Here is a 57,671-nt window from a genome sequence, read left to right on the forward strand (position 1 = left end):
AATGGAGGCGTAAAAAATTATGAAAATCATTGTTACCAGTATTTTTGTAGAAGATCAAGACAAGGCACTGGCGTTTTATTCAGAAACTCTGGGCTTTATTAAAAAGCATGACGTACCCACAGGAGAATTCAGATGGATAACACTTGTTTCTCCCGAGAATCAAGAAGGTACCCAGATTGTGCTCGAACCGAATAACCATCCGGCTGCCAAAGAGTATCAACAGAAACTATTTGAAGAAGGCATACCAGTAACAATGTTTGGTGTTGAGGATATTCACAAAGAGTACGAACGATTATTGGATCAGGGCGTGAAGTTTACCATGGAACCAACAGAAATGGGCAACGTCACAATAGCCGTCTTCGATGATACATGCGGTAACCTTATTCAAATAGCACAGCAATAACTTTATGACAAATTCACATGACAAAGAGATCCTTTAGAAATTACAAGGATCTCTTTATTTCCTCTACTTCTTCCACACTAAAATCGGTAGCTTTCGCAATCAGCTCGATTGGAGCATTCTCTTGCAATAATTTAATCGAAAGTTCTCTTGTTGCTAATTCTACTCTATTAATGCAATAAGTTATTAATAAATAATCGAACAACATCCGCTCCACCAATAAACGTTCCAAGTGAGCTACCGATATTAGCGAATACGACAACGAGTAATACACGGGTCACTTTGTTTTTCCAGAACCCTTTAAAGCTAAAGACATCCTCTGCCAGATGCTCGAAGTCCCGTACTGTTGGTTTACTGAAATAGGCTTGGACAAATCCGGCGAACCAGCCTGCTGCAGTAAGTGGATCCAGCGCCGATATCGGTGCCATTACAAAGGCCGTGATAATCGCTACTGGATGACCAAATGCTACCGCTACGCCAAGTGCGGATAAGGAGCCATGCCAGAGAATCCAGCTTGTCGCCTGCTGCATTCCTGCGACAGGGTTTGAAGCAAAGGTGTAGACAACCATCGCAATAATTAACAGTGGAATCATCCAGCCAACATATTTCGGCCACTTCGCCTTCTTTGGCCGCTTCGTCAGCTGCTTTAAATCATGCTCCTTATGTATTTCCTTTGTAATTCCAGGAACATGTGCAGCACCTAAGATGGCAACAACCTTATCGCCAGGTGCCTTCTTGATTTTCTGCGCTAAATACTGATCACGTTCATCGATTAATGGCTTTTTCAGCTTCGGGAAATAATCGGTGAACTCCTGCAGCATCGCATTAATCGTATCCTGTTTCTTCATCTTTTCCAATTCTTCTTCTGAAATGCTTTCTTTGCTAAATACGCTCCCAATGATTTGTGCAAGGAGCATCGATTTCCCTTTAAAACCGATATTTCCCCAAATTCGCGAAAAAGTAATCTGGATATTCCGATCGGCAAGTACGAGATTCGCACCTGTTTCCTTGGCAGATTCAATTCCCTGAATCATTTCTTGACCAGCATTGATGCCAAATTGACTTGCCATTCTTTTTTGAAACGAGGATATCGCCAGGTTCATTAAAAGCAGGCTCGACTTCTTATCCTTAATTATCTTAAAAATATTGGTATCGCTCCATTTATTTCCTTCTGTAATCGATTCATAACGCTGTTCATCAAGCTCAATACAGACGGAATCGGGACGCTCTAGTTCAATCACTTCTTTTACTTGCTCTGCACTATGCTTCGATACATGGGCAGTACCTATGAGAATAATCTCTTTATTGTCTATATGTAATCGGGTAATATTTTCTTCCACCATCTGTTACCATCCTTTTATTAGAAACCTTGGTTGTCACCTTTGCCAACGCAAAACACATACTATCATTCTAAACTACTATTGGATAAATTAGTATGTCATTCTTATTAATTTAGTCCCACTCTATTATCCTATTTGAACTCATGTGTGGCAAGCATAGTCGCGATGGCATCTTCAATTGATGTTACCGAGTCGCTTAAGAAGTTATTTGCCATGATCGAGAAAGTTAATTTCTCCCCGTCTAATGTGGTAACATAGCCAGATAGGGATGACACACCTGTAAGAGATCCTGTCTTGGCGATGACGTTCCCTTTCGCTGGTCCTTCTGTTAAACGATGCCGGAGTGTTCCACCGACAAGCCGCTCCTCCATTCCCGCTACAGGTAAAGATAATTCGAAATCAGCAAACCATTCCTTTTGCTGCACTTGATAAAGCAGCTTTGATAGCTCGCTTGCAGGGATTAATGTTTTATGTGACATGCCGGAGCCATCACGAAAACTTACTGTATCCGGGTTAACACCTAATGCCGCTGCTGTATCGACAATTACCTTGAGTCCCTTATCCCAGCTTCCTTCGCCATGGACAACCTTCCCCATTTCCTTTGTTAACGTTTCGCCTATTCCATTATTACTTAATTTCATAAATGGCAGTAGCAGCTCATTTAATGGGATCGATTTTACCGATGTTAATATCGTAGCATCCTTAGGGGTTACCCCTGTTTGCATTTCCCAATTGCCGGTAAACGTAATGCCCTGCTCCTCCATTGATTGTTTAAAGATATCTAGGACATATTCCGTCGGTTCCCATACTGCAATCCATTCCTTCGCACCCGTACCGTTTAATGGAATCTCTCCTTCAATAATAATATTGTTCGTACCATGCTCCCGCTCAATCGACAGATCCTTCGCTTCATCTGCTGAAACCATTTCCGTCTTGTTAATAATCGTAATGTAGTCCGTGTTTGGCGTAAGTGTCACTTGCGCCTGCACACCTAGCGTCGTTCCTGGAGTTACTTCAACGACGACAGTTCCAGCATCATAATCTGCATTCGGGGAAAGCGTCAGCGCGGAAACCTGTGCACCGGTATAGAAGGACTCATCGGACCAGTTCAAATCCTGGGATAGACGAATCGAATCATACCATTGATCATCACCGATTAAATTCCCGTTTATTCGCTCAACACCTTGCTGTTTCAATTCGCCTGCAACCTGATCCAAATCGGCTTTTAATAACGTCGGATCACCTTTACCCCGAATATACAGATTACCTTGCAAAACCTTTCCTGCTATCTTACCGTCCGTCGCAAATTCCGTTGTAAACTGATAGTCAGGACCTAGTGTCTCAAGACTTGCTGCTGCGGTTAATATTTTCATATTGGATGCCGGATGCAATCGCAGATCGCCTTGATAGGCATAGACTTCCGCGCCATTGTTAGCATTAAGAACACTTATCCCGATGCTTGCCCCATCCAGTGCTTCATCTTGTAAGATTGCTGCCATTTTCTCCGACAATGATCGGGTATCCTCGACTTCAGAAACCTCACTAGTCGCTTTAATGATTGGTGGCGCATCCTTCTGTATAAACGGAATGGCGACAATGACCAATATTAAAAGGAATAGACAGCCATATAGAATCCTGCGCTTCGAAACCATAACCGCATCACGCCCTTATTATTTGAATATTTTAATTATACATGAAAATCACCTAGATGGAAGTCATTCTTAGAAAATTCGATTGTCACAAAGCCTTTGAGTGACAGTCTTAGTTGTACTTATTAGTAAGAAAGTTTTCATGCTTACTTTACATCAAAGATAATTATTATTGCCTAGGACAACTCGGAATATGCAGTTTTTATCCTCTTCAAGTAATAAATGCAATTAAAAAACTCTTGACTTTTCCTAACAACCTTTGTAATATACTTGTAGATTACCTTTAAAACAGTCCTGTGAGGCTGGCAAGGTTTGTGCGGATTCGTTGTGCATATTGATGCACAATTGTTTAGGCAGGCTACAACTTGCTTAAATTAAAATGCACCCTGCCAGTTTATCCGGCAGGGTGCATTTTTTTATTATCATGTAGCATACTAACATACAGAATAGGGGAGAAGACAATGTCACAACGTGAAATTCAAGTTGATGAGCGTCTACCGTTTTTACAAAGTTTACCACTTAGTTTCCAGCACTTATTTGCAATGTTCGGTTCAACCGTATTAGTACCAATTCTTTTCGGAGTTGATCCTGCAACAATCCTACTCATGAATGGGGTCGGCACCATTCTTTATATCTTTATTACGAAGGGGAAAATCCCGGCATATCTCGGATCAAGCTTCGCGTTTATTTCGCCAGTTACCCTCGTCATTACTCAGGGTGGCGGTTATGGCGCTGCTTTAGGCGGATTCTTTGCTGTTGGTCTCGTTTTAGTCCTGGTTAGCTTTATCGTTAAAGTGGCGGGGACTTCGTGGATTGATGTTGTCTTTCCACCAGCCGCAATGGGCGCAATCGTTGCTGTAATCGGTTTAGAGCTTGTTCCAACTGCTGCAGGCATGGCTGGACTTGTACCTGCTCAAAATGTACCAATCGATTCAACAGCAATCACCGTTTCCTTGCTTACATTAGGCTTTACCATTGTATATTGGGTTGTGCTTCGTGGATTCTTGAAAATCATCCCAATCCTGCTTGGAATTGTAACAGGCTACTGTATAGCAACGTTTTTCGGTATCGTTGATTATACAGCAGTAAAGGAAGCGGCGTGGATTCAATTGCCTACCTTCTATCAAATCGAATTTAACTGGTCCGATATTTTAATCATCTTGCCTGCTGCAGTCGTGTTAATTCCGGAGCATATCGGACACTTAGTCGTAACAGGAAATATTGTTAAAAAGGATCTCATTAAAGATCCTGGACTTGATCGTTCTTTATTCGGTAACGGGATTTCAACGATGATTTCTAGTTTACTTGGGTCAACACCAAACACAACATACGGCGAGAATATCGGCGTACTGGCGATCACACGCGTATACTCTACATGGATTATCGGTGGAGCGGCAGTATTTGCAGTAATCCTATCCTTCTGTGGAAAACTTGCTGCACTAATCACGACAATCCCGACACCTGTGATGGGTGGAATCTCCTTACTATTATTCGGAATAATTGCGGTTAGTGGACTCCGGATTCTAGTAGAGCAAAAGGTGGATTATAATAATTCACAAAATCTAATCTTAACCTGTGTTGTACTTGCGGTGGGAATTAGTGGAGCTTCGATCTCCATCGGTCAAGTAGCACTATCAGGTATGGGGCTTGCAACGATTGTTGCGGTTATCCTGAGTCTCTTCTTTAAACTGCTAAATGTGCTTAAGCTTGCAAATGAATAGCGTCTTTAAGTTAAGGAGTGCCTTCATTGGTGCTCCTTCTTTTTTATTTGGTCTTTTACACCGGAAACAACAATATTATTATTTTTTCAGATAATAATTATGGTATGATTATTTTTACTTAGATAAAGTGAAACTTCATTAAGTGGGGGTTTTCTTCATCCCCCACTTAATGTTAGTTGAACAGAATCGGGACTTTGACTTTCTGTTGATCCCCCACTTACAATTCTTGATTTTTCTCTAATTCTTGAAGTGGAGGTCTTACAGCCAGTTAATTCGGGATAAACGGAAGGGGTTATTGACAATGTTTCGTTATGAAATTGACGAGGATATCGTATTACAGCAGCTTGAAATCCTGGACGCACAAGTGTTATTTCAGCTGATTGACAGGTCTAGAGAATATTTACGCGCTTGGCTTCCATGGGTTGATGGCAATGAGACCGTCGATGACTCTCAGGCATTCATTGAGCATACGACACAGGCATTGGAAGCAAAAAAGGGACTTACCACTGGCATCTACTTCCAGGGGAAACTGGTTGGAATGGCTGGATTTAATAGCTTGGACTCTCAAAATAAAATTGGCCATATTGGCTACTGGCTTGCTGAGGATTATCAAGGGAAGGGCATTATGAGTCGTGTTGCCCGAGCATTAACGGAATATGCATTTCATGAGTTAGACCTTAATCGTGTCGAGATCCGTGCCGCATATGAGAATGTAAAGAGCCGGGCAATTCCTAACCGCTTAGGCTTTATTGAAGAAGGAAAGATTAGACAGGCCGAATGGTTATACGATCATTATGTCGACCATGTAGTATATGGAATGCTGGCAAGTGATTGGGAAAATACTTGGTGATTTTGGAGTGAATGAAATAGATGTCGTCTTTAAAACAGATACCGGCATATTCAATTACCGAGTGGTAGGAATATGGAAACAAAATGGAAAGGTACTGATACATAAGAGTGTATTTGACACGAATTGGGCGCTGCCAGGAGGACGAGTTACACTTGGAGAGACCTCACAAGTTGCGCTTATTCGCGAATTTCAAGAAGAATTAGCGATTGATATCGGGGTTGGACAGCTATACTGGGTCGTGGAAAACTTTTTTAATTTTAAGGGCGACGCATTTCATGAGATTAGTTTCTATTATGAAGTATTGACTAGTGATACATCATTATTAGATCAAGAGGCATTCCATGGTCCAGAAGGGGAGCGATTGCTATACAAATGGGTACCAATTGAAACTTTATCCGAATATGAATTGCTCCCTAGCTTCCTTAAGACCAGCCTAAAGAAGCTGCCAAGCCATACGGTACATATTATCAATCGAGATGGGGAAGACAAATGACCAGAATTAACGGAAATTCAATCTACATTCGTACATTTAAAGCTGACGATGCGGAAGAATTACTCGACTTGCAGCTTACCAATCGTGATTTCTTTGAGAAGTTCTCAACAAATCGGGATAGTGATTTTTATACCCTTGAGGGACAAAAGAAAAGAATTCAAGAATATGCCAAAGGCTGGGAGCTTGATCAGCAATATATGTTTGGTATTTTTACAATGGACAACGATGCATTAATCGGTACCATTAATCTATTCGAGGTACTCCGCGGCTCCCTGCAAGGTGCTTTTATCGGTTATTTTCTCGACAAAGAGCAGAACGGAAAAGGGTTTATGACAGAAGCAGTAAAGCTAGTCGTAACCTATGCCTTCAATCAGCTGCAATTGCATCGAGTCGAAGCAGGCGTTATGCCACATAATATCGGCTCCATACGTGTCTTGGAAAAGGCTGGATTCCACAGAGAAGGAATTGCTGTGAAAAATGTTAAAATAAATGGCAAATGGGAAGACCACCAAGTATTAGCAATCATCAATCTGAACGATTAATATTATCGGTCTGTTTCCTTATAGGTGATCTTGATGACTTCCTCTGTTTTTGGATTATAGGAAATATCGATAAACACACCGAATTCCTTTTCTTTGCCCTTAAGCCATAGCTTGAACTTTTCGACTGTCGTGTCGCCTTTTGTTTCTTTACCAATATGGAGATAGTCAATGATTTGTGCATTCGGGTATTTTGCTTTCGTCTTTTCCATTGCTAGCCGGCCCCATTTTGCATAGGAAGGAATCACGATTTCGGCATTGGCTGAATTATCAATGGTAGCAAGATAACTTATTGGCAGGAAGAGCACAATTATCACCATTAGTTTTTTCATCATAACAAAAAACCTCCTTTTCTATAGGATGTGTCAATTGAATAAAATTATGAAGGGGCGAGAAAAATGACGACAATTTGTTTAGTAAGACACGGAGAAACAGACTGGAATCTACTTGGAAAAATTCAAGGAAAAACAGATATCCCTTTAAATGATACCGGAAGAAAACAGGCTGACGAGTGTGGTGCATACTTAAATGCAGATGATTATGATATTTTAATTTCAAGTCCAATGAAGCGAGCAAAAGAAACAGCAGAAATTATTAACAGCTATTTAAATCTGCCGGTGATCGAAATGGCTGATTTTGCAGAGCGAGCATTTGGTGATGGGGAAGGACTGACATTAGAAGAGAGAATTAAGAAATATCCAGATGGAAACTATCCAAATCAAGAAGAAAGAGAAGACTTTAATAACCGAGTCATGACTGGAATTAAAAAGGTATGTGATGCGTATCCAAATGAGCGGGTATTGCTTGTTGCCCATGGTGCAGTGATTGGCATGATTTTATCAAATTTATCAAATGGGGAAATTGGCTCTGGGAAAACGAAGCTCATGAACGCATGCATCAGCAACATCCATTTTGAAGAGGATCAGTGGGAGATAAAGGATTATAATCAGGTGAGGCATTTATCTAGTTTTGCTGAGAAGGGGTCAATATGACATTAGACAACTTTGAAGAATACGATGACCGGTCTTATTTTTATTAAGATTTGCAGGAACCACCAATAACAGCTGATTGTTATCAGATGGTTTATGTTTGTAGGGAATAATATTTAGTAAGCTGAACGAACACTTTTAGTAAATTCCCAAATTACATCAATTAATGTTCGTTCAGCAATATGGAATTATTCTAGTTTCATCTAGGATTCATAACCTTTCATGATCGACACAATATCCTCATAACATCCAGCGTTCGCTAAAATATAGTCGCCGCCAACTAAATAATCGACTGGACTGCCATCAAATTTGCTCATTTTTAGCCCTAACTCTTTTGCGAATATTAATTGTGCTGCTAAATCCCAAGGACCTGAATCAGAATTGACGAATGCTGCAAACTTGCCATGAAATACATGGATAGAATCGATGCCACCACAACCAAAATTACGAATATCGAAACATTGATTTACAAGTTTGGCAAAATTAGATTTTGTATGCCATCTGCCAATATCACAAGAAACTAATCCATCCTCTAATGAGATGGGAGCAGGTGATATTATTTTTACTCCGTTTAAAAAAGCTCCCTCATTTTCCATCGCATGATACAAATCATCATTCATCACATCGTATATGTATCCAAGCTTACCGACATTATTTTCATAATAAGAGATTAATACACAAAAATGGTCTATCTGTTTCAGAAAGTTTGTGGTGCCATCAATTGGATCAATAGTCCATACATGTTCAAGCGATTGTAGTTCCTCCGTCTGTTTGGTTTCCTCGCCAATAATTTCATGGCTCGGATAGTGCTCCTTGATTTTCGCTCGAATCATTGCTTCCACTTCTTTATCAATATTTGAAACTAAATCGCGACGATTGGACTTCGTTTCAATTGTTAGCTCCGTTGATAATGATTGATGAATAAACGAAATAATTTCTTTGAATCCTTGCTTTACTTGCATATCGATTTCCATTAAGCTACTAACCATTTTCATTCCTCCAAGCAATTAAACTTTTTCAAGTAATAACTACGTCCAAATTCATACTATTGTATTGCTTCATTTTTTACAATCATTTACACCACTCGATAAATTAAAACATTATTTGAGAATCATTTCCTGGGGAATATCGACAAATTTCGCATCTTGAGGAATAAGAAATGTCAATCCAATTTCTTAATTTCTTCTTCAATCAATACGCTTACAAAGAGTTTGTTCAAATATTTTCCTTTTGTAAATTTTCAGAACATATTAACAGGTTATCAACAAATTGTTAATAACTCAAAAGAGGATTCCCTAGTAAATAATAACTAAGAAATCCCCTAAAATTTTTAACTCATCTGCACATTATGCAAGTGTGCAAATATACCATTTTGCTCTAACAGCTCTTCATGACTGCCTTCTTCTTCAATTCCATTCTTCGTGACAACCATAATTCGGTCTGCATTTTTAATCGTTGCTAGGCGGTGGGCAATCACAAGTGTTGTCCGATCCTTCGCAAGTTCATTCAAAGCCTTTTGAATAATCATTTCCGTCTCGGTATCGAGTGCCGATGTTGCCTCATCTAGGATTAAGATTGGCGGATTCTTTAAAAACATCCGGGCGATTGCAATCCGCTGCTTTTGCCCTCCTGATAATTTCAAGCCACGCTCTCCAACCTGTGTTTCGTAGCCATCCGGTAATTCGCGAATGAATTCCTCCATATGGGCACGGCGCGCTGCAAGTTGGATTTCCTCGTCTTTCGCATCAAGATTGCCATACGCAATATTCTCGCGTAGTGTTCCCGTAAATAGGAATACATCCTGCTGCACGACGCCAATTTGCTGACGTAAGGATTCCTTCGTCATGTCGCGGATATCCATACCATCGATTGTGATACAACCGGCATTTACATCATAGAAACGTGGGATAAGCGACGATATCGTTGTTTTCCCAGCTCCTGATGGTCCAACGAATGCAATCGTTTCACCCGCACGGATTGTAAAGCTTAATGAATTTATGACTGGCGCATGTTCTTTTTCATAACCAAACGTAACATTATGGAAGGAAATATCCCCTCTTAAATTCCTTACTTGGACAGCATTCTCACGGTCCTTGACATCTGGCTCGACATCAAGTAGCTCGGTAAATCGCTTGAATCCAGCCATTCCCTTTGGATACATTTCAAGTAATGCCGTTATTTTATTGATCGGGTTGAACAATACATTTACGAACAGGATAAAACTAACAAGCTCCCCGTAGGACATTCTTCCTTGAAATGTTAGCCATGCACCTGTAACGAGAACGAGTAGAGTAATCAGGCGCATCAGTAAATAGATATTGGAATGAACGATTGCCATGACGCGATACGCGCCAATCTTGGCCTTCTTGAAACTGTTGTTATTCTTTGAGAAATTATCCATTTCAAATCCTTCATTCGTAAAGGATTGCACAACGCGTACACCCGATACTGCATCCTCAACATGCGCATTAACACCAGCAATATCCTCATACATTCTTTTCCATGATTTGTTCATCCTCACATTTCCAAAGGATATTAGGAAAATGAGAATCGGTATAGCGACCAAAATGATTAATGCAAGTTGTGGATTAATCGTAAACATGATTAGGAATGCACCAATAAAGGTCATAATGGAGATAAAGAAATCCTCTGGACCATGATGGGCTAGTTCCCCAAGATCAAATAAATCATTCGTAATCCGACTCATGATATGTCCTGTTTTCACGTTATCGAAGAAACGAAAGGATTGCTTCTGTACGTGATTAAATAACTCTTGGCGCATATCTGTTTCAATGTTTACCCCTAGTTTATGGCCAATATATGTAACGACATACTGCAAATACGTACTCAATATATAAACGAATAATAGCGACACCGCAACCGTTACAATAATATTCCAATCTCCACCAGGTAATAACTTATCAATAAACCATTGAACAGCAACTGGAAATGCGAGCTCAAGCAAGGCAACAAAAAGCGCCGCAGTGAAATCTACTATAAATAATCGCCGATGCGGTTTGTAATAGGAGAAAAAACGACGTATCACATATTCACTTCCTTTTCTTGATAGTACATAAATTATAAGGTTAATCCCTTTGTTTAGCAATAATTGGGCATCCTATCCTAAAGTGGATAACCATCTCGTTTTGACTACAAATTAACAGCATTATTAATAAAACTGTTGATAAGTCGTGGATAACGATTAAAATACTCTGAATAACCATAGTTATCCACATTTTTATCAACATATTCACAATTTCTCGTTGCTATCTTGTTACCGAACACCCTTTCCCTACTATATATGGATATTATCTACAGATTTATTAACAGCATGTGAATAACATTTGTTACTATGTAATCACTGCTTCGTATCTATACTTTATAATTGATTGTGTTACTTTTTATATAGACTGCGGACTAACTTAGAATGATGATTTGCTCACAGGCTAACCGCTCCAGAAATACACTTCGCGCACCTTAGGGGAGCTGACGAGCCAACTTGCGCTATCGCGCTTCGTTGTCTCGCCTAGGCTCTTCTTCCCGCAGGAGTCTACGTGTATTTCTTCCGCTGGGATTGTTAAAATACATCTAAAAAGAGTAACTTACCACTTACAATCGAAGTTGATTGAAAGGTTGGAATGGAACATTTTACGTGAATATCAACTACTAACAACACTCCATTCCAACAACCTATCATAAAACAGCTCAAACAAAAACAGAAGACTATCCCGTTAGAGAAAGCCTTCTGTTTTTGTTTATTGCTGTGATCCTAATGTTAATGTTGTTTCAAGTCTTTCACCATTACGATAGTACGCAACGGTTACTTCTTCACCGATCTTCTTACCCTGATATAGCACTTTACGTAAATCAATCATATCAAGCACAGGATCGCCATCAAGCTCTGTGATTACATCGAGTCGCTGTAAGCCTGCTTTATCAGCTGGGGATAATGGTTCGACACTCCAAACATAGACCCCACCTTTAACTTCTTGTGGCAGATGTAATGTATTTTTCCATTCAGCTTGTGGTACTTCATCAAGTGAGTAGATTTCAACACCGATATATGGTCGGATCACTTCGCCTGTCGCCTCTAGCTCTTCAATAATCGGCAGCGCGCTATCAATTGGGATAGAGAAGCCAATCCCTTCTACTGCCTCTTGATTAATTTTCATTGAATTAATTCCGATTAATTGACCATAAATATTGATTAATGCCCCACCACTATTCCCTGGATTAATTGCCGCATCGGTTTGAATAACCTCTGCTTGCCAATCCGCTCGGCCGTCTTGATTATAATCCTGTGGTACGGTTCGTTCGGTTCCACTTATGACACCTTGCGTGACGGAGCCTGCGAATGCTAGTCCTAGTGGATTCCCAATCGCAATGACTGGTTCACCAACCTTCACATTTGCGCTCGAGCCTATTTCAATGACCTTCTTTACCGCTGCACCGTCCATCTTTAACACTGCCAAATCAGAAAATAGATCACTGCCAACAATCTCTGCCTCTAAATGTGTGTCATCGGATAATACGACTTCGACGGAATTGGCACCTTCAATTACATGGTGATTTGTGACGACATATGCGATACCATCCGCATTTTTATAAATAATGCCAGATCCCGTTCCAGCTTCAACATCTTCCTGCTGCTCCCAAAAATCCGTTGTACTTTGGATATTCGTAACGCCAACAACAGCAGGGGATACTTCCTCGACCATTTCCGTTATTTGTGTCGACACATCAACCGTTACAGCTCGCGGTATGACGCTTGAGTCTTGATTAGTTTTCCCCGATTCAATCGTCGCCTCATTTGTTCCATTATCTATTGGAGCGTTCCCTTGCAGCCTACCAGAAGACATGACTGATGGCACAACTTCCACAACTAATAAAATCCCAATGATTATTCCTAGCAGTAATGGAATTAACCATCCACCCTTTTTCCTGCGATTACGTGATGGGTTCGGTGGGTAGTCCTGATCATAATATCCCATGAATTAACCCCTTATCCGATTTTGTTTTTAATTTCCTATTGTTATAGTATTTCCACACGATCGAAAAATATAAATTAGAAAAATAATCAAGGTAATTGGCTAGTCATTCTTGTAGTAGTTCTTCCAAACGTATTGCTAGTTACATCACTTCATACAATGCCGTAGGTTCTTTCGGATCTGTATCAAATAAATCGATTCTAATTCCTCTTTCTTGAAGCACGTCACCTACTGCCATACGTGCAAGTTCTTTCATGTTATTATCCAAACTAAGATGGGCTAAATAAATCCGCTTCGTGCGATTGCTAATGATCTCAGAAAGCGCTAATCCAGAATCTTCATTCGATACATGCCCTGAATCTCCTAGAATTCTGCGTTTGACGCTCCAAGGATAGCGGCCCATACGCAGCATTTCCACATCGTGATTTGCTTCGAAAATATACGCATCGGCATCTTCTACAGTCTTCTTTATTCGCTCCGACACATAACCGAGATCCGTAACAAGCGCAACCTTCTTCCCACTATGTCGGAACGTATAGAACATTGGCTCTGCGGCATCATGTGAGACACCAAAGGATTCGATTTCCATATCGCCAAAGGCTTTTACTTCTTCCATTCCAAACACGAATTTTTGGTCCAATGTCAGTTTGCCAATGGAATTCTCCATCGCCTTCCATGTCTTCTCATTCGCATAGATTGGCAAGTTATATTTTCTCGCAACAATCCCCAATCCTTTTATGTGATCACTATGCTCATGGGTTACGAGAATCCCAGAAAGTGTTGTTGGATCAACATGGACCTTACTGAATAAATGGTCCATCTGCTTGCCGCTTAATCCCGCATCAACCAGGAATCGCTCCTGATCTGATTCAATATAAAATGCATTCCCTGTACTTCCAGATGCTAAAACACTAAAACGTAATGTCATTCTGCCACACTCCGATTATCTATCTCTAACTTATTTATCACGTCTAAAAACGATTGTATTACTTCACTATCATTATTCAATGTTATGATTTTCTTCTCATCAGAATCAATCGTTGATATTAGAAAATCAATCTCATTGCCTGGAGAGGCTAGTCCTTCAATTGCATTCACGAAATAATTCCTTCCTCCATTGTTCTCCCCATTAACGGATACTTTCCATGTTGGTGCAAAGACCGGATTCCCTTCTGTTAGCCTTGCATAATAGCCGAGCACGACATCACCGGTTACTTTCTCATCCGCATTTAAATAGCCTCGATTATATAATGCCTCAATCGAACGTATCGGTTGGATTAATGTTTGTAATTCTCCTTGTGGCGCCACCTCACCAAGCAAGGTTTGTGTCAAATGGGTTATCTCATTTGATTCGTTTAAGAAAGCTAACACTAGCCCATTTTGATTAAAGTAAACCGGTCGATCGTTAATTTTCTGGAAAAAGATAAGCACATTTAAGTCCTTATTCCAGCCCCAGTACGTATATTGCTCAGGAAATAATAGGTAGCTCTTCACGATTTCACTGATTTTCTCCCCTGAAGTATCTTGTTCAATAGGGAGTGGATCTTCTAGTTGCGAAACAATGAAATAATTATCAATCACCTCTGTATGAAGACCCTTGTTTGCCATTAATGGTTGCAAATCTTCCTTCGTCAATATCCTTTGAGACACTGAAATATAGGGCTCCTTTTCAATTTCTCTAGTTTCTAATTTAGGAATGGTAATATTCTCTGCCTTTAACTGATCTTCAAAGCTTAGTTCCCGATTAGCTAATATGCCATTATCTGCTTCTTCCTGCTTTTGCACAAATTGAACAAGCAAATATATATCAAGTATGAGAAAACTGAGGATAAATAGCGTTTTTATATGCCCCCACTGCATCCTCAATCTCCTCCTTTTAATAGCTGATCTTCTGTTAAATTAATTTCATTCCATTCGCCATTTTCCAGCTTAAACCAGCCAGGAATTAATTCAATAACCCTATCTTTGGCATTACTTCCACTCGTTCTGCTTTCATCACTTTCATCATCATCATAATAGTAAACTAGCCTGTAACCGACGCGGATATCCTGGATATTCTCCAAATTATAGTTCCGGTTATTCGTTAAATATGCAACTAAATTCTGACCTGACATCAATTCTACTGTACTGCCGCCTAATGGGTTGTTCAACTGAAAAAGCGGACGAGAATATTCACTAAGCCGTTGATTAATCCATTTTTGATCTATATAGGATAGATTGAATGCATTATATATTGGATATTCACCGTAGTACATCTGGTACCTGACAGAATTTTCCTTTGCGTTAATATCCATTAGGTAATATTCATCTGTCCAGCCAAAATGACTATTAATATCTGCAATACTATTTGTTAATATATCTGCCGCTGTTTGGTCATCCTCGATTGAGTCCTCTGAATATGGGTTGACGAACTCCATTCTTTCACTGTTCCCATACACATGCATGCCACGTTGTGAATCGGTATAGTAGGTATCCCCAGTTTCAGATGAGTACGTCCGGCTTACAATCGATGGATCCTGGAAGAGGACCTCTATTAATTGATTCGGAACATCAATTAAACTATACGTAATGGACTGCTTTCTAATGTTTTCTGCATCCATTGGGATATAGATTGGTTTCGCCGTTTGATCCAATGAGAGATACTCTTTAAGTAGCGAATCATCCTCTAATTGGAAATAACTCCAAAGTTTGTCATAATAACTAGACTCATTAATTACTGCTGTTGCTTCGTTTCTACCATCAATCGAGAGAATTTCAATTTGAATTGACTTATTGTCCGGATGAAATGCAAAATACATCCGGTCAAATGACCAATTTGGCATGGCCACATTTACGTCCGTAATCTTCATGATACTTTTCAATATTTCCATTGGTAGTTCACTAGGGAAAATTACCTCTACTTCATTTTCATTCGGGGTTCTTCCGCTTACTAATCTTGTTTCTAGGTTGGAAATTGGCCATGTCTGCATCTGTTCATAAAGCGCCTCCCGTTTAAGTGGATCAACAAATCCATAATGATGGTCACCTATATGAAAAACAACTTCTCTTGGCTCAATCACGGTCCGCTTTTCTTCATTATCTTTTCCACCTATATCCACTGCCTCATTTACAGGCTTGTCGCTTACGGACGGTATATCTGGCTGATAGCTCCATAGACCGAATGTTAACAGTAAACTAATCCCGATTAAAACAATTAATATGAATGATTTTGCAGTTTCCATTTTCATCGATTATACCCCCGCTTCTGATTCATAAGCGGCAGGGTAAAGATTATCGTTGTTCCACGACCTTCTTTACTTCTTGCCCAAATCCTACCATGATGTGCCTCTACTAGTTCTTTTGAAATGGCTAATCCTAAGCCGGTTCCCCCTAGCTTCCTAGACCTCGCACGATCCGCACGATAAAAACGCTCAAAAATCTTCTCGAGTTTATCATATGCAATCCCTAATCCCTCATCTCGAATGCTTACTTGAAGGTAGTGACGTTTATTTTCAACCTTTAGCTGGATTTTTCCACCCTCTGGTGAATATTTAATTGCGTTAGAAATGATATTATCCAGCACTTGGGTCATCTTATCCTTATCAATCCAAACATTGAATTTTCCTTTTGGTAATTCGCGAACGAGCTCAATATGTTCTGGGATATGCATCTCAAATCGATCAATCACTTGATGGAAATACGTAATAAACTCTGTTCGTTCCTTATGCAATGGATACTCATTGGAATCCATTTTCGACAACTGTAATAAATCATTTACCATGCGGATCATTCGATCTGTCTCATCCTGTGCGACTCCAAGGAATCTAGGTGCAATTTCCTTATCCTGCCATGCCCCATCTGTTAATGCTTCGATATAGCTCTTCATTGTTGTTAAAGGTGTCCTTAATTCATGCGATACATTGGAAACAAAATCACGGCGTTCCTGCTCAATCTTCTCCTGCTCGGTTACATCACTTATAACAGAAATGAATCCGGTGATTTCATCCTCATCATCAGAAACCGTCGAGAAGTTTGCCCGAATTAAATAGATTTCATTATCCTCACTAAAATCAAGAATCATCGAACCACTATCCTGTAATTCGGATATATCGACAATTTTTTCATCTAATTGCAATACATCTAATAAAGAGTCACCAATAAGATCATCGGGGTCTTCCCCAAATAATCGTCCAGCAGGCTCATTCATTAATGTAATGATTCCCGCTGTATCTGTGGCAATCACACCATCCGACATATTGGATAAAATAGAACTGAGCTTTCGTCGTTCCTCCTCAATTGTCGAATAAGAATGCTTCAATCTGCTATTTAGATCATTAAATGCTTCGGACAATTGGCCAATTTCATCTTTTCCAAAGACATTTACCTTTTGCGTAAAGTCACCTTTTGCCATTGTCTGCGCTTGTTCACGCATTTCCATAATTGGCTTCGTAATCGTCCGGGCAACAAGGATTCCAATAAATGCGGATACACTTATTGCCAGCAATGAACCTTGTAAGAATATCTGATTAACGTCTTGAAGCTGATCATATACTTGTTGAATCGGCGCTTCTACATAAATAACTCCGGCAATTGCCTCATTCTTATATAATGGCACAGCCTCAATATATAAACGATCATTTGTTGTCTCATCCCTTAATGTCTCCTGGCTCGGACTATTAAATGTGAGCACTTGTTGAACAATGGGATAATTTACCTTCTTATCAAGATCATGAATTAATTCTTGGTCGTTCGTCCCCATCAGACGACTTTGATTATCTGTGACTTGGATATTGATTAGATCATCTGTACTTATTTCTTCGACAATTCGTTGTATATCTTCCTTTAATGTTGGCGTAGTGCCATCATCGCTGCGTTCTTCAATGAGTGCCTGTTCCAAATTATACGTAAGCAGCTTTAAACGGTCATTGACGGTCCCTTTAAAGTTATCGACAAGATTCTCTTCCAATCCCGTGATAAAAAACGAGCCAATAACCTGCACTGCAAGCAGTAACAGCAGAATATAAATGATAATAAACTTTAATTGTATCGAACGAAAAAAACCAACTTTATTCATCACAACTACTCCTGATCGGGATTACGTAAATAATAGCCTACCCCACGTCGGGTAACAATCCACATTGGGTTACTAGGATTCTCCTCAATTTTCTCACGAAGTCTTCTTACCGTTACATCAACCGTTCGAACATCTCCGAAATAATCATAGCCCCATACAGTTTCAAGTAAATGTTCTCTTGTCATTACTTGTCCAATATGACGTGCAAGGTAATGCATCAATTCAAATTCACGATGGGTTAATTCAATTTGAATCCCGTCTCGTGAAACAACATAAGCATCTGGGTGTACTGTAAGATTACCGATTTCGATATCCTTTGATTCCTTTGGCGCTTCTTCAGGTACCTGTTGTCTGCGTAAATTAGCCTTTACTCGAGCAATTAACTCCCGATTACTAAACGGCTTTGTCACATAGTCATCCGCTCCGAGCTCAAGCCCTAATACTTTATCAATTTCCGAGTCCTTTGCCGTTAACATAATAACGGGCATACTTTGCGTCTTTCTAATTTCGCGCAGTACTTCATTCCCATCTTTATTCGGTAACATAATATCTAGAAGGACCAAGTCAGGCCTCTCACTTTCCGCAATTTGGATTGCCTCATCGCCATCGTACGCGCAAATTACCTGATAGCCTTCTTTTTCTAAGTTGAATTTTAATATATCTGCAATTGGTTGTTCATCATCTACTACTAGAATTTTTTGATTCATCATTAGCACATCCTTTTCATCCCACTCTAACCTAGCTCTGGACCAACAAGATTATAGTTGATACTCTACTGCATGTTAGAGGCGATAATCGTTCTATCTTTATTATAATAATATTCATCTCAAAAACCATTACGGAGCTTAACGAGAGCTCCTATCTATTTTATCGCACTTTGAACGATATGTCTTTCATTTGGCAGATAAGAAAGCATAAAAGCTAGTTGCTATTTAGATAAACTGCTGATAACTTTAATTCAGAATTTCTTTGCCGAGGTCCGCAGCCCCCGTAGGAAGTGCTTTTCTTCCGAGGAGGCTGAGGCCGTGCCCGCGGAAAGCATCCGCCCGTAGCGAACTCGGACGGCGGATTAGCACATACTATTTGTAATTCAGTTAGTCCGCAATTTACATCAACTGCGAAATATTAGCCTTGATTTTAAAGATTAAGAAACTCCCCTACTGCAAAAGTACAATTAATGGACTAAATACAGAAGACAAAAAGGGCTAACCCCATTAAGAGTTAGCCTTCCATATATACTTCTATATTATTTAACGTAATTTAGCGGGTTTTGAAATACATCGTTTTTATGCACTTCAAAATGCAAATGGATTCCTGTTGAGTTCCCGGTAGATCCCATGACACCTATTTTACTTCCTTGTTCAATCGTCTGACCTACAGATACTTCAATGGATGAAAGGTGTGCATAGAGTGTTTTTAATCCATTGTTATGATCAATCACAATCTTGTTACCAAAGGTTCCATCAGCCCCTGCTGATATGACGACACCATTGTCCGCAGCTAGGATATTCCGGTTACTAGGCCGCGCAATGTCAATTCCCTTATGCATGCTGCCCCAACGTTCGCCAACCTGGCTGGAAATATAACCACCAACCGCTGGCCATACCATGTTACCTGTACCACGAGAAGGAACTACTTTTGTTCCTTTAATAATAACTTCCTTAACTGCCTCTTTTGTCGTCTTCTCTGCCTTTACTTCTTTTGCAGTCTGTTTTCCATTCGTTTCCTCAATGGAATAGAGGACTTCCTTCTTCCCATCTTTTCCTTCTTGCTTGATTTCTTCTTCACCCTTATACAATTCCTCAGATTCAATTATCTCTGTTTCATATGGAACCGTTTCTTCTAGCAATTCCTCTTCCGTTACAATCACATTGACAAAGGGATCCAGTGCAGTTACTTTGATTTCCTGACCGATATGCAATAAGGAATCTGCTGATAGACTTGGGTTTAATGCTAGTAAGTCTTTCGTTGCTAAGTCATAGTTACTTGCTATTTCTCCTAGAACGTCGCCTTCCTTAACTTTATGAGCCTTTTCCGAAAACGTCCCTTTCTCAAGTAAGGCAAGACCCTGTTCCATAGTCAAAACCTCTGCTGGCGCGACTTGCTTGTTAGCGACTGTTATATCATCTGATAACACAACATCGCGAATTAGCTTCTCGCCAATCACTACTTTATCTTCTACTTGTTCCCCTGGATCCTTACCAGTCTCTTCTTTCGCAGCAGCAATTTCTGTCAAAATATCCTCTGGCACATACTTTGCTTTATATGCATTTATCACCGCGTCTACTGCTTCCTCACTCTCAAAATAGCCGACAGTTCGATCCGCTATTTTGAGTTCGACAGCATTCGCTACAATCGCTGTATTTTCATCTAATAAATTCATTACTTCTTTATTGTTATAGGTTGGATTAAATACCTTCTCCGATATATAATCTACTTTCCGATCAATCATCAAATCTAAATCAGCGTATTTTGCTGCATCCGCTGCTATCTTTTCTTCCAAATGCTTCTCAACGATTTCCTGTTGATCAGCTTTTCCAATATGCTCACCATCTAAGTAAACGTGATAAACGGTCTTTAAATCATTTGTGTCCTCTGCACTCGCAGTCGTTGCCATTAATCCAAATCCAAGAAATGCTGTAATTGCTACTTTTCTCATAAAACGATAATTATTTCTATTTTTACTTTTTGCATCTATATTTCGCTTAAACATTAATATAGTTCTCCTTTAATACCTTGTAAATCGTATATAATCTATTCCTATTTATCCTCTATTAATCTACCATAGGAAATTTGGATTAGGAATAGATTGTCGATAATTGTAAAGAAACTGTATCATAACTCCCAGAAATTTGCTTTTTTTGGATGATAGGCTTGTGAGATTAACTACATGTTAATTGAGGGCAATTCAACTAGTTTGTTTACTCCAAGCGAATATAATTCCTCATTTAGGAAAACATATTCAAAAGGTTACATATTATCAATAGTCCAGGATGAGGTGAGAAGATGCCTACAAATGAACAGGGTTTATCTGTTTCCATGGTCGGTCAACTAAAAGAGAGTTTAGTACAATTATCCGGGGAAATCCACCACATGATTCATACGCTCGATACAAAAGAAACCAGTATCTTAAATGAATTTGATGAAATCCATCATTTATTTAATCGAGTTCAAGTAAGCACTGCTTCCTATTATTTAAAAACCTATTTAGCACCATTCACCGATCAATTTGAAGTTCTTTCTAAAGCAATTCAACATCTTTCTGAACGTAACCATGGTGCATTAATTGCCATTCAAAGGAATGATAATCTAGATGCTCATATTCACTCTGGCGTCCCCATCCATGCAGAATTAACTGCACCTTTGCTAGAAGCCATTTTTTATACGGGAAATCCTTTGCATGATGGTGCTGTATTAATTAGTAAAAATAAATTAACCTCCGCAGCTAATGTCCTCCCGCTATCCAGACATAAGATTGATGATAAAAAACTAGGAACAAGGCATCGTGCAGCACTTGGACTATCGGAAGAAACAGACGCATTAGTACTCGTTGTTTCCGAGGAGACTGGAAGGGCGACCTTTGCACTGAACGGGAGTTTATTACCAATAAGAACGAATGGGTTATCTTAATCACTTTTCTCTAATCTTAATTGGCTATATTGTAATAGCAGTAAAGAAAAGAATAAATGGAACAAAAAATGTTAATTGGTGTACTTTCAGCAGCTGTAATTCTAAGAGGAGCGTTGGCTGTCGGTGCAGAAGTAATAGTAACGGAGAAGCAAATTTTCAAGAAAAACTAAAGGGAAGGTTTCCCTTCCCTTTAGTTTTTCTTCGATTATTCTGATTTGTAATGTGTAGGAATTCCTATATAATTCGTTTTCCTATTCATGGAATATGCCGTTACTGCAACAATTAATCCTATCGCCATTGCAGCTATGTTCTTATACTTCACCATCTATGACCTCCATCGACACGTATGACTTCTCCATTAATAAAATTACTTAATCCAGAAGCTAGAAATAATACTGTTCCAGCTATATCACTAACTTTACCAGGTTCTCCTTTGAGGATAGATTCTAATTTGAACGAGTGATTTCCTGGTATGTCTTTTGTCATCTCAGTCGTTATTATACCAGGTGCCACAGCATTAGCCGAAATTCCTTTGCTGCTGTATTCTTGTGCAATTGTTCTTGTTAGACCAATCAATCCTGCCTTGGCGGATGCATAATTTGCTTGTCCTTTATTGCCCAAAAGTCCTGATATGGAGGATATATTAATAATTTTTCCTTTTCTATGTCTCATCATTTTTCGGATCGCAAATTTTGAACACAAGAATGGTCCTGTCAAATTCGTTTGAATAACATTATTCCAAGTATCCAATGACATATTGACTAGAAATGAATCTTGAATTATCCCAGCGTTATTCACCAAGATATCAATTTGATTATACTTATCAACCGTAAAGTCAATCATTTCTTTAGCGTTTTCTTCTTTGCTGATATCTCCTTTATATAAAGCAGCTCTTCCACCGAATGATTCAATTTCTTCAATTACTTGATTAGCTCCAATATCATTTGTTGCATAGTTTGCTACCACCTTAGCACCTTCTTTTGCGAAAGTTAAGGCAATTTCTTTTCCTATTCCACTTGAAGCTCCCGTTACAATGGCTACTTTATCTTGAAGCAACATACTCTTTGCTCTCCCTCTTGAATTTATCAACTAATATCTGAAAATTTTTTAAGCAAGTGAAGGAGGTAGCATTGTTTAATAGTGTTGTAAAAATGATTACCCCTTGATTGCCTATCTGGAAGGATATAGACTCTGGTTTTGCTTCTATCATGGCATCACCTTGCTCATAACACCTATTTGGAAAACTACTGGCCAATTTAGGTAAATCCTTTAAATCGTGAATTAGCCAATTATAAGGAGAATACTCTATATCAATAATAGATTCATCTGTTACTATGTTGAGATCATTTAGGGACTGTCTAGTAATTTCTTCCTTACAAATAGTTGTTGAAATGATTTTCTCAGGGTCTACCAAAGAAGTGATGACCGTTCCACCATCTTTTAGATAGTGATAAATTTGCTCTTTTTGATAATTGGTTGGAAGGATTCCTTTGAATTCAAAAGTAGGGGAGAAATAGGAATTTCTTTCCCACTTCTCCCTTTCTGACCCCTCCGCCAGAACAAATATCGTATCATTGCTGGAAAGAGTTGAAAAATCAAATTTTGGATTTGCATCAAAAACACTCTTAATTTTATTAAATCCTATAGTGACAATCATTTTCGTCTACTTCCTCCTTACATCGTTAAGCAACTGAGCTAAAATTGTTAACTATGTAATACTCTGTTTTGGCTTTGTAAACACTTTTTAACTATTCCATCGTCTAAATGGAATTTAGGATCCATTCGCATAATCATTGCTAGTGATTCTAATTTTCGCCTACTGTCAACATCTGAGTTAGTTGGAATATCAAGTGACTCCAAAAGCACTTTTTTAGCTTGCTCTAATTTATTGACTTTCATTAAAGATTTTGCAAAACCAATCTTTATATATACTTCAGATTCTAATTCATTTGCTTTTTGAAAATAATCTATCGCTTTTTGAACATTTCCACCAAAAAACGCAGGCAATACCAGATATAAATAGCCGAGTGCATAATAGTTTGGTCCGAAAGTGGAATCAAGTTTGATAGACTTAAATAACAATGCTCGGGCTTTATATAAAGCCCGAATTTTACCTATACTACTACCTGTGTTGATTCCGATTCTTGCTACAGCCCTAGCTTTTTCAAAAATGGCTTTCGTATTATTCGGTTTCTCTTGTAAAACTTGGTCGGAAATATATAATACCCGTTTATGGAATTGATTTGGCTTCATAACATCATTCGGATATTGCCTAATTCCGCGCTCATTGTACTCGTGTGCTGTTTTAACCATTTCCTCTATATATTCATCTTTCTGTGTAGGAAGAGGAATAAGATCCTTATTCTGGTTTCCACTAAGAGTAGAAAGTTGATTCATTAACTTCGTATGAATATGGTTAATGTCACCTTTATCATTCGACTTTTCCCATTTAATAGGTTCTCCTATATTAATGGAAACCTTTTTAAAACGGGGGCGATGGATCTTCTTTGGTAAAACATCAAAGGAACCAATAATTCCAATTGGAACGATGGGAACGTTTGCCATGTTCGCTATCCTAACAGCGCCTTGCTTACCGGCATACATTTTTCCAGTCGGGGTCCTTGTTCCCTCAGGGTGAATACAAACAATTCCATCCTGTTTCAATAGTTTGATAATTAATTTTATAGTCCCTGTATCCGCTTCTCCTCGATCGACTGGAATACCACCAACAGCAAGATGGAACTTTTTCCAAAAGAGAGAGTTAAATGATTCCTTTTTAGTCATGGCATAAATCGGCTTATTACGATGTGTTTTTATTATAGACATAATGATATAGTGATCTAAATAGCTTGAATGATTAGCCGAAATAATATAAGAGCCATTTTTAGGCAAAGATTCTAAGCCTTTAATATCTTTAATAAAAATCTTTCCAACAATAGAACTGATAAGAGAGTGTAGGATTTTTTCTAACATATAGTCAGACTTCCTCTCATCCAAATACTAATTCTTTAGCTTCTTGCTTATCATATTTGAGTCGATATTCTTTTAGGGATTCGATTGTAATATACGGTAGATTGAACAGACTCTTCATTTCCATTAACTCCTCTTGTCGAGCCATCTTTCCATTGGGTGATATGATTTCAACAATAACGGCTGCTGCTTTGTATCCAGCTAATCTTGCTAAATCAGTAGAAGCCTCGGTATGTCCAGTTCTAGTCAAGACTCCGCCATCTCTAGCGGTTAAAGGGAAAATATGACCTGGTCGCAAAAGGTCTTCAGGGTGTGTTTCTTCATCAATTGCCACTTGAATGGTTTTGGCTCTATCCCAAGCAGAAATTCCTGTTGTTACTCCAAATTTCGGGTGAGCATCAATAGAAACGGTGAATGCTGTACGCATCGATTCTGTATTGTTTTGAACCATTTGAGGAATACCAAGCTTCCGTGCAATCTGTTCTTCCATCGGCATACAGACTAGACCCTTTGCTTGGGAAATCATAAAATTGATTTTTTCAGGCGTGATTAATTCGGCAATACCAACTAAATCTCCTTCATTTTCACGATCTTCATCATCAGAAACAATGATTAAACCACCATTTCCCATCACTTCTAATGCTGTTTCAACTGAATCAAATTTACCCATTCTTAACCCTCCTAGAATTTAGCGGGTGACTGGTCACCCATTTTATATTTAAAAAAATATATTCCTCTATTCTTGATCCTTACAATAGGTCAACCCATTCTTAATAAAATTTAGAATGTATTCAATCTTCTCGTCCGAATTTAATTCCCCGAGAAACGGCTTTGGTTGAATGCTTGGCAAGAGTAAAACAACCATCGATAAAATTAAGTAAGCTGATTCTGTTGGGTGAGAGGTATAGAATATCTTCTTTTTCACTCCTTCCTCAATAATGTCACATAAAGGTTGTTTGAGTTTTTCAAATATAGGAAATACCTCATCTGGAAAATCTGGATGGTTTTGAAATTGATATCGAGACCAAAGAATTATATATGGTAAGGATTCTTCTTCTAATTTGAAGAGAGACTCTATTACCATTTTAAGCTTTTCTAGTAAAGGCCCGTCATTCGTTTCAATCTCCTCAGAAGATTCATTGATCTTTTCAACCACTTTTTCCATTGTAGCTAGATAAAGATCCTTTTTCGTTTTGAAATAAAGATAGATTGAACCTTTCCCAATTCCTGACAGAGTGGCAATTTCATTAATATTTGAATTATCATATCCTTTATCTGCGAACTCTTTTGCTGCTATATCTAGGATGTGTTCCTTTTTCTTTAACTTTAAATCGCTCATACTTTTTCCCCTTCTAATGTGGGTGACCGGTCACCCATTTATATCTTAAACTAAATTATCAGAATATGTCAATGCTTTTATAATTAATTTAAACCATGAATAATTCTCTATTACTTTCAAGAGTATCTTTTAAAACAAGCAAGTTGCCTTTGACCTCGCTTTTAATTTTATTTTGCATAATATTAAATATCATGTTACTTGCACCCAATGGCGTAAGTTCCGCTTTATTTGTTAGCAATGTTACATCTCCACCCTTCGGCGTGAGTTCATACATCATCTTATATGAGAAATAATTACCCCTTGCTACAAACGATAATTTGCTCAATGGTATAAATTCTTCCACTGTTATTTCTTCTAATCCTTGCATACCTTGATTTCTCTTTAAAATATAACGAGAACCCACCACACCCTCGCTTGAGTGTGCTCTTGAGATACTTTCAACTGCATAATTCCAGGTAGAGAAGTTCTCCAACCTACCTAAAAAATCAAATACGTTTTGGATGTTTTTATTGATATTTAAGGAATTGCTAAATTGAATCAATGTGACTCCTCCTTAATATTTTAAATATAGATATTGCTGGTCTTTCTAAGAATTGCAGCTATTCTCAACTTCACTAATTAATCCTTTTAGTTTCTTTAAGGAGTCTTTAGCGTCTAGGGAATACACGTTGTTTTTCCCCATCTTATCCATTCTAATAATGTTAGATTCTTTCAAGATCTTCAAATGATGTGAAACTGCTGGCCGTGATAGCTCTGTTAGAGCGGTTATTTCACCAACGTTCAATTCCCCATTGCTAGCCAAAATAATAATAATGTCTTGTCTTACTGGATCACCTAATGCTTGCAATAATGTCAAATTCTCTCTAAACAGAGTAAGTAAAGATTCATTGCTAATTCATTTCACCTTCTTTCTTTTGTTTTATTGGTTTACAAGATTAAACCTATAAACATGTTATAACATATTCATTTTACAAAAAGCAAGTGGAATATGATGTTGATGATGACGATCTAGATGATTAATTTTAAATAGGTACGCATCTATTACAATAATGAAGACTGTTGTATGTTGAAAATACAACATTTTGTAGCTTTAGAATAAAGTTTGTAATTATTGCTTTAGCTTTAATAAGAAAATTGACCAGAATCTCTTAATAAAGGTCCTTTTTGTGTTAAGTAAATATGGTATACACTATAAATTGACAGACCAACTGACGTATGAATTGGCATACGTCAGTTGGTCTGTCATTTAATTAATATATACCTCAAAACGGAACCCTTTATCGGAATATCGAGGCTGCTTTCCTATGCAAATACTGGAGGAATGTCGCTATTCTCATAGCGATGGTCCAGGTCAACGAATTTATTATATTCCTTCACAAACGCAAGCTCGACCGTTCCTGTTGGGCCATTACGCTGTTTGGAAATAATGATTTCAATAATATTTTGCTTTTCCGATTCTTTATCATAATAATCATCACGATATAAGAATCCGACAATATCCGCATCTTGCTCAATACTACCAGATTCACGAATGTCGGACATCATTGGACGTTTATCTTGACGGGATTCAACACCACGAGAAAGCTGGGAAAGGGCGATAAGTGGAACCTTCAATTCCCGCGCTAATGCCTTTAATGCACGTGAGATTTCGGATACCTCTTGTTGGCGGTTTTCCTTTGAATTTACGCTTCCTTGGATTAGCTGTAAGTAGTCAATCATAATCATTCCGAGCCCATGCTCCTGCTTTAGTCGTCTGCATTTGGAGCGAATCTCACTCACGCGAACCCCTGGTGAATCATCGATATAGATTCCCGCGTTGGACAAGGATCCCATTGCCATCGTCAATTTACTCCAGTCGTCCGCCTGCAATTGCCCATTACGCAAACGTTGTGCATCAATATTTCCCTCTGCACAAAGCATCCGCTGTACAAGCTGCTCCGCACCCATCTCCAGACTAAATATCGCTACATTTTCGTCGGTATTTACTGCTACATTTTGCGCAATATTAAGGGCAAAAGCCGTTTTACCAACAGAAGGACGTGCGGCAATAATGATAAGGTCATTTGGCTGGAATCCGGAGGTAATCCGGTCTAGGTCTCGGAATCCTGTTGGAACGCCCGTCACATCGCCACTTTGCTGATGGAGCAGTTCAATATTATCATAGACATCAATTAAAACATCTTTAATATTTTTAAATGCACCTGTATTTTTCCGACCGGATACTTCAAGAATGTTCTTCTCTGCTTCATTTAACACATCTTCAACTTCATCTTCTTTTTCAAAGCTTGAAGTTACAATATCTGTTGCCGTACGAATTAACCGTCGTAATACAGACTTTTCTTCAACAATTTTGCAGTAATATTCAATATTGGCAGCTGTTGGCACACTTTCAGCCACTTGTGTCAGATAAACGACACCACCAACCTCATCGATCTGTTTCGCATCATTTAGATAGGATGTTACGGTCACGATATCGATTGGCTGCCCAAGATCAGAAAGACGCATCATTGCAGCGAAAATGCGCTGATGCCCTGCACGATAGAAGTCCTCCGGCAATAATATTTCCGAGGCAGTGGAAAATGCGGACGGCTCTAAAAATATCGCACCAATCACGGATTGCTCCGCTTCTAGATTATGTGGCGGTGTACGATCATTTCCCGATTGGCTCATTACTTTTCCTCCTTAAACCTGTTACATATTTAGAAGGCTAGAATCTAGCGCTAGTCTTTATATGACAGCATATCCTACAAAAACTGGAATAATTCAGTGAAGAACAGAAGAAATCGGCGTGAAAGCCGATTTCTTTTCCATGCACATTTGAATTTTATTCTTCGTCGAAACCAGTTTCGTATTTACTCTGCTACATGTACTTTAATCGAACCAGACACCTCTGGATGTAGCTTGATAGGAACCGTTGTATACCCTAGTGCTCGGATAGGCTCTTCTAATTCGATTTTCCGTTTATCTACTTTATATCCATGTTCTTTCTCTAATATATCTGCAATTTGCTTACTCGTAATCGATCCGAATAAACGACCACCTTCACCAGCTTTGGCCTTTATTTCTACTGTTAGGTCCGCTAGTTTATCTTTTAGGTTAATGGCTTCTTCCTTTTCCTTTTGTTCCACTTGCGCATCCTTACGCTTTTGTGCATCTAATATTTTCATATTGCCTGCTGTTGCTTCTTCAGCAATCTTATTCTTTAATAGATAGTTTCGTGCATAGCCATCCGATACGTTTTTTACCTCGCCTTTCTTACCCTTACCTTTTACATCTTTTAAAAAAATTACTCTCATTCTGATTCTCTCCCTTCAAAATATTCATGCAGAATGTCTTTTAAAAGCGCTTCTGCATCATCAATCGTTGTATCCTCTATTTGTGTTGCAGCATTGGTTAAATGTCCGCCGCCATTCATTTTCTCCATAATCACTTGCACATTAACATCGCCAAGTGACCTCGCACTTATTCCTATTTTACCATCATCACGCTCAGAAATTACGAATGATGCAGTAATACCAGTCAATGTTAACAAGGTATCTGCAGTTTGTGCAAGTAATACCGGTCCATAGGCTACACCATGATCAGCCTTTGCGATCGCAATAGTATTCCTATAAATTTCTGCATGCTCAATCAATTTACTGCGTTTTACATAAATATCTAAATCTACCTTTAAAAATTGCTGTACAAGCACAGTGTCCGCGCCTTTTGCACGGAGATAGGATGCTGCATCAAACGTTCTGGAACCCGTACGTAATGTAAAGCTCTTTGTATCAACGATAATCCCCGCTAATAATGCAGTAGCTTCGAGCATTTTTAACTTCTTATGGTTTGGCTGATACTCTAAGAGCTCTGTCACTAGTTCAGCTGTTGAAGATGCATATGGCTCCATATAAACGAGTGTCGGATTATCGACAAAGTCCTCGCCGCGACGATGATGGTCGATGACAACCTTGTATTCCGTTTGGTTAAGTAAACTAGCGTCAGCCACCATCGATGGCTTGTGGGTATCAACGACAACAAGTAAGGTCCGACTCGTTAATAGGCTTTCAGCTTCTTCCGGTTCAATAAAATGACTCCAAATCTCCTCATCACCTCTAAGTGCTTGAATGAGACGGTATACCCCAATATCTACATCATTCGAGTCAAAGACAATATAGCTATCGACATTATTACTCTTTGCAATATTTAATACTCCAATCGCTGCACCGACAGAGTCCATGTCAGGCGATCGGTGACCCATAATGATCACATTTTCGCTTGCTTTTACAAGTTCCTGCAGTGCATGGGAAATAACACGTGCACGCACCCTCGTACGCTTCTCCATCGGGTTTGTTTTACCACCATAGAAACGAACCTTCCCAACATCATCCTTGATCACTACCTGGTCGCCTCCACGTCCAAGTGCTAAATCTAGACTTGATTGTGCAAGCTCACCAAGTGCTGGTAGTGAGGCATCCCCAAGTCCAACTCCGATACTTAAGGTAATTGGGTTATTTTGCTCCGTAATTAATTCACGTACATCATCCAATACATCAAACCGAACATTTTCAAGTTGGGATAAGATTTCCTTCGTTCCGACAGCTAAGAATCTTTCCTGTGAAGTTCGTTTTAAATAGAGACCATAGTGATTCGACCACTTGTTTAATACCGATGTAACCTGTGAATTTAATTGGCTTTTCGCCGTATCATCCATGTTCTGCGTAATTTCCTCATAATTATCCAAAAATATAATAGCTAATATCGTTTGTTGATTGTGAAATAGCGTTTCTAACTCAATCTGTTCAGAACGATCCAGCAAATACAGTAACCGCTCTTCCCTTTTGACAATTGTCAAAAACTTAGATGTATTTACTTCGATTACAATTTCATTTTTATTTTCCTTTATCATTGGAATTAGCATTTCTGAAAGGATGTTGAGCGACTTTCCAACGATTGAATCGTCATCATCACTAAATTTGCTTAAATATGGGTTTGCCCATTCGATTTTATAATCCTCATTATATAATATAATTCCCAATGGCATTTCCAGTAATGCTTCATCCCCGACCTTTTTTATCCGATGGGAAATAGTAGAAATATATGCCTCTGTTTCTTCCAGCAATTTTCTTTCCCTAAAAAAGGTATAGTACAGAGAAGCAACTATAAGTACGGTCATAATTAGCCCTATTTGCCATTGGAAATACCATACAACGGCTAGTAATACAACTGCAAGGACGTATATTACCCATAGGTGACTACTGAATATTAGCTTCTTCTGATAATCAGGCATAGCAATCAGCTCCTCTTACTTACGTCTATCTTGTCCAAACTACTTTTCTTTTGTACGGCGCTCTCTTAATTTAAAGCCTATATCAATTATACCTAAGATCCTTACAAATGAAAGTAGAATTGGGATAAACAACGTAAAGACAACAGCTAAAATTGGAATTACCTTTGGCAATCCTTTATGTTGTGCGAAGAAGAAAATAAAAGAAAAACCTTGAATAATCATCAATGTCCCTGTTATTAATGATGCATTCTGTATCATAACAAATAACGTACTAGTATGATCGGTTTCGATAATAGAAAATAATAATACGATCATGTAAATCCATAATAAGGATGACGGAAATTGCAATTTGCGGAACGGTGGAAATCGTAATTTCCTCTTATATAATTTATTAATGAATTTATACCCAATCCATTGAACGAGGAATGCCAAGAAAACCACAGTTAATATCATAATTGCAGGAAGTAAATCAAACATCAACTCTATTTGCAGCTGAATTACTCTTTCCAATTCCTCTGTTTGTATCCCCTGTATGCCAAATTGTTCAATCATATCATTGCTCATTGACACGGATTGTTCAACGATTTCATTCATATCATTCATGACATTCACATCGAATACAACTTGTGTAAATACAAATATAAATAACATGCCAATAATGAACCCAAGTGTACCACGTGCGAGCGTCTCATAAGCCGATAAATTCTTAAAGATGGCATTTCCAATCATCATTCCACCTAGCCCCATTAAAATAACAACTGGTAATGAAAATACCGTAGTAAATAGCGCTGCTAACAGAATGGCCACGATAAACATCAATATAGAGGGCTTCCAATCATATCTAGCAGCATAAAGAATAAATGGAATTGGAAGTAGGATGGTAAATATCGGAATGAACAAGGAAAGAAGCATGATTACCATAAAAATAGCTAATAGTAGTGCCCCTTCTGTTATCTTTCTTGATTGATTCATTAAAGCACCTCACCAATTTATTTCGAAAATATTAGCGTACATTCAATTATTTTATGTATATTCTACTATGATAACACGGTTTATTAAGAAAAGCGTGTCGGATAATGTTGAAGGAGTATTTCCCAGGTAATAATTTGTCGATAGCTCGATGTGGTCTAGCATTTTCACACTTGCATATCTACTTAGAAAGCTAGGAGTCTGCATCGGTACAATTTTTCGTTAAGAACGTCTTAATTTATCATTCATTAAGGCTTTTTCCGCGAGCCTCTATTATAATAGGAAGTAGTATATGAATAAGGATGGAAAAACATGAGCTTTTGGAAAATATTTTTAAATAGTATCAAACTACCTAGCAAAAATGCAATGTTTAAGCTCAATCGAGTGGGAATGGACTTTACACTATTTTACATGTTTATTCTCCTATTTATTGTTTCTATTCCAGCACTTGTTGAGAGAATTGCGAACCCGGCTGGAATCGGCTTGGAGATGAATCACATTTTCACTGTTATCTATTTCTTTATCTTTTATTATCTGCCAATGACCCTTATCGTACTTGGCTGTATTTCCTTTGTTGCATCTATTGGCACATTTATCGCCAAGCTAATGCAAAGAAAACTGCGCTATGCGATCATTTGGAAGTTGATTTCCTTTACAACAACAATACCGTTATTAGTGTATACCGTTATATCCTTCGTTTATTCCGTTAGTACGATTTACTTATTACTGGCACTTACTTTTTGCATCATTTTACTAATTATCATGATTTCCCAATATCCAAAGCGAAGGATACGTTCTTAGTGAGTAAAAGCGCTGGAGCTGGAGCTGGACGTGGCTGTTTTTGGTAATTAAGTTATCCACAGCATCCAATTTTATAGTTTCCTAAGCAATTAAAAAACCTCTAAACCAAGCATATTGCCTAGTTTAGAGGTTTCTTCCTATTACTCAGCTACGAATGGTAATAATGCCATTATGCGAGCACGCTTGATTGCTATTGTAAGTTTACGTTGATATTTTGCTGATGTTCCAGTTACACGACGAGGAAGAATTTTTCCACGTTCTGAAATGAAACGTCTTAGTAAATCAACATCTTTATAGTCAATATGCGTAATTCCGTTTGCTGTAAAGTAACATACTTTACGACGTTTAGCACGTCCACGACGAACTCCTGCCATTGAATATTCCTCCTTTTAAATTATAAAGGAAGTTCAAAGCGCTGATAACCTATTTGAACTGCCCTTTTAGAATGGTAAATCATCATCTGATATATCGATAGGCTCTCCATTATTTTTAAATGGGTCCTCAAAATTATTGTTTTGATTTTGGTTTTGGTTTTGTTGAAATTGATTTTGATTTTGGTTTTGATTCTGATTTTGATACTGATTTTGATCTTGTCGATATCCTGAAGTATTATTTTGTCCTCTGTCTCCTGAAGAAGAACTTTTAGATTCCAAAAATTGCACACTTTCAGCAACAATCTCTGTTACATATACTGTTTTACCGTCTTGACCTTCATAGCTACGTGTTTGTACACGGCCATCGACACCAATCAAATTACCTTTTTTCATATAATTTGCCAGGTTCTCAGCTGGTCTACGCCAAACAACACAATTAATAAAGTCTGCTTCACGGTTTCCTTCCTGATTAGAGAAAGGGCGATTCACTGCAATATTAAAGTTAGCAACTGCTACTCCAGTCGGTGTATAACGTAAATCAGGATCCCTCGTTAACCTGCCAACAAGTACGACACGATTTAACATCAGAACCACTCCTTATTATTGTTCATCTACTCGAATTGCAATATGACGAATAATGTCCTCAGAGAACTTAGCTAGGCGATCAAATTCATTTACTGATTTTTCATCTCCACCGAAGTTAATGATTACATAATATCCATCACGGTAGTCATTGATTTCATATGCAAGACGTTTCTTGCCTTTTTCGTCAACTTTTTCAATCTCCGCACCATTATCAGTTAAAATTCCGTTAAAACGTTCAATCAAAGCTGTTTTAGCGTCCTCTTCAATGTCTGGGCGGATGATGTACATGATTTCGTATTTTCTCATCCGTTACACCTCCTTTTGGTCTTAGCGGCTCTTATTTACTAACGTTATTTACTTGTCCTCGATAAGAGCAAGGAGTAAAATTAATTACTCACAATAAATTATTATACCAAATCATTTGTTAGAAATCAAGCATTCGAGAGATCCTTTTTCGTTATACAAATCAGGTTAGCATATATCCTTGTCCTAATTATTCCTGGGCCACGTCCAGCTCCAGTGCCCAGCGACTAGCGCGACTTCCCTCACCTCCGTATGATAAGTCAACATCGACTCCCTTTGGTCGTCGTGTTTCCTTTATCTCCTACGTTTCAGTCCAGTCCGTACGTCACTAAACAGGCACTTCCGCTTTTGAGTTTATACATTGAAACGGAAATGAATGACATCGCCATCTTGTACAATATATTCTTTTCCTTCTAAACGGACTTTCCCCTTTTCACGTGCATGTGCCATTGTGCCAGCATCTAGGAGATCCTCATAGGAAACTGTTTCTGCCCGAATAAATCCACGTTCAAAGTCTGTATGAATAATTCCTGCAGCTTGTGGTGCCTTAATCCCCTTCTTGAACGTCCAAGCACGTACTTCCTGTTCGCCTGCTGTAAAATAAGTAGCCAAGCCTAAAAGGCTATAAGAAGCTTTAATTAGCTTATCTAGGCCAGATTCGGCAATTCCCAAGTCTTCTAGGAACATCGCCTTTTCATCTGGTTCCAGTTCAGAGATTTCCTCTTCGATTCGCGCACAAATAACAATGACTTCTGCATTTTCCTTTGCAGCAAAATCTTTTACTTTTTGGATATTCTCATTGGAATCATGATCGGCAACCTCATCTTCTGCAACATTTGCTACATACAATGTTGGTTTACTCGTTAATAAATGTAGTCCTTTGACAATTTTCCACTGATCTTCCGTAAATTCTAATGCTCTTACTGGCTTTTCATCTTCTAATCCTGCTTTTACCTTTTCAAGAACATCGAACTCCTGTACGGCAACTTTATCCTTCTGTCTTGCTAGCTTTTCGACTCGCCCAAAACGTTTGTTCACCGATTCTAAGTCAGCTAAAATCAACTCAAGATTAATGATTTCAATATCATCAATTGGATCGACTTTCCCTGATACATGTGTGATGTTCGGATCAACAAAACAACGCACCACTTGGCAAATCGCATCTACTTGACGAATATGAGAAAGGAACTGGTTTCCGAGTCCTTCCCCTTTACTTGCACCTTCAACAATACCAGCTATATCGGTAAATTCAAATGCAGTTGGCACCGTCTTCTTCGGTTTTACTAATTCTGTTAATTTATCTAAACGATCGTCTGGGACTTCTACAATACCTACATTCGGATCAATGGTAGCAAATGGATAGTTTGCTGCTTCTGCTCCAGCCTGTGTAATTGCATTAAATAGCGTGGATTTCCCAACGTTTGGAAGCCCAACAATTCCTGCTGTCAATGCCATGTAAACTTTCACTCCTTAAGGATTCTTTCATCTGAACGCGTTCGTTAGTCTCATTATAGTTACTACTATAAAAAAAGACAAATACATAAAAAGCAAAAATAGGCAGTAAAACGATACCTATTTTTGCTTTATACCATATCAAAATATCATTATCTGCTTCTATTTTATCATTTTGGAGCACTTTTCGTCTATGTTTATTATTTTTCCACTATTTTTCTTCGGCTTTTTCAAGTACCTTTTTCATCTTCTTCGCAAAATCTCTTCTCGGTATCATAACACTATGGTCGCAGCCTTGGCATTTAATGCGGATATCCATTCCCATACGGATAATTTTCCATCGATTTTCTCCACATGGATGAGGCTTCTTCATTTGAACGATATCATTTAATCCAAATTCCTTTTCTTCCATCGATGTTTCTCCTCTTTTTACTCCTATTATAGCCTAAAATAGAATTACTTGCTTCTTCATTTTAAATTATTTATGTTAAATAACCCTGTATAAAATTGAAAATTACCAATACAATCACTATTTACGTCTATCTACATTATTCCAAACTGGATACAAGAGCAATCGGGTTAGTACATATAAATTTAATATGCCGTAAATTGGGTAAGTATAGCTAATTAAAGTTGAAAAGCCAATTGCGGTTAATGGAACCATTACAATTAATAATAGAATCACAATGGAGACAAACGACAGCTTGAAGTATTCATGGATACGACTTACTATTCCAAGAATCCCTGCTGCTGCAGTTTTAAAAATAGCTAACCATAGAAGGATGGACATAATAATCATGACAATAGCGGGATAATGCTTCAATATCGCAAATAAGGGAATTTCATATAAAACAATTACCTGTTCAATTTGGATTAAACTATTATTGTAAATGTAGGAAATAACCCCAAGAATCACACCACTACTAACACTAGCGATGACAATTTCCTGTCTTGAGCTAATTTTATTTCCAATTGCCCCAATAACAGCAATGATTGGCAAAAGGTTTAAGGCTGTAAAAGGAAATGCGGCCATCCAATTATCTTGCTCATGGATATGAGAAAACAATGTAAGGTTTTGATCTACCAAAAATTTAATAAGCACAAGCAAGAGTCCAACAATTAAGATTGGTACAACAACCTGATTCATTGATAATAAGCCATTTATCCCATTTAAAAATATTAAAATTAATGCAATTACCATGATGCCGATTCCTAACCAATTTGGCAGATTAAACGCTTGTCCAGTCGCACCACCACCTGCGATCATCACAACGGTTATTGTGAATAAGTAAATCAAGATCATGACATCATAAAATCCTGTTAACCGCGCACCAACAATATCTTTTAACACTGGTATATAATGGGTAGACCTTCTAGAATAACTGATATTCATAATGACCATACAACCAATCGTAAAGAAGATTGCAACTAAAAGAATAGCTAGTCCACTTCCATGTCCAAAAAACTCCCATATTTCTCTGCCAGAGGTATATCCAGCACCAATCGTTGCACCAATGATTAAAGACATCCACTTAAATCCTGCTCTCCACATCATCTTTCCTCCAGTATTTTTAATATTCATGTATAGAAAGATATAAAAATCCGTATACTATACCAATATGTTTGTGGAGGATAAGCTATGAATCTAATAAATCGATTTGGAAATAATAATGAATCTTTTCGTATGCTCCATACAGATCCAATTTTATTTGAAACAATTGGCGAAAAAATTATTTCTTGGCTGCCTAATTCCGCACGCGAGTATGTTATTGTCTGCATTGGTACTGATCGTTCAACAGGAGATGCCCTTGGACCATTGGTTGGCAGCTACCTAGATGAGATGCGACCAAGACATATGACCATATACGGGACGCTTCATGAACCTGTCCATGCAACCAATTTAACGGAATCCATGATGATGATTAATGAAGCACATACAAATCCGTTTATTATTGCCATTGATGCCTGTTTAGGTAAGAATACGTCAATCGGCCAGATTATTACGGGAACTGGGCCGCTCAAGCCTGGGGCTGCTTTAAACAAGCCACTCCCAGAGGTAGGCAATTTACACATAACAGGAGTAGTAAATATAGGTGGATTTATGGAATACTCTATTTTGCAAAATACACGACTGTCGATTGTTGTTGATATGGCAAAGCAAATTGCTGCGATATTAGATCATATTGACCAAAGACTAACGGCGACTGACACGATTCCTGCTGTTGTCTCGATGCAAAAGCGCAATAAAAGGAATATGATTTAACTATCAAATGCATTGCATGTAACTCACTTACTAGTAGATACTTATTAAAAGGATGATATTTTATTAAAGTTAAGAACTGCTAATACGCTCATCAAAAAATCGATTGTATGCCGAGTTATTTTTGATAGTTTTATGTCGATATAAAGTGCGAACTAGTTTAATGTGCTAAGGGCTCTCGGACCAGTCGTTCCAGAAATACACTGCGTGCATCTTAGGGGAGCTGGTGAGCCTACTCGCGCTATCGCGCTTCATAGTCTCACCTAGGCTCTTCTTCCCGCGGAAAGCGACTCTGTCCGGAGCGAAAATCAACTTTGCTCCTACTTAGTAAGCAGTTTATTTAAATTACGAACTAATCAATAAAGGCCACCAAGTCTTAATACACTTGATGGCCTTTATTCTGCCTAACAATCAATTCCCATTACAATAGCTGATAAATATAATAAATGATTCCTACCGTCACAATCGAAGGTAGAAGATTGCCAATGCGGATATTTGTGATCTTAAGCAGGTTCAATCCGATTGCAAGAACGAGTAATCCTCCGACAGCCGTTACTTCGACAATTAGACCATTTAAGAAAGCCTCTGGCAGCCACTTCTCAATTTGCGTGGCAAATAATGCGATTGCCCCCTGATATAGAACTACAGGAACGACAGACAAAATGACTCCAAATCCTAATGTTGTCGTTAACACCAATGCAGTAAATCCATCAATGACACCTTTCGTAATGAGCACTTCATGATCCCCGCGAATTCCACTATCTAATGCGCCAATGATTGCCATTGCACCGATACAAAATATCAATGTTGCAGTGATAAAACCTTGAGCAATACTAAAGTTATCATTCGTCGTTGTAAACTTGCTGCCAATCCAATTTCCAAGACGATTTAAACCCTCTTCTAAATGGATAAATTCTCCAATAACCGCCCCAGATAATAAGCTTAACAGTACGATAATGATTTGATCGGTTGCAATCGCCATTTGTAAACCTATTAACATAACCGCAAGCCCTATTCCATGCATCACTGTTTCCTTATAGCGCTCTGGTATTTTTGTAAAAAAGAGTCCAAGTACACTACCAATGATAATTAATGCTCCATTTATTAATGTTCCAAGCAACACCATCGTTCTAACGCCATCCTTTGCCAGACTTTCTACATATCATACCATTATAATGTTTCACGTGAAACATTTTGCCGAATTTTCTCCCCGAGGTCCTTTAAAACAAAATCTTATTCTCCAATTTAAACTAACAACTGCGCTTATCATTTATTGAAATCGGAGAAATAAAAAACTGACGGCAGCTTTGACGTCAGTTTCAATTATTAATCCCGATTACTTCTCTAGCACTTCTAAAATACGTTCAAGATCATCATCTGAGTAAAACTCAATTTCAATTTTCCCTTTGCGTTTTCCACGTTGAATCGTTACTGCTGTACCTAGGTAATCTCGCAAGGTCGATTCCCTTTCCTGTAAAAAGACGTCCTTTTTTGCTTTTTCCTTCTTTTGCACAGGATTTTCATTTAATACTACGATTAACTTCTCAACCTGTCTCACATTTAACTTTTCTTGACGTATCTTATTTACCAATGGAAATAATCGGCTCTTATCTTTTAAACCTAATAATGCTCGTCCATGCCCCATGGATAATTCGCCATTGTTAATATATGCAATAATTTGATCCGGTAATGAAAGTAAGCGTACAATATTTGCAATATGTGAACGGCTCTTTCCTAATCGTTTGGATAGATCTTCCTGTGTTAACGTTAACTCTTTCATAAGATTCGCATATGCATGTGCTTCTTCTATTGGTGTTAAATCTTCTCTTTGCAAGTTCTCTAACAATGCAAGCTCCATCATTCGTTCATCGGACATCTCTTTTACAACTGCTGGAACCGTCTGAAGCCCTGCTTCCTTTGCTGCACGATAACGTCTTTCCCCAACAACTATTTCGTAGCCTTTAATACTTTTACGAACAATGATTGGTTGAATGATTCCATGTTCAAGAATGGACTGTTTCAATTCTTCAATTGCATCTGCATGAAACGTTTTTCTTGGTTGATATGGATTTGCTCTGCATTCCGTGATAGCAATTTCTTGAATTGATTCATTTTCTTCCTTTTCTATCTCAGGAAAAAAAGCATTGAGTCCCTTACCCAACCCTTTCGCCACTTGCCATCACTTCCTTTGCTAATTCGAGATAGACTTCTGCACCTTTCGACTTTGGATCATACGTAATAATCGGTTGACCATGGCTAGGTGCTTCCCCAAGTCTTACATTTCTCGGAATAATTGTATGATACACTTTATCCTGGAAATACTTCTTAACCTCATCAATTACTTGAATCCCTAAATTCGTTCTTGCATCTAGCATTGTTAGCAAGACACCTTCGATCATCAATGTCTTATTCAAATGTTTTTGCACTAATCGAATCGTATTTAATAATTGACTTAATCCTTCGAGAGCGTAATATTCACATTGAACTGGAATAATTACGGTATCCGAAGCTGTAAGTGCATTTAACGTTAATAATCCCAATGATGGAGGGCAATCTATAATAATATAATCATACGAATCTTTAAGACTATCTAATGCTCGTTTCAAACGAATTTCCCTTGAAATAATGGGTACGAGTTCAATTTCAGCACCTGCTAATTGAATAGTCGCAGGGATAATATCTAAATTATCTAATTCTGTTGAAATAACTACTTCTTCAGCGGGCAAATCTTCGACAAGCACATTGTAAACACAATTACTTACATCTGCTTTATTGATGCCGACCCCACTCGTTGCATTTCCTTGTGGATCCGTGTCTACTAATAATACCTTCTTGCCCAAATATGCTAGACAGGCACTAATATTTACGGATGAAGTTGTCTTCCCTACGCCACCTTTTTGATTAGCGATGGACATTATTTTTCCCATGTTGACACCTACCTAAACTATATACCTTCTATTCTATCACTATTTACATCCTAACGACTATTAATTTCGTTTAATTTAACAGATAATAATTGCAAATTTTGTTCATTACGAAAATGCAGACTAAATTTCTACATCGTTATACTAAAATGTCCATCTTTTGAAAAGATGGACATCACATGAATATATATTTTATTATATCGATTTACTTCTTAGGTATTTTAATTGTAATTTGGTAATAATCGTCAAGCTCTTCTTCATCAGACTCGACCTTTAATCCTGTATTCGACACCATATTTAGGGACTCTCGAATGGTGTTCATTGCGATTCGAATATCTTTATTTATTCCTTTTCGCTTTGGACGCTTCTTCTTTTCAGCTGCATTGACTTCTGTCATTTTTTCAATTCGCTCTTCTGTTTGTTTCACATTCAATTCATTTTCTATGATAAATTGTAAAACCTTTAATTGCTTTTCTGGATCTTTCAACTTTATTAATGCCCGTGCATGTCGTTCTGTAATCCATTTATTTAATAAAGCATCTTGCACTTCTTCAGGTAACTTCAATAAACGCAATTTATTTGCAATCGTCGACTGATTTTTACCAAGTCTTTGCGCTAGGGCCTCTTGAGTTAACGAATGTAGCTGTAAAAGTTCTGCATATGCATGTGCCTCTTCAATTACTGTTAATTCCTCCCGCTGCAAGTTTTCAATTAAGGCAACCGAGGCTGTTTCCGCATCGGTCATTTCCCGAATGATCGCTGAAATTTGCTCTAACTCTAATGATTTAACTGCGCGAAGTCTTCGTTCACCTGCAATAACCTCATATTTATCATCATCCATTTTTCTGACAATAATTGGTTGAATCATGCCATGGGTTCGAATCGTTTGTGCTAATTCTTTAATTTTATCCTCATTAAATATTGTTCTCGGTTGAAAGCGATTAGGTACAATATCGGTTACAGGAAGCTGAATCACTTCATCCGGAAGATAGTCCACTTGTTCTGTTGGAGGAGTTTTATCCCCTTTTCCAAATATCCGATTAAAAGGATGCACCACTATCTGACACCACCTTTATATGCTTGACTAAAAAATTATCTATGTATAAAAGCGCAAGCGCCCGTTTGAGCTGTGTACGGAGGTGAGGGAAGTCTCGCTGGGCGCTGGAGCTGGACGTGACCAACTCTGGCAATATAATTGTATAGATTATTTTTTTTACTCCCTTTATCTATGTAAAAATTGTTCCACGTGAAACAATTTCAAGTAAACACTATTTTCTATCTTTATATTACCATATTCCAACTTAGAAGAGTATCACTAGAGAAATAAAACTTTTAGTGGTACCGTTATTCGATTGGCGTCTTATTCGGTGTACCTGCTTTTCTCGGATATTTTTTTGGTGTCTTTCGCTTTTTAACGACGATAACGATGGAACGTTCACTTTCTTCCTGTGGCAATGTAAACGTATATGTGTTGGCAATTTCCCCACCTAGAACTTCAATTGCTTGCATGCCATTTTCCAATTCCTCATCTGCCTGGGCGCCCTTCATCGCAATAAACACGCCATTCTTTTTAACCAATGGAAGGCAAAGTTCACTCAAAACAGACATTCTTGCTACTGCTCTAGCTGTGACAATATCAAATGATTCACGGAAATCACTATTCTTCCCAAAGGTTTCTGCGCGATCATGATAAAAAGCTACATTTGTTAATTCAAGCTGTGCTGCTAATTGGTTTAAAAAGCCAATTCGTTTTTGTAAGGAATCAACAATGGTCACCTTTAGTTGAGGAAAGCAAATTTTAAGGGGAATACTTGGGAATCCTGCACCTGCACCAACATCACAAATGGATAGCTCTTTTGTAAAATCATAGTAAAAGGCAGCGGAAATAGAGTCATAGAAATGCTTCAAATATACATCTTCCTCTGAAGTTAATGCAGTGAGATTAATTTTCTCATTCCATTCCACCAAAGTATGATAATAGGTAGCAAATTGTTCAAGCTGTTTTGAATTCAATTCAATGCCCTTTTCCTTTAAAGCCATTTCAAATTGTTCTGGATTCATAGGTAGAATATCTCCTTTAAGATTAGTACGAAACACGATATTAATTAGTAAATATCCCTTTGTATCCAGTCCTTTAAACCAAATACAAAGGGAATTCATAAGGTACTTTTCTATTATTACAGATTCTTGATGTTGTATCCAGTTCTAGCGATTGGAGAAGCTCCCCTCACCTCTAATCACTGGTTGATTATTCGTTAATTTGCAACCCTTGCAATCTGGCCTTGTTCAATATAAATAAGCAAGATGGAAATATCAGCTGGATTTACGCCAGAAATTCTAGATGCTTGCCCAAGTGATAGTGGATGAATTTTCTTCAATTTTTCTCTTGCCTCTGTTGCAAGACCACTAATAGCATCATAATCGATGTTTTCAGGAACCTTCTTATCTTCCATCTTTAACATACGGGCTACTTGTTCATTTGCCTTCTTAATATATCCTTCATACTTCACTTGAATGGCAACTTGTTCCTTTTGCTCATCCGTTAATTCAGGATTTGTCTCAATCATTTTTTCAATTGAATCATAGCTAAGCTCTGGACGTTTTAATAGATCATATGCCTTCGCCGCCTCTTTTAAAGGTGCAGCATTCGCTTCCTCCATCACCTTATTAACCAATTCATTTGGTTTAATCATGATTTTACTCAAGCGTTGCTTTTCTTCTTCCACCAATTGCTTCTTCTCAAGAAATGAATTGTACCGTTCTTCCTTGATTAATCCAAGCTCATGACCAATTTCTGTTAAGCGTAAATCTGCATTATCATGGCGAAGCAATAAACGATATTCCGCACGTGATGTTAATAAACGATAAGGTTCATTCGTTCCCTTCGTTACTAAATCATCGATTAAAACACCGATATAGGCTTGTGAGCGATCTAAGATAACCGGTTCTTTTCCTAGAACTTTTGCAGCAGCATTAATTCCAGCCATAATCCCTTGACCTGCCGCCTCTTCATATCCAGATGTTCCATTTAATTGTCCTGCAGTAAATAGTCCAGGAATTTTCTTGGTTTCCAGTGTTGGCCATAACTGTGATGGTACAACAACATCATATTCAATTGCATAACCTGGACGCATGATCTGTGCATTTTCCAATCCAGGAATGGTTTTAATAATTTCATTTTGGACGAACTCTGGTAAGGAAGTTGATAGTCCTTGGACATAGACCTCTTCTGTATCTCTTCCTTCTGGTTCAAGGAAAATTTGATGGCGGGGTTTGTCACTGAACCGAACGATTTTATCCTCAATCGATGGGCAGTATCTTGCACCCGTACCACGTTTCACACCAGAATACATCGATGATAAACTTAAGTTATCATTGATCACTTTATGTGTGAATTCATTCGTATATGTTAACCAGCATGGAAGCTGATCGACGATTTGCTCCGTTGTTTCATAAGAAAATGATTTAGGATTCTCATCCCCTGGTTGGATTTCTGTTTTTGAATAATCGATGGAATGGCTAATCACACGTGGCGGGGTTCCCGTTTTGAAACGTGTAAGCTCAAATCCAAGCTCCTCTAAATTCTTAGACAGCTTCAGTGATGGACGTTGGTTATTCGGTCCACTTTCATATTCAACATTTCCCATCAAAACTTTCCCACGCATAAACGTACCAGTTGTAATAATAACAGCATCTGCAAAATAAGATGCTTTGGTTTCTGTAACGACACCTTTACATATGCCATCCTCAATGATTAATGAATCAACCATTCCTTGTCTTAACGTTAGGTTTCCCTCATTTTCAAGAATGCTCTTCATTTCCTTCATATATAAGGTTTTATCGGCCTGTGCACGTAATGCTTGTACGGCAGGTCCTTTACCTGTATTTAACATCCGCATTTGAATGTAAGTTTTATCAATTACCTTCCCCATTACACCACCAAGTGCATCCACCTCACGTACGACAATCCCTTTTGCAGGACCACCAATGGATGGATTACATGGCATAAAAGCAATCATATCTAAATTTAATGTTAGCATTAACGTCTTCGCGCCCATTCGTGCTGCTGCGATACCGGCTTCTACACCTGCGTGTCCCGCGCCAACAACGATTACATCATAATGTCCAGCATTATATGTTGTCATTTTCATTTATCCTTCCTATTATTGTATCAAATTTTACTTTTACAATTTCTGTGACGTGTTAAGCCACGTCCAGCTCCAGCGCCCAGCGACTAGCGAGACTTCCCTCACCTCCGTACGATAAGTCAACATCGATTCCCTACGTTCATCGTGTTTCCTTTATCTCCTGCGGCTCAGTCCAGTCCGTACGTCGCTAAACGGGCGCTTACGCTTTTGCTTTACTTTCCTAAACAAAATTGTGAAAATAACTGGTCTATAAGGCTATCACTAGCAGTATCTCCAACAATTTCACCTAATAACTCCCATGTTCGTGTTACATCTATTTGTAAGATATCGATAGGCATCCCTATCTCTATCCCTTCCATTGCGTCCTCTAACGCATTACTTGCTTGTTTCAGCAAGTTAATATGTCTAACATTCGATACATAAGTCATATCACCAGTATCTAGTTCTCCTTCAAAAAACGTATCCGCAATCGCGCTTTCCAATACATCTACCCCTTCCTCTTCGATTAGAGAAGTGGATACAATTGGCCGAGTGCCTGCAAGTTGTTTCACTCTATCTAAATCTAGCTTCTGTGCTAGATCTGTTTTATTAATAATGACGATATAATCAAGCCCCTCGATTGCTGAAAACAGCTTCTCATCTTCTTCTACTAATACATCATTATAATTTAGTACAAATAGAATGAGATCCGATTCCTTCAATACTTGTCTTGACCGTTCTACACCAATTTTCTCAACAATATCTTCTGTTTCGCGAATTCCTGCAGTATCAACTAACTTTAGCGGAACGCCCCGAACATTGACATATTCTTCAATAACGTCCCTCGTCGTTCCAGGTACATTCGTTACAATTGCTTTATCTTCCTGAACAAGGGTGTTCATTAAAGATGATTTTCCGACATTTGGTCTGCCAATAATCGCCGTTGCTAGACCTTCACGCAAGATTTTCCCTTGCTTCGCAACACTAAGGAGTTTCTCAATTGCAGCATGAACCTCTTTTGTCTTCGTTCGCATCATTTCATGTGACATTTCCTCGACATCATCATACTCAGGATAATCAATGTTTACTTCAACCTGGGCAACGGTTTCCAATAAATCCTGACGCAACTTCTGAATTAATCCAGAAAGTCTACCATCCATTTGTTTTAAAGCAACATTCATCGCTTTATCTGTCTTTGCACGGATTAAGTCCATTACAGCTTCTGCTTGCGAAAGATCAATTCGACCATGCAAAAATGCTCGCTTCGTAAATTCACCAGGTTCTGCCAGCCTTGCACCATTGCTCAATACAATTTCCAACACACGCTTTACAGCGGTCATTCCACCATGGCAATTTATTTCGATTATATCTTCGCGGGTAAATGTCTTAGGTGCACGCATGACAGAAACCATTACTTCATCCGCAATTTCATTAGTTTCTGGATTTATTATTTTACCATAATTAATCGTATGTGTATCAACCTCTTGCAGATTTTTACCATTGAAAATTTTACTAGTAATCGAAACAGCCTCTGGTCCACTCAAACGAACGATTGCAATTGCACCTTCCCCGATTGGAGTTGATATTGCAGTAATTGTATCTGTCTCCATCCGTTACACCTCCTACATTTTTCCATCATTTATCTATATCAATTTCACATTGAATAATTTTATTGTCACTAACAAATTAGGATAACATATTTCTATAAAAAAATAAACTTATCCACAAGAAAAATTATTTTTCAAATATCAAAACCAATTATCAACATGTGGATAATTGGTTTTCCGTTTCGATTTACAAACAAATAAATGGATCTTGTTCTATAACAAGATCCATTTATCACATCATCTTTATTTTGTAATATACTATATTACTTTTCTTTATCTTCTTGTTTTTCCTTCTGATCAATCGTTCCATCTGATAGTGTATCCGAAACTTGCTTATGCGTTTCTGCTAATCCTTTTGACGCTTCATCATTCTTATCCTGATTATTCCGGTCAAATATTTTCTCAGCGACATCTTCCACTTTCTTCTTAGCCATTTCAAATCCCTCATTTCACTATTTGTATTCCCGCTTAAAACATTAGATAAACGCATTAAGAATGAGAAACGTTAGTTGCTTTTAGAGGAGGTAACGGATAAGTTGATATAAAGTGCCAACTAGTGACAATTATTATTGGAGTAAGAGAACAGTTTCTTTTCGGCGCAAACCTACAATCGATAGTTAGTGAAGAGAATCACTCTCTCATCATATATTAGATAATAATTGCACAAACCAATCGAAGTGTTTTTTCGGAGCGACTGGCCAGAGAGCATTTGATAATCAAGTTTTGTCTTACTCTATCTAAATAACGACAATTGATAAAAAACAAGCAAACAAAAAACCTTAGAGAGTCTCTAAGGTTTTATAACAATGTGACGATGTGGTTCGTCCCCGTCCGAATAAGTCGATACCGACTGGTGATGCTGCAGCTTGCTATGAATAATTTTCCGCTCGTAAGCTGGCATTGGCTCCAGGGCAACCTTTTTATTAAGTCTAAGTGCCTTATCCGCCATTCTTAATGCTAACGTTTCAAGCGTTTCTGCTCTTCTGCTGCGATAGCCTTCTGCATCTAATGTTACGGTATAGTAGGCTTTGTTATCCTTATTTAGAACAAGATGGGTCAAATATTGAAGGGCATTTAATGTTTGTCCACGTTTGCCTATAAGTAAGGCAATGTTCTCCCCACTTAAGTCAAAAGTGATATCATTTCCTTTAACCTTCATTGCAATGTCAACATTTAAATTCATTTTACGTGTAATTTCTTTAAGATATTTTTCTGCTTCGACAATTGGATCTTTAGCAAGGCTTACTTTTACAATGGCACGCTTTGCACCAAATATACCAAGTAATCCCTTTTTTCCTTCATCAATAATCTCAACTTCGACTTGATCGCTCGTGGTGTTTAACTGCTCTAATGCTGATTGGACCGCTTCTTCAACTGTTTGGCCGCTAGCAGTTATTTGTTTCACTTTTTGTCTCCTCCAGTACTACTCATCATTGGTTTATTAATCAATAATGTTTGAATAACCATAAAGATATTACCAGTTACCCAGTATAATGCAAGTGCTGCTGGGAAGAAAATAGCAGTAACCCCGATCATGATTGGCATCATGTAAAGCATCATTTTCATTTGCATAGCCATTTGTGGATTACTATTCACTGACGAATTCGTCGACATCATAAGCTTTTGCTGTAAGAATGTAAATCCAGCAGTTAAAATCGGCAAAATATAGTATGGATCCGGTGAACCAAGTTCAAACCATAGGAAGCTATAAGAGTTAATTTCACTTGTACGCCTAATCGCATGGAATATCGCAAGCATGATTGGCATTTGTATAAGAATAGGCAAACACCCGGCAAGTGGATTCACATTATGTTCCTTCATTATCTTCATTGTTTCTTCTTGTAATTTCTGCTGTGTCTTCTGGTCCTTCGAGCTGTATTTCGTCTGAACCTCTTTTAGCAGTGGTTGTACCTCTTGCATCGCTTTTGAACTTTTTAATTGTTTAATATTTAATGGCATTAAGATTAACCGAATAATAATCGTAACAATAATAATTGATAAACCATAACTATTATTAAATGTTTCGGCTATATTAATAATTACCCATGAAAGTGGATAGACAAATATAGTATTCCAAATTCCTTCACTTTCCGAGGTAATTGGTTGATCAATTTCCGTACAACCAGAAAGTATCGCTACTAACCCGATTAAGATTAAGAGCAGTAAATACTTTTTACGCAATTGTTTTCCTCCTTAACTCTAAAAACTCATTCTATCAGCTATTTTAGCTTAATTTAATTCGTGTAGCTATCCTAAACTAATCTCCATTGGTACTTTTTAATAAATGTTCTTTATATAATAGATGTGCTACACTTTTCTTTATTTCCGTAAACTCCATATCCTTCGTAGGTTGACGGGCAATAATTACAATATCATGAGGGTATAAGATGCTATCATTTAGCTCTTGAAAGGCCTGGCGCAAATAGCGCTTGATTCGATTCCGTGTTACAGCGTTTCCAATCTTTACCCCTACAGATAAACCAACGCGAAAATGTTCTTGATCTTGCTTCTGCACATAGTATATAACAAGCTGCCGATTTGCAAAAGACTTTCCTTTTTTAAAAACATGTTGAAATTCTGTATTCTTCTTTATTCTAAATTCCTTTTTCATTCTAATCACCTTTTCTAAGAGATAAGAAAGGATATTCTAGTCTCCCTTCACTCTACTTAGGTCTTATCAGGCACTCCCTAGTTGCATTTATACCTTCATATCTACCAAGCATAACCATATCTTTACGTAAATATGTATTGATTAATATAGACACTAACAAGCCTTTTATATAATGATGCAGGAAGGAAAATAGCGAGACTTCCTTCCTGCAGAAAACGTTCATCAACGTAAAAAAACCACTGACGCTTCAGTGGTCTTATGCAGATAATACTTTTCTTCCTTTACGACGACGACGCGCAAGAACTTTACGTCCATTTGCAGTACTCATACGTGAACGGAAGCCATGTACCTTTTTACGTTTACGATTATTTGGTTGAAATGTTCTTTTCATTTATATTGCACCTCCCCAAGGGATCTAAATATCCACTTAAGCATACTTATTATTATCACTGCACCCGACATTCTAAATAATTATACGTAAAACTTCCCCTATCTGTCAACTTCCTTTTTAATAAATATAACAAGGGATCCAAATTATCCGATGAACATTCCGGCTCTAGTGCTAAATTTCTAGCGCGGTTTTCCTTGTCTAATTACTACCCAAAAAAAATTATCCACACCAGTTGTGAACTAATTTTCGACAGTTTTTTTCTATCCACAACAATTATTTACAAGATAATCACAAAATATAGTGTTGTGGATAGAAATTATATACAAGCCCTAGTGTTTGTGGATAACCACGGAAAAACCATTGCATCCTTACGCTTTTTTTGTTATCATATTAGTGTTTTCACCTGTGGAAATCTATCACACCATTTTTACTTATGCACAATCTGTGGATAAGATGTGGATAGTAATTCACACCCGGACGAATAACCTTGTCAACAGCAATGTGGATAACCTAAATAACTGCTTTAGGCCTTTATTATATCTATCTTTTTTCATCCACATGGAAATTTCTGCAAAATTAATATTTGCCTCCATAATTCCTAAAGATTAGGCTCATATTAGAAACGCCTTTCCATCTTTTTTTAGATTGAGAGAGGCTTTTTCTGTCATGCCATCACGACTCTATTTCTGATTATGTGGCAACCTATAGTTGCATTCCTGTCGTTACTACCCTGTAAATAATTTCTATGAAAGGAGTGAAGTTAATTTTGGAAAATATTGATGAGTTATGGCTTGCTACCCTAGAAAAAATTGAAGAAAAGGTAAGCAAACCTAGCTTTGATACATGGTTAAAGAATACAAAAGCAGAAGCACTTGAGAAAAATACCTTGGTAATTTCTGCACCAAATGAATTTGCTAGAGATTGGCTAGAAACACAATATACTGAACTAATTTCTGATATTATTGACGAAATTACAGGTACGAAATTACAAGCAAAATTTATTATTCCTGACTCTGCACCAGAGATTAATGAAGTGAAACCAGTACAAAAGCAAGCAATGATAAGCAATGATGTATCAAAGTCCATGTTAAATGAAAAATATACCTTCGACACATTCGTAATCGGAGCTGGTAATCGGTTTGCACATGCAGCTTCACTTGCTGTAGCTGAAGCACCTGCAAAGGCGTATAACCCTCTTTTCATTTATGGTGGTGTTGGACTAGGGAAAACCCATCTCATGCATGCTGTCGGTCACTATGTCCGAGAACATGATCCAAGTGCGAAGGTTGTCTATTTAACATCTGAGAAATTTACCAATGAGTTTATTAACGCAATTATGGATAATAAGACGACACAGTTCCGAAATAAATATCGTAACGTGGACGTCCTTTTAATAGATGATATTCAATTTATTGCTGGAAAAGAATCGACACAGGAAGAATTTTTTCATACTTTTAATACATTACATGAGGAAAATAAACAAATTATTATTTCAAGTGACCGACCACCACGCGAAATTCCGACATTAGAAGACCGCTTACGCTCAAGATTTGAATGGGGATTGATTACCGACATTACGCCACCAGATCTTGAGACAAGAATTGCAATTTTAACAAAAAAAGCAAAAGCAGAGGGATTAGATATTCCAAGCGAAGTCATGCTTTATATCGCAAATCAAATTGATACGAACATTCGTGAGCTTGAAGGTGCACTTATTCGTGTTGTTGCATATTCTTCCTTAGTAAACCAGGATATTGATGCCTCTCTTGCAGCAGATGCACTGAAAGATATTATTCCCAGCAGCAAACCAAAGGTAATTACCATTCAAGGAATTCAGGAATTAATAGGCGAGAAATATAATATTCGCATGGAGGATTTCATTGCGAAAAAACGTACGAAGTCCATTGCTTTCCCTAGACAGATTGCAATGTATTTAGCAAGGGAGTTGACCGACTTTTCCTTGCCGAAAATTGGCGAAGAATTTGGCGGACGTGACCATACAACCGTAATTCATGCACATGATAAAATCTCAAAAATGCTTGTAGAGGATTCCAGTTTTAACCGGGAAATAGAAGAAATTAAAGAGCGGCTAAAATCCTTTTAACTATTTCATGAAACTTTTCCACATGTGAATAGTGTTTATAACGGTTCACCTTTATGAACACATTATCCACATGTGGAAAACTAATTCAGATATAGAAAAAATCGACTTATCAACATAATCACAGCGCTTATTACTGTTATTACTATATTTTTATAAAAAATAAATATATATAGAACTTCCATTAGGAGGATTATTTTATGAAATTTATCATTCAACGAGATCAATTAATCGCTAGCGTTCAAGATGTGATGAAAGCAATCTCTTCAAGAACCGTTATTCCAATATTAACTGGATTAAAAATTGAAGCAAAACACCATGGAATAACACTAACTGGTAGTGATTCTGACATTTCAATTGAATCGTACATTCCAGCAGAGGAAAACGAAATCGTGAATGTCGAACAAATTGAAGAAGGAAGTATTGTATTACAAGCAAAATATTTTCCAGATATTGTACGTAAATTGCCAGAGAAAACAGTAGAGATTGAATCGGATGAGCATCTAAAAGTAACCATTCGTTCTGGAAAAGCGGAATTTAATTTAAATGGGCAAGATGCTGAAGAATATCCATTACTACCAAAAATCCAAACAGATGATAGTTTTGAAATCCCAATTGACTTATTAAGAAGTATGATTAAGCAAACCGTCTTCGCTGTATCGACAATGGAAACAAGACCAATTCTAACTGGAGTTAATATTAAATTAGTAGATAACCAACTAACCTTTATCGCGACAGATAGTCATCGTCTAGCATCAAGGGAAGTCCCAATTACAAATGCAAATACGGAATTTCGAAATATCGTTGTACCAGGGAAGAGTCTGAATGAGTTAAATAAAATATTGGATGATACGGAAGAAACAGCGGAAATTAGCGTAACGAATAACCAAATTTTATTCCGTACAAAGCATCTGAACTTCCTGTCGCGTTTACTTGATGGGAATTATCCAGAAACTGCTCGGTTGATTCCAGAACAAAGTAAAACGAAAATCCATGTCAAAACCAAGGAATTACTCAATACAATTGATCGTGCCTCATTGCTTGCAAAAGAAGAACGAAACAATGTTGTAAAACTAGCTACAAAAGCTGGCAATCAAATTGAAATTACAAGTAATTCTCCGGAAATCGGTAATGTTGAAGAGGAAATGTCAATCCAATCCATTGATGGAGAAGATTTGAAGATATCATTTAGTTCTAAATATATGATCGATGCCTTAAAGGCGATTGAATACGATGAGGTAACGATTGATTTCACTGGCGCAATGCGTCCATTCATCATTCGCCCAGTGAACGACACATCTATCCTGCAATTAATTTTGCCAGTTCGGACGTATTGATTATTTTAGGTGTTCTCTAAAAGATTGGAATTGTAATGGTTCACTCCAACATCATAAGAAGAAGGACGTTTATCCACATGTTGATAAACGTCCTTTTCTGCTTATAATCAAAATTTAGGCGTAATAGGGCGTTTTTATGATAAATAAAGGGTAATCCTTCCCTAAACGTAAAATCTTTAGTAAAATAGGTATATATAACTTTTAAAGGTTAATTACTTTAAAATAAAGCTCCAATCTAATATTTTTCAAATCCTCTTTAAAATTCAAACAGAATCTGGTGATAATCATGCAAGAAGAAGTAAAAATCAATACGGAGTACATCACACTGGGTCAACTTGTTAAGCGATTAAACATTTTGGAGTCTGGTGGCATGGTGAAGTCCTACTTACAGGATGTTGGCGCAATTGTTAATGGGGAATTAGAGCATCGTCGTGGAAGAAAACTCTATACAAATGATGTGGTAGAAATAGAGGACGTCGGTTCCTACATTGTTAAAAAAGAGGATTAAGCTGCATGCACATTGAACAATTGAATTTAAAAAACTACCGAAACTATGAGCAATTAGAGGTTTCTTTTGATGATAAGATAAATGTGATCATAGGTGAGAATGCTCAAGGGAAAACAAACCTAATGGAAGCAATCCATGTTTTGTCATTTACAAAATCCCATCGAACGACACATGAAAAAGAACTTATCCAATGGGACAAAGAATATGCTAAAATAGAAGGTAGGGTAACAAAGCGACAACAAAGTATTCCATTGGAAATCATTATTTCTAATAAGGGAAAAAAAGCCAAATTAAATCGATTAGAACAACGCCGCCTCAGCGACTACATTGGTGCGGTGAATGTAGTCATGTTTGCTCCTGAGGATTTGAACTTAGTCAAAGGCCCACCACAAATTAGAAGAAGATTTATTGATATGGAGCTTGGACAAATCCAACCAACCTATATCTATCACTTAGGCCGATATCAAAAGATATTAAAGCAAAGAAATCATTTATTAAAGCAAATGCAACGAGGAGCTAAACAAGATAAAGTAATGCTTCAAGTTTTAACGGATCAATTAGTAGAACATGCCGCAGTCATCCTAGAAAAGCGATTTGCATTTCTAAAATTATTGCGTACTTGGGCAGGACCCATTCATTACGAAATTAGCCGGGGAATAGAAACATTAGAAATTCAGTATCAAGCAACAATTGAAGTATTAGAAGAAGCAACCAATGAAGAAATAGAAACGATCTATTTGACTAAGTTTGAGGAAATGCAAACAAAGGAAATAGAACGTGGCACCACGCTTATCGGACCCCACCGTGATGATCTACTTTTTTCTGTAAATAAAAAGGATGTACAAACCTTTGGATCCCAAGGACAACAGCGAACAACGGCATTATCAGTCAAGCTTGCTGAAATTGAACTGATTCATAAAGAAATTGGCGAATATCCTATTTTGCTTTTAGATGATGTGTTAAGTGAACTGGATGATCATCGACAATCCCATTTATTAAATACCATCCAAGGAAAAGTGCAAACCTTCGTCTCTACTACGAGTGTTGATGGAATTCATCATGAAACCTTAAAGGCGGCATCGTTAATTCGAATTGTTAATGGAGAAATAGCGAGATAGTCCAAATTCCAAGGAGGGTCTCCAAGATGTTCATTCATATTGGCAATGGCAACGTTATTCGGTCCCAAGATATTATTGCAATTATTGATTACCATTCGATTGACGCATCTTCTGCTAAAAATAACGTCATTGGTCCGACCGAAAATGCAAAATCAGTCGTCATTACAGTAGATATGGTCTATTACACAACCATATCGGTAGCAACGTTACAAAAGCGGGCAAATATTGTGTCTTCGATTAGCAAGCTAGAAGACTAAACAGAATCAAGTAACCCCTTAGCTGGTGAAATTCCCATTTAAAGGTTAAACATATTGTTTTACTACAGATAAGCAGCATATCTGTATTCCGTAAGTTAGATTCCGACCTGCCGCAGCAAGGATAGGAGGAATCCTAAGTTTTCTAAAAAGAAATGAGTGTGAGAGAATGTCAATGGATGACAAAGTTACAAATAATGCAGCATATGATGCAGATCAGATTCAGGTCCTTGAAGGATTGGAAGCGGTTCGTAAACGTCCTGGGATGTACATTGGATCAACAAGTGAAAAGGGCTTGCATCATCTTGTCTGGGAAATTGTTGATAATAGTATTGATGAAGCACTAGCTGGATATTGTGATCGCATTAATATCATTATCGAGAAGGATAATAGCATTACCGTAAAAGATAATGGGCGCGGCATTCCAGTTGATATTCAGAAGAAGACAGGAAGACCAGCAGTAGAAGTTATTATGACCGTTCTCCATGCGGGAGGAAAATTCGGTGGCGGAGGCTATAAAGTTTCAGGCGGACTCCATGGTGTTGGGGCTTCAGTTGTTAACGCATTGTCCAGTGGTCTAGAGGTATACGTTCATCGTGATAACAAGGTATATTTTCTAGGCTTCCAAAGAGGTAAGGTATCCGAAGAACTAAAAGTAATTGGTGACACAGAAATTACGGGTACGGTTACCCATTTCTCTCCTGATCCAGAAATTTTCACAGAAACGACAGTATTTGACCATGACACATTAGTGAAGCGTATCCGCGAATTAGCCTTTTTAAATAAAGGATTAACACTGACGTTAGAAGATAAGCGAACAGATAAAGAGATTGAAACTTACCACTATGAAGGTGGGATAAAATCCTACGTTGAATATATTAACCGAACTAGAGAAGTATTACATGAGCCATTCTACGCTGAAGGAGAAGACCAAGAAATTGCGGTAGAGGTTTCCATTCAATATAATGATGGATTCGCTAGTACCCTTCTTTCATTCGCTAATAATATTCATACGTATGAAGGCGGAACACATGAAGTCGGCTTTAGAACAGGCTTAACCCGAATAATTAATGATTATGCACGAAAGAATAGTCTAATTAAAGAAAATGAAACCAATCTATCTGGTGATGATGTACGTGAAGGGATGACAGCAATTGTCTCGATTAAACATCCTGATCCACAATTTGAAGGGCAAACGAAAACAAAGCTCGGAAATAGTGAAGTACGTACGATAACCGATTCGGTCTTTAGTGATTTATTTTCAAAATTTTTATATGAAAATCCTGCAATTGGCAAAATAATTGTTGAAAAGGGCTTGATGGCATCAAGGGCAAGAATGGCTGCCAAGAAGGCACGTGAGCTGACACGAAGAAAAAGTGCATTGGAAATCTCAAGCTTACCTGGGAAACTTGCGGACTGTTCATCTCGAGATGCAACAATCAGTGAGCTCTATATCGTTGAGGGTGACTCTGCAGGTGGGTCTGCGAAGTCTGGACGTGATCGTCATTTCCAAGCAATCCTTCCATTGCGTGGGAAAATTTTAAATGTTGAGAAGGCCCGTCTAGATCGAATTTTATCGAATGCAGAAATACGCTCAATGATCACAGCACTTGGTACTGGTATTGGTGAGGAGTTTGATATAACAAAGGCACGTTATCATAAGGTTGTCATTATGACAGATGCGGACGTTGATGGTGCGCATATTCGTACCTTACTATTAACATTTTTCTTCCGTTACATGCGTCCATTAATCGAGCATGGTTATATATATATTGCGCAGCCACCGCTTTATCAAGTAAAGCAAGGCAAGGCAGTGCATTATGTTTATGATGATAAGCAATTAGATGCGTTATTAGAAGAGCTTCCGAAGGCACCGAAGCCTGGTATTCAGCGCTATAAAGGTCTTGGCGAAATGGACGCAACACAACTATGGGATACAACAATGGATCCAGATCAACGAACATTGCTTCAAGTTGAATTAACCGACATGGTTGACGCGGATCAAGTATTCGATATGTTGATGGGCGACAAAGTAGAACCAAGAAGAATTTTTATTGAAGATAATGCACAGTACGTTCAAAATTTGGATATATAAGCACATGAACAGGAACGACCGTTGGATTTAGATGTATTTATCTGAATTTGGCATCTAGAAAAGCACAGATAGTGCTTTTCTTTTAGGAGGTATCAGGATGGCAGAGGAAGAACGCCGAAGTGTTCAAGAAATAAATATTAGTAAAGAAATGCGCACGTCTTTTCTTGATTATTCCATGAGTGTTATTGTCTCAAGGGCATTACCAGATGTACGTGATGGCATGAAGCCAGTACACCGAAGAATCTTGTATGCAATGAATGATCTTGGAATGCACGCTGATAAAGCACATAAAAAGTCAGCGCGTATTGTCGGTGAAGTTATTGGTAAGTACCATCCACATGGTGACTCAGCAGTATACGAGACGATGGTACGGATGGCGCAAGACTTTAGTTACCGCTACATGCTTGTCGATGGGCATGGAAATTTCGGTTCCGTTGATGGTGACTCAGCTGCGGCAATGCGTTATACGGAAGCAAGAATGTCAAAGATTGCTATGGAGCTTGTCCGTGATATTAATAAAGAAACGATCGATTACCGCGATAACTACGATGGTTCAGAACGGGAACCGGTTGTATTCCCTGCTCGTTTTCCAAATTTACTGGTTAATGGAACATCAGGAATTGC

The 57,671-nt window shown here is 38.0% G+C and carries 58 protein-coding genes (1 of these 58 only partly in view); 16 read left to right on the top strand and 42 right to left on the bottom strand.

Going from position 1 to position 57,671, the window contains the following annotated elements; genetic code table 11:
- Positions 1 to 19: 19 nt before the first annotated feature.
- A complete protein-coding gene (locus CWR48_RS19505) occupies positions 20 to 403 on the top strand; it encodes a VOC family protein (protein ID WP_115774962.1) in 384 nt (127 codons plus the stop codon).
- 40 nt (positions 404 to 443) lie between these two features.
- Here the strand turns inward: CWR48_RS19505 and CWR48_RS20565 are convergent, their stop codons facing one another.
- From CWR48_RS20565 to dacB, 3 genes are all read right to left on the bottom strand, one after another.
- Positions 444 to 608: a hypothetical protein gene (locus CWR48_RS20565; protein ID WP_211316785.1), complete on the bottom strand. Its 165-nt coding sequence runs from the start codon at positions 606 to 608 to the stop codon at positions 444 to 446.
- Entirely contained in the window at positions 571 to 1,743 is a 1,173-nt protein-coding gene (locus tag CWR48_RS19510) for a TraB/GumN family protein (protein ID WP_115774963.1), read from the bottom strand. Before CWR48_RS19510 ends, CWR48_RS20565 begins: the two co-directional genes overlap by 38 nt.
- Before the next feature lie 128 nt (positions 1,744 to 1,871).
- A complete protein-coding gene (gene dacB, locus CWR48_RS19515; protein WP_115774964.1) occupies positions 1,872 to 3,392 on the bottom strand; it encodes a D-alanyl-D-alanine carboxypeptidase/D-alanyl-D-alanine endopeptidase in 1,521 nt (506 codons plus the stop codon).
- A 458-nt stretch (positions 3,393 to 3,850) separates the two neighbouring features.
- On the opposite strand from dacB, the gene uraA reads away from it, so the two are divergent.
- From uraA to CWR48_RS19535, 4 genes are all read left to right on the top strand, one after another.
- Complete coding sequence (gene uraA, locus CWR48_RS19520) at positions 3,851 to 5,110, top strand: uracil permease (protein WP_115774965.1); 1,260 nt, start codon at positions 3,851 to 3,853, stop codon at positions 5,108 to 5,110.
- Between the two features lie 301 nt (positions 5,111 to 5,411).
- The gene (locus CWR48_RS19525) at positions 5,412 to 5,960 is read left to right on the top strand and encodes a GNAT family N-acetyltransferase (RefSeq protein WP_115774966.1); all 549 of its coding nucleotides are present in this window, start codon (positions 5,412 to 5,414) and stop codon (positions 5,958 to 5,960) included.
- A gap of 7 nt (positions 5,961 to 5,967) precedes the next feature.
- Complete coding sequence (locus CWR48_RS19530; protein WP_211316786.1) at positions 5,968 to 6,453, top strand: NUDIX hydrolase; 486 nt, start codon at positions 5,968 to 5,970, stop codon at positions 6,451 to 6,453.
- The gene (locus tag CWR48_RS19535) at positions 6,450 to 6,995 is read left to right on the top strand and encodes a GNAT family N-acetyltransferase (RefSeq protein ID WP_115774968.1); all 546 of its coding nucleotides are present in this window, start codon (positions 6,450 to 6,452) and stop codon (positions 6,993 to 6,995) included. The genes CWR48_RS19530 and CWR48_RS19535 overlap by 4 nt, the downstream gene beginning before the upstream one ends.
- A 2-nt stretch (positions 6,996 to 6,997) precedes the next feature.
- Here the strand turns inward: CWR48_RS19535 and CWR48_RS19540 are convergent, their stop codons facing one another.
- On the bottom strand, positions 6,998 to 7,327 hold the full coding sequence (locus tag CWR48_RS19540) for a YqzG/YhdC family protein (protein WP_342772483.1): 330 nt from the start codon (positions 7,325 to 7,327) through the stop codon (positions 6,998 to 7,000).
- Positions 7,328 to 7,390: 63 nt separating this feature from the next.
- Between CWR48_RS19540 and CWR48_RS19545 the strand changes: the two genes are divergently transcribed.
- Positions 7,391 to 7,984, top strand: a complete 594-nt coding sequence (locus CWR48_RS19545; protein ID WP_115774969.1) for a histidine phosphatase family protein — start codon at positions 7,391 to 7,393, stop codon at positions 7,982 to 7,984.
- Positions 7,985 to 8,184: 200 nt separating this feature from the next.
- Here the strand turns inward: CWR48_RS19545 and CWR48_RS19550 are convergent, their stop codons facing one another.
- From CWR48_RS19550 to CWR48_RS19590, 9 genes are all read right to left on the bottom strand, one after another.
- On the bottom strand, positions 8,185 to 8,970 hold the full coding sequence (locus CWR48_RS19550) for an inositol monophosphatase family protein (protein ID WP_170140821.1): 786 nt from the start codon (positions 8,968 to 8,970) through the stop codon (positions 8,185 to 8,187).
- A 341-nt stretch (positions 8,971 to 9,311) separates the two neighbouring features.
- Positions 9,312 to 11,027, bottom strand: coding sequence for an ABC transporter ATP-binding protein (locus CWR48_RS19555; protein WP_115775084.1), 1,716 nt, complete (start codon positions 11,025 to 11,027; stop codon positions 9,312 to 9,314).
- 709 nt (positions 11,028 to 11,736) lie between these two features.
- A complete protein-coding gene (locus tag CWR48_RS19560) occupies positions 11,737 to 12,972 on the bottom strand; it encodes a S1C family serine protease (RefSeq protein WP_115774971.1) in 1,236 nt (411 codons plus the stop codon).
- Positions 12,973 to 13,111: 139 nt separating this feature from the next.
- Entirely contained in the window at positions 13,112 to 13,897 is a 786-nt protein-coding gene (locus CWR48_RS19565) for an MBL fold metallo-hydrolase (protein WP_115774972.1), read from the bottom strand.
- Positions 13,894 to 14,829: a two-component system regulatory protein YycI gene (locus CWR48_RS19570; RefSeq protein ID WP_115774973.1), complete on the bottom strand. Its 936-nt coding sequence runs from the start codon at positions 14,827 to 14,829 to the stop codon at positions 13,894 to 13,896. Before CWR48_RS19570 ends, CWR48_RS19565 begins: the two co-directional genes overlap by 4 nt.
- 2 nt (positions 14,830 to 14,831) lie before the next feature.
- Positions 14,832 to 16,196, bottom strand: coding sequence for a YycH family regulatory protein (locus tag CWR48_RS19575; RefSeq protein ID WP_115774974.1), 1,365 nt, complete (start codon positions 16,194 to 16,196; stop codon positions 14,832 to 14,834).
- Complete coding sequence (walK, locus tag CWR48_RS19580) at positions 16,193 to 18,022, bottom strand: cell wall metabolism sensor histidine kinase WalK (RefSeq protein ID WP_115774975.1); 1,830 nt, start codon at positions 18,020 to 18,022, stop codon at positions 16,193 to 16,195. Before walK ends, CWR48_RS19575 begins: the two co-directional genes overlap by 4 nt.
- A 5-nt stretch (positions 18,023 to 18,027) precedes the next feature.
- Positions 18,028 to 18,729 (bottom strand): response regulator YycF, encoded by a 702-nt coding sequence (gene yycF / locus CWR48_RS19585; protein ID WP_115774976.1) that lies wholly within the window; start codon positions 18,727 to 18,729, stop codon positions 18,028 to 18,030.
- Between the two features lie 539 nt (positions 18,730 to 19,268).
- Positions 19,269 to 20,735: a M23 family metallopeptidase gene (locus CWR48_RS19590; RefSeq protein WP_115774977.1), complete on the bottom strand. Its 1,467-nt coding sequence runs from the start codon at positions 20,733 to 20,735 to the stop codon at positions 19,269 to 19,271.
- Positions 20,736 to 21,028: 293 nt separating this feature from the next.
- Here CWR48_RS19590 and cdaS point away from each other — a divergent pair, with 293 nt between their 5' ends.
- Positions 21,029 to 21,652 (top strand): sporulation-specific diadenylate cyclase CdaS, encoded by a 624-nt coding sequence (gene cdaS / locus CWR48_RS19595; protein ID WP_115774978.1) that lies wholly within the window; start codon positions 21,029 to 21,031, stop codon positions 21,650 to 21,652.
- Positions 21,653 to 21,970: 318 nt separating this feature from the next.
- Here cdaS and fabG read toward each other — a convergent pair whose 3' ends face one another.
- The 11 genes from fabG to CWR48_RS19650 all read right to left on the bottom strand — a co-directional run bounded on the left by fabG (position 21,971) and on the right by CWR48_RS19650 (position 32,202).
- Positions 21,971 to 22,711 (bottom strand): 3-oxoacyl-ACP reductase FabG, encoded by a 741-nt coding sequence (gene fabG, locus CWR48_RS19600; protein WP_115774979.1) that lies wholly within the window; start codon positions 22,709 to 22,711, stop codon positions 21,971 to 21,973.
- The gene (locus CWR48_RS19605) at positions 22,695 to 23,309 is read right to left on the bottom strand and encodes a hypothetical protein (RefSeq protein ID WP_115774980.1); all 615 of its coding nucleotides are present in this window, start codon (positions 23,307 to 23,309) and stop codon (positions 22,695 to 22,697) included. Before CWR48_RS19605 ends, fabG begins: the two co-directional genes overlap by 17 nt.
- A 47-nt stretch (positions 23,310 to 23,356) precedes the next feature.
- Positions 23,357 to 24,625 carry a TRAP transporter TatT component family protein gene (locus tag CWR48_RS19610; RefSeq protein WP_115774981.1) on the bottom strand — a complete coding sequence of 423 codons (1,269 nt, stop codon included), beginning with the start codon at positions 24,623 to 24,625 and terminating at the stop codon, positions 23,357 to 23,359.
- 16 nt (positions 24,626 to 24,641) lie between these two features.
- Complete coding sequence (ribB, locus tag CWR48_RS19615; protein ID WP_115774982.1) at positions 24,642 to 25,292, bottom strand: 3,4-dihydroxy-2-butanone-4-phosphate synthase; 651 nt, start codon at positions 25,290 to 25,292, stop codon at positions 24,642 to 24,644.
- A gap of 66 nt (positions 25,293 to 25,358) precedes the next feature.
- Positions 25,359 to 25,961: a TetR/AcrR family transcriptional regulator gene (locus CWR48_RS19620; protein ID WP_115774983.1), complete on the bottom strand. Its 603-nt coding sequence runs from the start codon at positions 25,959 to 25,961 to the stop codon at positions 25,359 to 25,361.
- Between the two features lie 88 nt (positions 25,962 to 26,049).
- Positions 26,050 to 26,502, bottom strand: coding sequence for an SRPBCC family protein (locus tag CWR48_RS19625; protein WP_115774984.1), 453 nt, complete (start codon positions 26,500 to 26,502; stop codon positions 26,050 to 26,052).
- 45 nt (positions 26,503 to 26,547) lie between these two features.
- Entirely contained in the window at positions 26,548 to 26,817 is a 270-nt protein-coding gene (locus tag CWR48_RS19630; RefSeq protein WP_211316787.1) for an ArsR/SmtB family transcription factor, read from the bottom strand.
- A 446-nt stretch (positions 26,818 to 27,263) separates the two neighbouring features.
- A complete protein-coding gene (gene dnaB / locus CWR48_RS19635) occupies positions 27,264 to 28,631 on the bottom strand; it encodes a replicative DNA helicase (protein ID WP_115774986.1) in 1,368 nt (455 codons plus the stop codon).
- Positions 28,632 to 28,813: 182 nt separating this feature from the next.
- Positions 28,814 to 29,257, bottom strand: coding sequence for a 50S ribosomal protein L9 (gene rplI / locus CWR48_RS19640; protein WP_115774987.1), 444 nt, complete (start codon positions 29,255 to 29,257; stop codon positions 28,814 to 28,816).
- A complete protein-coding gene (locus CWR48_RS19645) occupies positions 29,254 to 31,230 on the bottom strand; it encodes a DHH family phosphoesterase (RefSeq protein WP_115774988.1) in 1,977 nt (658 codons plus the stop codon). The genes rplI and CWR48_RS19645 overlap by 4 nt, the downstream gene beginning before the upstream one ends.
- 39 nt (positions 31,231 to 31,269) lie before the next feature.
- Positions 31,270 to 32,202 carry a YybS family protein gene (locus tag CWR48_RS19650; protein ID WP_115774989.1) on the bottom strand — a complete coding sequence of 311 codons (933 nt, stop codon included), beginning with the start codon at positions 32,200 to 32,202 and terminating at the stop codon, positions 31,270 to 31,272.
- 309 nt (positions 32,203 to 32,511) lie between these two features.
- Between CWR48_RS19650 and CWR48_RS19655 the strand changes: the two genes are divergently transcribed.
- Positions 32,512 to 33,000, top strand: coding sequence for a hypothetical protein (locus CWR48_RS19655; RefSeq protein WP_115774990.1), 489 nt, complete (start codon positions 32,512 to 32,514; stop codon positions 32,998 to 33,000).
- A 140-nt stretch (positions 33,001 to 33,140) separates the two neighbouring features.
- Here CWR48_RS19655 and rpsR read toward each other — a convergent pair whose 3' ends face one another.
- The 6 genes from rpsR to CWR48_RS19685 form a co-directional block, all read right to left on the bottom strand.
- On the bottom strand, positions 33,141 to 33,374 hold the full coding sequence (rpsR, locus tag CWR48_RS19660; protein ID WP_115774991.1) for a 30S ribosomal protein S18: 234 nt from the start codon (positions 33,372 to 33,374) through the stop codon (positions 33,141 to 33,143).
- A 66-nt stretch (positions 33,375 to 33,440) separates the two neighbouring features.
- Positions 33,441 to 33,959 carry a single-stranded DNA-binding protein gene (ssb, locus tag CWR48_RS19665; RefSeq protein ID WP_115774992.1) on the bottom strand — a complete coding sequence of 173 codons (519 nt, stop codon included), beginning with the start codon at positions 33,957 to 33,959 and terminating at the stop codon, positions 33,441 to 33,443.
- 15 nt (positions 33,960 to 33,974) lie between these two features.
- Entirely contained in the window at positions 33,975 to 34,265 is a 291-nt protein-coding gene (gene rpsF / locus CWR48_RS19670; RefSeq protein WP_115774993.1) for a 30S ribosomal protein S6, read from the bottom strand.
- Between the two features lie 351 nt (positions 34,266 to 34,616).
- Positions 34,617 to 35,717, bottom strand: a complete 1,101-nt coding sequence (gene ychF / locus CWR48_RS19675) for a redox-regulated ATPase YchF (RefSeq protein ID WP_115774994.1) — start codon at positions 35,715 to 35,717, stop codon at positions 34,617 to 34,619.
- A gap of 208 nt (positions 35,718 to 35,925) precedes the next feature.
- A complete protein-coding gene (locus CWR48_RS19680; protein ID WP_115774995.1) occupies positions 35,926 to 36,126 on the bottom strand; it encodes a DUF951 domain-containing protein in 201 nt (66 codons plus the stop codon).
- Between the two features lie 117 nt (positions 36,127 to 36,243).
- Positions 36,244 to 37,266: a YkvI family membrane protein gene (locus CWR48_RS19685; RefSeq protein WP_115774996.1), complete on the bottom strand. Its 1,023-nt coding sequence runs from the start codon at positions 37,264 to 37,266 to the stop codon at positions 36,244 to 36,246.
- Positions 37,267 to 37,353: 87 nt separating this feature from the next.
- Between CWR48_RS19685 and yyaC the strand changes: the two genes are divergently transcribed.
- Positions 37,354 to 37,977: a spore protease YyaC gene (yyaC, locus tag CWR48_RS19690; protein ID WP_115774997.1), complete on the top strand. Its 624-nt coding sequence runs from the start codon at positions 37,354 to 37,356 to the stop codon at positions 37,975 to 37,977.
- A 418-nt stretch (positions 37,978 to 38,395) separates the two neighbouring features.
- On the opposite strand, the gene CWR48_RS19695 is transcribed toward yyaC, so the two are convergent.
- The 12 genes from CWR48_RS19695 to rpmH all read right to left on the bottom strand — a co-directional run bounded on the left by CWR48_RS19695 (position 38,396) and on the right by rpmH (position 49,634).
- The gene (locus CWR48_RS19695; RefSeq protein ID WP_115774998.1) at positions 38,396 to 39,100 is read right to left on the bottom strand and encodes a DUF554 domain-containing protein; all 705 of its coding nucleotides are present in this window, start codon (positions 39,098 to 39,100) and stop codon (positions 38,396 to 38,398) included.
- A 210-nt stretch (positions 39,101 to 39,310) separates the two neighbouring features.
- Positions 39,311 to 40,147 (bottom strand): ParB/RepB/Spo0J family partition protein, encoded by an 837-nt coding sequence (locus CWR48_RS19700; protein ID WP_115774999.1) that lies wholly within the window; start codon positions 40,145 to 40,147, stop codon positions 39,311 to 39,313.
- Positions 40,128 to 40,901, bottom strand: a complete 774-nt coding sequence (locus CWR48_RS19705; protein ID WP_115775000.1) for a ParA family protein — start codon at positions 40,899 to 40,901, stop codon at positions 40,128 to 40,130. Before CWR48_RS19705 ends, CWR48_RS19700 begins: the two co-directional genes overlap by 20 nt.
- Positions 40,902 to 41,103: 202 nt before the next feature.
- The gene (gene noc / locus CWR48_RS19710; protein ID WP_115775001.1) at positions 41,104 to 41,955 is read right to left on the bottom strand and encodes a nucleoid occlusion protein; all 852 of its coding nucleotides are present in this window, start codon (positions 41,953 to 41,955) and stop codon (positions 41,104 to 41,106) included.
- Between the two features lie 287 nt (positions 41,956 to 42,242).
- A complete protein-coding gene (gene rsmG, locus CWR48_RS19715; RefSeq protein WP_115775002.1) occupies positions 42,243 to 42,959 on the bottom strand; it encodes a 16S rRNA (guanine(527)-N(7))-methyltransferase RsmG in 717 nt (238 codons plus the stop codon).
- A 194-nt stretch (positions 42,960 to 43,153) separates the two neighbouring features.
- Positions 43,154 to 45,043, bottom strand: a complete 1,890-nt coding sequence (gene mnmG / locus CWR48_RS19720; protein ID WP_115775085.1) for a tRNA uridine-5-carboxymethylaminomethyl(34) synthesis enzyme MnmG — start codon at positions 45,041 to 45,043, stop codon at positions 43,154 to 43,156.
- Between the two features lie 215 nt (positions 45,044 to 45,258).
- Entirely contained in the window at positions 45,259 to 46,635 is a 1,377-nt protein-coding gene (mnmE, locus tag CWR48_RS19725; RefSeq protein ID WP_115775003.1) for a tRNA uridine-5-carboxymethylaminomethyl(34) synthesis GTPase MnmE, read from the bottom strand.
- Positions 46,636 to 46,895: 260 nt separating this feature from the next.
- Positions 46,896 to 47,066 carry a YozQ family protein gene (locus CWR48_RS19730; protein ID WP_115775004.1) on the bottom strand — a complete coding sequence of 57 codons (171 nt, stop codon included), beginning with the start codon at positions 47,064 to 47,066 and terminating at the stop codon, positions 46,896 to 46,898.
- A gap of 356 nt (positions 47,067 to 47,422) precedes the next feature.
- On the bottom strand, positions 47,423 to 48,037 hold the full coding sequence (gene jag, locus CWR48_RS19735; protein ID WP_115775005.1) for an RNA-binding cell elongation regulator Jag/EloR: 615 nt from the start codon (positions 48,035 to 48,037) through the stop codon (positions 47,423 to 47,425).
- Entirely contained in the window at positions 48,034 to 48,813 is a 780-nt protein-coding gene (yidC, locus tag CWR48_RS19740; protein ID WP_115775006.1) for a membrane protein insertase YidC, read from the bottom strand. The genes jag and yidC overlap by 4 nt, the downstream gene beginning before the upstream one ends.
- A gap of 76 nt (positions 48,814 to 48,889) precedes the next feature.
- The gene (rnpA, locus tag CWR48_RS19745; RefSeq protein ID WP_115775007.1) at positions 48,890 to 49,243 is read right to left on the bottom strand and encodes a ribonuclease P protein component; all 354 of its coding nucleotides are present in this window, start codon (positions 49,241 to 49,243) and stop codon (positions 48,890 to 48,892) included.
- Between the two features lie 256 nt (positions 49,244 to 49,499).
- Entirely contained in the window at positions 49,500 to 49,634 is a 135-nt protein-coding gene (gene rpmH / locus CWR48_RS19750; protein WP_081594803.1) for a 50S ribosomal protein L34, read from the bottom strand.
- A gap of 766 nt (positions 49,635 to 50,400) precedes the next feature.
- Here rpmH and dnaA point away from each other — a divergent pair.
- From dnaA to gyrA, 7 genes are all read left to right on the top strand, one after another.
- Positions 50,401 to 51,738: a chromosomal replication initiator protein DnaA gene (gene dnaA / locus CWR48_RS19755; protein ID WP_115775008.1), complete on the top strand. Its 1,338-nt coding sequence runs from the start codon at positions 50,401 to 50,403 to the stop codon at positions 51,736 to 51,738.
- A gap of 197 nt (positions 51,739 to 51,935) precedes the next feature.
- Positions 51,936 to 53,072 (top strand): DNA polymerase III subunit beta, encoded by a 1,137-nt coding sequence (gene dnaN / locus CWR48_RS19760; protein WP_115775009.1) that lies wholly within the window; start codon positions 51,936 to 51,938, stop codon positions 53,070 to 53,072.
- 286 nt (positions 53,073 to 53,358) lie between these two features.
- Entirely contained in the window at positions 53,359 to 53,580 is a 222-nt protein-coding gene (yaaA, locus tag CWR48_RS19765) for a S4 domain-containing protein YaaA (protein ID WP_115775010.1), read from the top strand.
- 5 nt (positions 53,581 to 53,585) lie between these two features.
- Positions 53,586 to 54,698 (top strand): DNA replication/repair protein RecF, encoded by a 1,113-nt coding sequence (recF, locus tag CWR48_RS19770; protein WP_115775011.1) that lies wholly within the window; start codon positions 53,586 to 53,588, stop codon positions 54,696 to 54,698.
- 26 nt (positions 54,699 to 54,724) lie between these two features.
- The gene (gene remB / locus CWR48_RS19775) at positions 54,725 to 54,955 is read left to right on the top strand and encodes an extracellular matrix regulator RemB (protein ID WP_115775012.1); all 231 of its coding nucleotides are present in this window, start codon (positions 54,725 to 54,727) and stop codon (positions 54,953 to 54,955) included.
- A 166-nt stretch (positions 54,956 to 55,121) separates the two neighbouring features.
- Positions 55,122 to 57,047 (top strand): DNA topoisomerase (ATP-hydrolyzing) subunit B, encoded by a 1,926-nt coding sequence (gyrB, locus tag CWR48_RS19780; RefSeq protein WP_115775013.1) that lies wholly within the window; start codon positions 55,122 to 55,124, stop codon positions 57,045 to 57,047.
- Positions 57,048 to 57,144: 97 nt separating this feature from the next.
- Positions 57,145 to 57,671: the start of a DNA gyrase subunit A gene (gyrA, locus tag CWR48_RS19785; protein ID WP_115775014.1), read on the top strand. Its footprint extends 1,981 nt past the window's final position; 527 of the gene's 2,508 nt are visible here — the first part of the coding sequence; the start codon lies at positions 57,145 to 57,147; its stop codon lies beyond the right edge, outside the window.

The sequence above is a fragment of the Oceanobacillus arenosus genome, assembly GCF_003369575.1.
In the GTDB taxonomy this organism is placed as follows: Bacteria; Bacillota; Bacilli; order Bacillales; family Amphibacillaceae; genus Oceanobacillus; species Oceanobacillus arenosus.

What these genes read in the sequence shown, in the direction of transcription:
- CWR48_RS19505 (WP_115774962.1), top strand. Translation starts at nt 20, where the DNA reads ATGAAAATCATTGTTACCAGTATTTTTGTAGAAGATCAAGACAAGGCA.
- CWR48_RS20565 (WP_211316785.1), bottom strand. Translation starts at nt 608, where the DNA reads ATGTTGTTCGATTATTTATTAATAACTTATTGCATTAATAGAGTAGAA.
- CWR48_RS19510 (WP_115774963.1), bottom strand. Translation starts at nt 1,743, where the DNA reads ATGGTGGAAGAAAATATTACCCGATTACATATAGACAATAAAGAGATT.
- dacB (WP_115774964.1), bottom strand. Translation starts at nt 3,392, where the DNA reads ATGGTTTCGAAGCGCAGGATTCTATATGGCTGTCTATTCCTTTTAATA.
- uraA (WP_115774965.1), top strand. Translation starts at nt 3,851, where the DNA reads ATGTCACAACGTGAAATTCAAGTTGATGAGCGTCTACCGTTTTTACAA.
- CWR48_RS19525 (WP_115774966.1), top strand. Translation starts at nt 5,412, where the DNA reads ATGTTTCGTTATGAAATTGACGAGGATATCGTATTACAGCAGCTTGAA.
- CWR48_RS19535 (WP_115774968.1), top strand. Translation starts at nt 6,450, where the DNA reads ATGACCAGAATTAACGGAAATTCAATCTACATTCGTACATTTAAAGCT.
- CWR48_RS19540 (WP_342772483.1), bottom strand. Translation starts at nt 7,327, where the DNA reads ATGATGAAAAAACTAATGGTGATAATTGTGCTCTTCCTGCCAATAAGT.
- CWR48_RS19545 (WP_115774969.1), top strand. Translation starts at nt 7,391, where the DNA reads ATGACGACAATTTGTTTAGTAAGACACGGAGAAACAGACTGGAATCTA.
- CWR48_RS19550 (WP_170140821.1), bottom strand. Translation starts at nt 8,970, where the DNA reads ATGGTTAGTAGCTTAATGGAAATCGATATGCAAGTAAAGCAAGGATTC.
- CWR48_RS19560 (WP_115774971.1), bottom strand. Translation starts at nt 12,972, where the DNA reads ATGGGATATTATGATCAGGACTACCCACCGAACCCATCACGTAATCGC.
- CWR48_RS19565 (WP_115774972.1), bottom strand. Translation starts at nt 13,897, where the DNA reads ATGACATTACGTTTTAGTGTTTTAGCATCTGGAAGTACAGGGAATGCA.
- CWR48_RS19570 (WP_115774973.1), bottom strand. Translation starts at nt 14,829, where the DNA reads ATGCAGTGGGGGCATATAAAAACGCTATTTATCCTCAGTTTTCTCATA.
- CWR48_RS19575 (WP_115774974.1), bottom strand. Translation starts at nt 16,196, where the DNA reads ATGAAAATGGAAACTGCAAAATCATTCATATTAATTGTTTTAATCGGG.
- walK (WP_115774975.1), bottom strand. Translation starts at nt 18,022, where the DNA reads ATGAATAAAGTTGGTTTTTTTCGTTCGATACAATTAAAGTTTATTATC.
- yycF (WP_115774976.1), bottom strand. Translation starts at nt 18,729, where the DNA reads ATGAATCAAAAAATTCTAGTAGTAGATGATGAACAACCAATTGCAGAT.
- CWR48_RS19590 (WP_115774977.1), bottom strand. Translation starts at nt 20,735, where the DNA reads ATGTTTAAGCGAAATATAGATGCAAAAAGTAAAAATAGAAATAATTAT.
- cdaS (WP_115774978.1), top strand. Translation starts at nt 21,029, where the DNA reads ATGCCTACAAATGAACAGGGTTTATCTGTTTCCATGGTCGGTCAACTA.
- fabG (WP_115774979.1), bottom strand. Translation starts at nt 22,711, where the DNA reads ATGTTGCTTCAAGATAAAGTAGCCATTGTAACGGGAGCTTCAAGTGGA.
- CWR48_RS19605 (WP_115774980.1), bottom strand. Translation starts at nt 23,309, where the DNA reads ATGATTGTCACTATAGGATTTAATAAAATTAAGAGTGTTTTTGATGCA.
- CWR48_RS19610 (WP_115774981.1), bottom strand. Translation starts at nt 24,625, where the DNA reads ATGTTAGAAAAAATCCTACACTCTCTTATCAGTTCTATTGTTGGAAAG.
- ribB (WP_115774982.1), bottom strand. Translation starts at nt 25,292, where the DNA reads ATGGGTAAATTTGATTCAGTTGAAACAGCATTAGAAGTGATGGGAAAT.
- CWR48_RS19620 (WP_115774983.1), bottom strand. Translation starts at nt 25,961, where the DNA reads ATGAGCGATTTAAAGTTAAAGAAAAAGGAACACATCCTAGATATAGCA.
- dnaB (WP_115774986.1), bottom strand. Translation starts at nt 28,631, where the DNA reads ATGAGCCAATCGGGAAATGATCGTACACCGCCACATAATCTAGAAGCG.
- rplI (WP_115774987.1), bottom strand. Translation starts at nt 29,257, where the DNA reads ATGAGAGTAATTTTTTTAAAAGATGTAAAAGGTAAGGGTAAGAAAGGC.
- CWR48_RS19645 (WP_115774988.1), bottom strand. Translation starts at nt 31,230, where the DNA reads ATGCCTGATTATCAGAAGAAGCTAATATTCAGTAGTCACCTATGGGTA.
- CWR48_RS19650 (WP_115774989.1), bottom strand. Translation starts at nt 32,202, where the DNA reads ATGAATCAATCAAGAAAGATAACAGAAGGGGCACTACTATTAGCTATT.
- CWR48_RS19655 (WP_115774990.1), top strand. Translation starts at nt 32,512, where the DNA reads ATGAGCTTTTGGAAAATATTTTTAAATAGTATCAAACTACCTAGCAAA.
- rpsR (WP_115774991.1), bottom strand. Translation starts at nt 33,374, where the DNA reads ATGGCAGGAGTTCGTCGTGGACGTGCTAAACGTCGTAAAGTATGTTAC.
- ssb (WP_115774992.1), bottom strand. Translation starts at nt 33,959, where the DNA reads ATGTTAAATCGTGTCGTACTTGTTGGCAGGTTAACGAGGGATCCTGAT.
- rpsF (WP_115774993.1), bottom strand. Translation starts at nt 34,265, where the DNA reads ATGAGAAAATACGAAATCATGTACATCATCCGCCCAGACATTGAAGAG.
- ychF (WP_115774994.1), bottom strand. Translation starts at nt 35,717, where the DNA reads ATGGCATTGACAGCAGGAATTGTTGGGCTTCCAAACGTTGGGAAATCC.
- CWR48_RS19680 (WP_115774995.1), bottom strand. Translation starts at nt 36,126, where the DNA reads ATGGAAGAAAAGGAATTTGGATTAAATGATATCGTTCAAATGAAGAAG.
- CWR48_RS19685 (WP_115774996.1), bottom strand. Translation starts at nt 37,266, where the DNA reads ATGTGGAGAGCAGGATTTAAGTGGATGTCTTTAATCATTGGTGCAACG.
- yyaC (WP_115774997.1), top strand. Translation starts at nt 37,354, where the DNA reads ATGAATCTAATAAATCGATTTGGAAATAATAATGAATCTTTTCGTATG.
- CWR48_RS19695 (WP_115774998.1), bottom strand. Translation starts at nt 39,100, where the DNA reads ATGGTGTTGCTTGGAACATTAATAAATGGAGCATTAATTATCATTGGT.
- CWR48_RS19705 (WP_115775000.1), bottom strand. Translation starts at nt 40,901, where the DNA reads ATGGGAAAAATAATGTCCATCGCTAATCAAAAAGGTGGCGTAGGGAAG.
- rsmG (WP_115775002.1), bottom strand. Translation starts at nt 42,959, where the DNA reads ATGAATCCAGAACAATTTGAAATGGCTTTAAAGGAAAAGGGCATTGAA.
- mnmG (WP_115775085.1), bottom strand. Translation starts at nt 45,043, where the DNA reads ATGACAACATATAATGCTGGACATTATGATGTAATCGTTGTTGGCGCG.
- mnmE (WP_115775003.1), bottom strand. Translation starts at nt 46,635, where the DNA reads ATGGAGACAGATACAATTACTGCAATATCAACTCCAATCGGGGAAGGT.
- CWR48_RS19730 (WP_115775004.1), bottom strand. Translation starts at nt 47,066, where the DNA reads ATGGCTAAGAAGAAAGTGGAAGATGTCGCTGAGAAAATATTTGACCGG.
- rnpA (WP_115775007.1), bottom strand. Translation starts at nt 49,243, where the DNA reads ATGAAAAAGGAATTTAGAATAAAGAAGAATACAGAATTTCAACATGTT.
- rpmH (WP_081594803.1), bottom strand. Translation starts at nt 49,634, where the DNA reads ATGAAAAGAACATTTCAACCAAATAATCGTAAACGTAAAAAGGTACAT.
- dnaN (WP_115775009.1), top strand. Translation starts at nt 51,936, where the DNA reads ATGAAATTTATCATTCAACGAGATCAATTAATCGCTAGCGTTCAAGAT.
- yaaA (WP_115775010.1), top strand. Translation starts at nt 53,359, where the DNA reads ATGCAAGAAGAAGTAAAAATCAATACGGAGTACATCACACTGGGTCAA.
- recF (WP_115775011.1), top strand. Translation starts at nt 53,586, where the DNA reads ATGCACATTGAACAATTGAATTTAAAAAACTACCGAAACTATGAGCAA.
- remB (WP_115775012.1), top strand. Translation starts at nt 54,725, where the DNA reads ATGTTCATTCATATTGGCAATGGCAACGTTATTCGGTCCCAAGATATT.
- gyrB (WP_115775013.1), top strand. Translation starts at nt 55,122, where the DNA reads ATGTCAATGGATGACAAAGTTACAAATAATGCAGCATATGATGCAGAT.